Below are 57250 nucleotides of genomic sequence, written 5' to 3'. Positions count from 1 at the left end.
GGGAGAACGGCCGCATCACGCTGATGTGGTGCGCGTTCGACGGCCCGCCGAACATCGTGCGGGTGCACGGGCGCGGCGAGCCGGTGTTCCGCGACGATCCCCGCTGGCCCGACCTGCTGCGCCACTTCCCCGACATCGACCCGAGCAACCACGGGCTGCGCGCGATCGTGGTGGTCCGGGCCGAGCTGATCCGCGACACCTGCGGCTACAACGTCCCCCTGATGACCTACCAGGCCGACCGGGACCTGCACGGGCGACGGTTCGCCCGCGAGGACGACGCCTCGCTGAGCGCCTACTTCGCCGGCAAGGAGCACGTGGCGACCAGCATCGACGGGCTGCCCGGCCTGCCGCTGCCGCTGCCGCCCACCCCGGCGGTCTGATCCGCCGGCCGGTCAGTGGATGCCGGCCATCAGCGTCCGGATGTGCCGGGCGAACATCACCGCGGCGAGCCCCAGCACCACCGACGCCAGGCCGAAGGTGAGGAAGTAGGTCGGCTCGGCCCAGGTCTCGGCCAGCCGCGCCACCTGGCCACCGATGGCGTCGCCGACGGCGGAGGCGAGGAACCACAGGCCCATCATCTGGCTGGCGTACTTGACCGGGGCCAGCTTGGTGGTGGCCGACAGGCCCACCGGGCTCAGCGACAGCTCACCGGCGACCTGGATGGCGTACACGGCGACCAGCCACCACGGCGACACCAGGCCCCCGCCGACGGCGGCCTGCGCGGCGGCGGCCATCAGCACGAACGACAGGCCGTTGAGGATCAGGCCGACCGCGAACTTCATCGGCGTGGACACCCGGTGCCCCAGCTTGAGCCAGAGCCAGGCGGCCAGCGGGGCACCGATGATGATCAGGATCGGGTTCACCGACTGCAGCCAGGACGCCGGGAAGGTGAACCCCAGCACGTCCCGGTCGGTGCGGTCGGCGGCGAAGATGTTCAGCACCGACCCGGCCTGGTCGTAGATCAGCCAGAACGCGGCGGCGAACACGAACAGCCAGGTGTAGGCCTTCATCCGGCTGCGTTCGGTGGCGCTGATCTCCCGGTCGGTGAGGATCCGGGCGAAGTAGCCGACGGCCACCAGCACGGTGACCAGGGTGAGCAGGTTGACCACGGTGTTGACGGTGAACAGCCCGAGCAGGGCGAGGATCGCGACCACCACCACCACGGCCAGGGTGACCAGGCCGATCCGGTTCAGCGCCCGGCGCCGGTCCGCGCCGAGCAGCGGGTCGGCGGGCCGGGCGCCCGCGTCGCCGAGGTTGCGCTGGCCCAGCACATACTGGAGCACGCCGAAGGTCATGCCGACGGCCGCGGCGCCGAACCCCAGATGCCAGTTGATCTTCTCGCCGAGGAAGCCGGTGATCAGCGGGGCGATGAACGCGCCCAGGTTGATGCCCATGTAGAAGATCGAGAAGCCGGCGTCGCGGCGGGGCGAGTCCCGGTCGTACAGGTCGCCGACCATGGTCGAGATGTTGGGTTTGAGCAGGCCGGTGCCGAGCACGATCAGGGTCATGCCGGCGAACACGCTCCACCCCGTCGGGATCGCCATCACGTAGTGGCCGGCCGCGATGACCACCCCGCCCCACAGCACGCTGCGCCGGGCGCCCAGCAGCCGGTCGGCGACCCAGCCGCCGGGCAGCGCCATCAGGTAGACCATGGCGTTGTACGTGCCGTAGACGGCGTTGGCGGTGGACTCGCGGATGCCCAGCCCGTCGTCGGCGACGGCCGCGGTCAGGTAGAGGACCAGGATGGCCCGCATGCCGTAGAAGCTGAACCGCTCCCACATCTCGGTGAGGAACAGGGTCGACAGGGCCCGGGGATGACCGAAGAAGGTCTTCCCACCGGGCGGTCGGGCCTCGATCGGCGCGTCACCGGCCATGCTCACCTCCGCACACCTTTCCGGCGGCTAACATCCCCGTTGACCGACGAAACACTCCACCGATTCCGCCCGGCCGGGGACGACCCCGCCGGGCATCCGTGGTGGACCGGCTACCCTTGGAGGGTTCCGCCACCGCGCCGGTCGTCACCGGCGCGGGCGGGAATGGCCCGGCCAGGACGGACCGTTACACCGAGAAGACCAGCACCACGAACGAGGGGAAGCCGATCATGGGCGAGCGCATGCTGCGCGGAAGCCGCCTTGGCGCGGTCAGCTACGAATCCGACCGCAACACCGAGCTCGCGCCGCGCCAGACCCGCGAGTACCTGTGCGCCAAGGGACACCAGTTCGAGGTGCCGTTCGCCGTCGACGCCGAGGTCCCGACGACCTGGGAATGCAAGTTCGACGGCAGCGTCGCCCGGCTGGTCGACGGCAGCGAGCCGGAGCAGAAGAAGGCCAAGCCGCCGCGTACCCACTGGGACATGCTGCTGGAGCGGCGCTCGATCGCCGAGCTGGAGGACATCCTGGCCGAGCGGCTCCAGGAGGTCCGCACGCGCCGCGGCCGCGCCTGAGCACACCGGACGACCGAAACGCCCCCGGGGATCACCCGGGGGCGTTTCGTCACGTACGGGGCTTTCTCACTGGACGATCTCGCCCTCGATGGCGCGGCCCGGCTCCGGCGGCGGCGCGGGTTGCTGCGGGCCGGTCGGCGGCTGCGGCGCGCCGCGGCGGACCCGGACCACCCGCGGCCCGAACAGGTCACCGGCGACCATCGACGACACCCGGCGCTCGGCGGTCCGTTGCACCCCGACCCGGGCCAGCCGGCGCACCGGCGGCACCAGCAACAGCAGCCCCACCGTGCCGCTGACCAGGCCGGGCAGGGCCAGCAGCAGCGCCCCCGCCAGGCCGACCAGGCCGTCGGTGACCTGCCGGCCCGGCGGCTGGCGGGACTCCACGGCGGCGCGGAAGCCCCGCCACGCCCGCATGCCCTCCCGGCGCAACAGCACCAGCCCGAGCAGGGACGCCGCGAACATCAGCAGCAGCGCGGACCCGAAGCCGATGCCCCGGCCCACCAGGACGAACACGGTCAGCTCCAGCACCGCGAGCAGCAGCAGGGCCGCTGGTACGTACCTCAGTCCTCGGCGCATCTCACTCCATCAGCCACGAGCGTCATCACGCCCTTCCAGCATGACACGGCGGCGCTCACGGCCACCGCGCCAACGCCTCGGGGCGGCGCGCCGCGGCCCGCCGGTCCCGCAGCCCCCAGCTGGTGATCCGCCACAGCGCCTCGGCCACGATCAGCGGGCTCATCTTGCTGTCGCCGTGCTCCCGCTCGACGAAGGTGATCGGCACCTCGACCATCCGCACCCCGGCGCGGTGCGCCAGCCGGGACAACTCGACCTGGAACGCGTACCCCTGGGAACGCACCGAGGCCAGGTCGATGGCGTCCAACGCCCGGGACCGGTACACCCGGTAGCCGCCGGTGGCGTCGGAGACCGGCATGCCCAGGGCCAGCCGCGCGTACAGGTTGCCGCAGCGGGACAGCAGCAGCCGGTGCCACGGCCAGTTCACCACCCGCGCGCCGCGGGTCCACCGGGAGCCGATCACCACGTCGGCCTCGCGGGCGGCGTCCAGCAGCGCCGGCAGGTCCTCCGGGGCGTGCGAGCCGTCGGCGTCCATCTCCACCACCGCGTCGTAGCCGCGCTGCCGGGCCCAGGCGAAACCGGCCAGGTAGGCCGCGCCGAGGCCCTCCTTGCCCGGCCGGTGCAGCACGTGCACGTGCGGGTCGGCGCCGGCCAGCCGGTCGCAGATCGCCCCGGTGCCGTCGGGGCTGTTGTCGTCGGCGACGAGGATGTCCACGCCCGGCGCCGCGGCGCGGACCCGGGCGACGATCCGGCTGACGTTGTCGGCCTCGTTGTAGGTGGGCACGACCACGAGCACCCGGCCCACCCCGGGGTGGCCGACCGTCTTGGTGTCGGCTGCCAGGACCACCGTCGTACCGTCCCCTCCCCCGCCGGCGTGCCGGCACCGTCGCCTACCCGGGGTCGACCTCCCGGCGGCGACGCAGCACGGCCGCGCCGGCCAGGGCCGCGACGGCGAGCGCCGCGAGGGCCACCTCCGGCCACACCCCGGCCCGGGTGGCCGGCGTAGGCCCGTCACCGAGCCGCATCTGCCGCACCACCACGGCCGCGGTGTTGAACCCCGTGGCCCCGTCTACCCGCCCGTCGGGGGTAACGAACCCGGACACCCCGACCGTGGAGGCCATCAGGGCGGCGCGGCCGTGCTCCACGGCCCGCAGCCGCACCATGGCCAGCTGCTGCCGGGCCTCGGCCACGTCGAAGGTGGCGTTGTTGGTCTGCACCACCAGCAGCTGCCCGCCGCCGGTGACGGTGTCGCGCACCAGGCCGTCGTAGGCGACCTCGAAGCAGATCACGTCGCCGAGGGTGACCGCGCCGGTGTCGAGGATCCCGGCGCGGGTGCCGGGGACGAAGTCGGAGCGGACCCGGTCGACCTCCGCGCTGACCATCCGGGCGATCCTGCGCAGCGGGATGTACTCGGCGAACGGCACCGGGTGCCGCTTGGTGTACAGCTGGTCGAGGTCGGGGCCGCTGCCCGGGCGCCACAGCAGACCGGCGTTGCGGACCTGCCCCTCGCCGGGGCCGAGCAGCACCGCGCCGACCAGGATGGGCGCGCCGACGGCGTCGGCGGCCTGGGAGATCCGGTACCCGGCGCCGGGGTTGCGCAGCGGGTCGATGTCGCTGGAGTTCTCCGGCCACACCACCAGGTCGGGGCGGCGCTGGGTGCCGGCGTTGACCTGCTCGGCGAGTTTCAGGGTGGCGTCGACGTGGTTGTTGAGCACGGCCTGCCGCTGGGCGTTGAAGTCCAGCCCGAGGCGCGGCACGTTGCCCTGCACGATGGCCACGGTGACCGTGTCGCCGCCGCCGCGTACGCCGGCCGGGACGCCGCCGGCGGCGGCGAGCAGGGCCGCGAGGGCGGCGGTCAGCCCGGCCACCGGCCGCCAGTGGCCGGCCGGCCGGCGCCAGTCCCGCCAGGCGATGGTGACCAGCAGCCCACCGGCGAGCGCGACGGCGAAGGTGACCAGCGGGGCGCCGCCGAGCGCGGCCAGCCGCAGCAGCGGGGAGGTGTCCTGGCTGAACGCCAGCCGCCCCCACGGGAACCCGCCGAACGGGGTGCGGTCGCGCAGCGCCTCCTGCCCCACCCACAGCAGCCCGGTGACCGCCGGCCAGGCCCACCACCGGTGCCGGTCGACCAGCGGCGACACCCAGGCGGTGGCGGCGCCGAGCAGCGCCAGGTAGGCGGCCTGCAGCAGGGACAGCAGCAGCCACGGCAGGTAGCCGGTGTGCAGGTTGGTCCACTCCAGCAGCGGCGCGAACAGGGTCACCCCGGCGACGAAGCCGAGTCCGGCGCCGGCGCGCAGCCGCCGCCGGTGGGTGGCGGCGGCGAGCAGCGCCACCCCGACCGGCGCGAGGGCCCACACCCCGTACGGGGGGAAGGCCGCCAGCAGGGCCAGGCCGGCGACGACGGCCATCGGCAGGGCCGCGGTCAGCGGCAGGGGGCGCGGGGGCGTCCCCTCGCGTGCCACGTCGGTGGCACGGGTCTCATTCCGGTCGAGCGTCGTCACCGGCACCTCACCACGATCACGCGCCGAAGGCTACCCGGCCCGGCCGGGCGCCGACGCCGGTGGCGGCGCCGGAAACCGGACTCCGGTGACGGCGGCCGCGGTCCGTCACGACGTCGTCGGGGCGGCGGCGCGGAGCCGGCCGTCGTGGACCTCGGCGATCCGGTCGGCGGCGCCCACGTGGGTGCGGTCGTGGGTGACCAGGACGGTGGCGGTTCCCCGCTGCCGGGTCAGCCGGGTGATCAGGTCGATGACGGCGGCGCCGCGGTCGTGGTCCAGGGCGCTGGTGGGTTCGTCGACCAGCAGGACGGTGGGGTCGTTCATCAGCGCGCGGGCGATGTTGACCCGTTGCCGCTGGCCGCCGGAGAGCTGGTGGGGGCGGCGACCGGCCTGGTCGGCGAGGCCGACGGCGTCGAGCAGCTCCATCGCCCGGGGGCGGGCCCGGGCCGGGGAGCGGCCGTCGAGGTGGGCCATGACCTGCAGCTGTTCGGCGGCGGTGAGCGCGGGCAGCAGGTTCGGCTGCTGGAAGACGATCCCGATGGCGCGCCGGCGCAGGTCGGCCAGGTGGGCGCGGCTCAGGCCGGTGGTGGGGGTGCCGGCGACGGTGACGGTGCCGTGGTCGGGGGTGATCAGAGTGGCGGCGACGGCGAGGAGGCTGGACTTGCCGGAGCCGGAGGGACCGACGACGGCGGTGAGGGTGCCGGCGGGCACGTCGAGGGTGACGTGGTCCAGGGCGGTCAACCGGCCCGGCCCGTCGGGGTAGGTGAGGGTGACGTCGGTCAACGTGAGGCTCATCGGGCGCTCCCCAGGGCGGTCAGCGGGTCGACGGAGGTGATCCGGCGGATGGACAGGGCGGCCCCGGCCACGCCGAGGGCGATGATCACGGCGGCGGGGCCGAGGACGGTGGCCGGGGTGAGCCGGAACGGCACCGCGGAGCCGGCGACGAGGGCGCCGACACCGGCCGCGGCGGCGGCGCCGAGCACGGTGCCGCCGGTGAGCAGGACGGCGGCCTGGCCGAGCGCGTCGCGCAGCAGGTTGCCGGTGGACGCGCCCAGGGCCTTGAGGACCGCGACGTCGCCGCTGCGCTGGATGGTCCAGACGCTGAAGAAGGCGCCGATGACCAGGGCCGCGATGGCGAACAGGAAGCCGCGCATCAGTTGCAGCGAGCCGTTCTCCGAGGCGTAGGAGCCGATCGCGGACAGCGAGTCGCCGGTGCGGACGGTTTTCGTGCCGGCGGCCGCGTCGGTGGCGGCGACGTCGACGGCGGAGGTGGTGCTCAGGGCGATCACGGTGGCGGTCGCCCCGCCGGCCCCGGCGTCCGGTGCGACCGCCCGCCACGTGTCGAGGCTGACCCAGATCACCGGGGTGTGGCTGTAGGAGGCGTCCCCGGCGACGGCGGCGACCTCCAACGCCCGCCCGCCGAGGGTGACGGTGTCACCGGCGCGTACCCGCAGGTCGTCGGCGGCGGGGGTGGACAGCACGGCGGACCGGTCGTCGAGGCGGCCGCCGGCCGGGGCCAGCGGCGAGCCGGCGCGCACCCCGAACGCGGTCACCGCCAGCCCGATGTCCCCCGCCGCGGCGCGGGTGGTGGCGATGCCCAGCGGCTCGGCGCGGGTGACGCCGGGCGCCTGCGCCCACCGCCGCCACTGCGCCTCGGTGACGGTGGAGTCGGCGTACGACAGGTCCTGGCCGGGGGCGGGCGCGGCGAAGGCGATCCGGTCGGCGGGCAGGTCGGTGACGGCGGAGACGTTCTGCCGGCCCAGTCCGGCGGTGAGCCCGGACAGCAGCCCGACCAGCAGACTGATCAGGGCGACGACGGCGCCCATGAGGGCGAACCGCCCGCTGGCGAACCGCAGATCTCTCCATGCCACGTACACGGTGGGTTCCTGCTCTCTCGACGGGGGCGGCGCTGGCCTCTCCACGGTCGCCGCCGGCGCCGGTGGTGGGCATCTGGCGCAGGAGGGCACTTCGCGGGCCGTCGGTCGGCGGGCGGATTCCATCCTTTGGCAGAGGGCGCGGCGGTGACCGGCGCCTACGCTGGAGAGACTGTGAACACGGCCGCCGTCACCACCGCCACGCCGGGCGCCCGGGCGCTGGCCTGGTGCCTGCATCTGCTGGTCGCCGGCCTGCTCACCCTGGCCGCCGGCCGGGCGGTCGCCGACGCCGCGCCGCACGCCGCCGCCGTCGTGGCCGCCGCGGCGGCGGTGGGACTGGCGTACGCCTCGGGTGGGCTGCTGCCGCGCGCAAAGTCCCCGCAGCGGGCCGCGGCGGCCTGGCTGGCGCTGCTGGCCGCGGCGTGGCTGGTGCTGCTGGCCCTGTCCGCCGACGGGGTGTGGCTGGCCTTCCCGCTGTACTTCCTGCCGCTGCACCTGCTGCCGCGCCGCGCCGGGCTGGTGGCGGTCACGGCCACCATGCTCGCGGCGATCGTCGGGTTCGCCGCCCACCGGGGCGCGGTCACCCTGCCGGTGGCGGTCGGTCCGACCCTCGGCGCGGTGGTCGCGGTCGCCGTGGTGTGGGGCTACCAGGCCCTGTATCGGGAGAGCGAGCAGCGGCGGCGGCTGATCGAGCAGCTCACCGCCGCCCGCGCGGAGCTGGCCGCCGCCGAGCACACCGCCGGGGTGCTGGCCGAACGGGAACGCCTGGCGCGGGAGATCCACGACACCATCGCCCAGGGCCTGTCCAGCATCCAGTTGCTGCTGCGCGCCGCGGAACGGGCGCTGCCGGACGCCGCCGGCACCGCCGCCGGGTACGTGACGCAGGCCCGGCAGGCGGCCGTGGACAACCTGGCGGAGGCCCGCCGGTTCGTCGCCGCGCTCGCCCCGCCGGCGCTGGAGGGCACCACCCTGGCGGACGCGTTGGCGCGGCTGTGCGCCACCACGTCGGCCCGGCACCGGCTCGCCGTCGGTTTCCACCGCGCCGGTGAGCCGGTGCCGCTGCCGACCGCGCAGGAGGTCGCCCTGCTGCGGGTCGCCCAGTCGGCGCTGGCCAACACGGTCCGCCACGCGCACGCCACCGTCGCGCAGGTGCGGCTGGAGTACCTGGACGGGCAGGTGGCCGTGGACGTGGTCGACGACGGTGTCGGCTTCGACGCGCCCGCCGGGGAGCCGGGCGGCGGCGGGTTCGGGCTGGCGGCCATGCGGGCGCGGGTGCACGCGCTCGGCGGCGCCCTGAAGGTCCGGTCCACGCCGGGGCGAGGCACGGCGGTGAGCGCGCGGCTGCCGGTGCCCGTGGGTGACGTGCCAGCCGGGCGGCGGCCGTGACCGGCGACATCCGGCTGCTGCTGGCCGACGACCATCCGGTGGTGCGGGCCGGGCTGCGGGCCGTGCTGGCCACCGAGCCGGGGCTGCTGGTGGTGGCGGAGGCGGCCACCGCGGAGGAGGCGGTCGCCCGGGCGGCCGTCGGCGACATCGACGTGGTGCTGATGGATCTGCGGTTCGGCGCCGGGATGACCGGGGCGGAGGCCACCGCCGCGATCACCGCCCGGCCGGGCGCGCCCCGGGTGGTGGTGGTCACCACCTACGACTCGGACGCCGACACGCTGCCGGCCATCGAGGCCGGCGCGACCGGTTACCTGCTCAAGGACGCCCCGCCGGAGGAGTTGGCGGCGGCGGTGCGCACGGCCGCGGCCGGGCGCACCGCGTTGGCGCCGTCGGTCGCGGACCGGCTGATGCAGCGGCTGCGCAGCCCCGCCACGACGCTGACCCGCCGGGAGACCGACGTGCTCGGCCTGGTGGCGCAGGGGTTGTCCAACCGGGCGGTCGGCCGGCGGCTGCACCTGACCGAGGGCACGGTCAAGTCGCACCTGGCCCGCATCTACACCAAGCTCGGGGTGGACTCGCGGACCGCGGCGGTCGCCGCCGCCACCGACCTCGGCCTGATCCGCCGCTGACCGCACACCCGGGCGGTTCCGCTGCTTCGGCACGCCGCCGTCGGCCACCCTGCCAGACTCGGCGGCATGAGCGCCGCCCGCCGGCAGGGTCGGATCCTGCCCGCCGCGCCAGGTTCCCGGGCCACCCGCCTGGAGTTGTTCTACGACCTGGTGTTCGTCGTCGCGTTCCTCAACGTCACCACCCTGCTGGCGCGGAACCTGACCGTGCTGGCGTTGCTGGCCGGGGTGGTGGTGCTGGCACTGCTGTGGTGGTGCTGGGTGAGCTTCGCGTGGCAACGTCGTACGCACCGACCAGGGCATCATGCCGCTGATCGGCGCGGTGACGGTGGCGGCCCTGTTCGTGCTGAACCTGACGCTGCCGGAGGCGTTCACGGACCGTCCCGGCGGGCCGTCCGGCCCGCTGGTCTTCGTCACCTGCTACCTGGTGCTCCGGTCGGTTCAGGTGCTGGTCGTGCTGACCCGCGCCGACCGACCCGGACGGGCGGCGCTACGGTTCGGCCTACCGCGCCTGGCCGCCGTCACCCTGATCCTGGCCGCCGCCGCGTTGCCCGGACACCAGTGGCGGCATTCGGGATGGCTGCGGGTTGGGCTGTGGGCGCTCGCCGTGGCGGTCGAGTTCATCGCCGGGGGCCGCATCCGCAGCGTAGGCCTGGGAGTGGTCTCCGCCGCGCACTGGGCGGAACGGTACGCACTGATCCTGCTCGTCGCGCTCGGCGAGTCGATCATCTCGTTGGGGCTGGGGTCGGAGTCGACCGCCGGCCGGCCCGTCAGTTGGGCGGTGATCGTGGCGTCGTTGGCGGGCGTCACCGTCATCGCCGCGCTGTGGTGGATGTACTTCGACACCCTGGCCCTCGCCCTCGAGCAGCGGCTGCACCGCACCCGCGATCCCGACACGCGGGCGGCGTTCGCCCGCGACGTCTACGCCTACCTGCACCTGCCGTTGATCGCCGGGATCATCCTGTTCGCCCTCGGCCTGAAACGCTATTTGGCCGCCATCGCCCAACCGCACGGCGGGCCGTGGCTGGCGCGGCCCGCCGAACTGGACCACCGGGTCCTGTACGCCGGTGTGATCGTCTACATCGCCGGTCTGCTGGCGTTGGGGGTGCGGTCCAGCCACCGGGTACCGCCGCTGCCGACCGCGGCGGTGGTCGCCCTGGCCGTCGGGTTGCCGGCTGCCGGCCGGCTGCCGGCGGTCGCCGGGTTGGCGGTGCTCGCCGCCGTCTGCGTGGCGCTGGTGCTGTTGGGCCGGCGGGAACCGGCGCGCGAGCAGGTGCGGCGGACGGCCCTGCGGGAGCAGCTCGCGGCCGAACAGGAGCAGTCCGAGTGGCGCCGCCGCCACCTGTGAGCGGCAGGCGGTCGCGAAGACGAAATCGGGGCGCGGCTCGCGCCGCGCCCCGATGCTCCCAGGCCCTTCCCGGCCGGTGGGGCGAGGGCGAGCGACGCCGACCTTCGGACCGACCGGACGCGGAGCTGGCTGCCCCCGCCTGGCCGTTGTCTACTGGCCGTGCCTTTCACCCTGCCCGTACACCGGTAACCGCGGCCGGTTCGCGCCGCCCCGCCGACCCCCGCCCGCTGGACCTGGCCGCCGCAACCAGAGGTCGCTCGGCCAGCGGACGAAGGGACGAAGCGAACAACAGCCGCTTCCCGTGGTAGGACTCAAAGACGGTACGGCGTGGACCCCCGCCGCTGTCAACCCGCCCCGGCCTGTCGTGTGTTGCGCCACGGCGTGTCGCGTCGGCGCGTCTCGATGCGAACGCGCCCGGCGACCGGGTCAGCCCAGGTGCCGGCGCAGCAGCGCCACGGCGGCCCGCGGATGCTCGGCGGCGAGCAGCCCGGCGGCGGCCAGCACGTAGTCGACGTCGACGACGGGACGGGCCGCGCGGGGCAGCGGCCACCCGCCGGCGTGGTCGGTGAGCACCGCCTCGAGGACGGCGGCGGCATCGGCCGGGTCGGCGTGGCGCAGCACCCCGCCGGAACCGACCACCAGTTTCACATCGCGCAGGTCCCGGCCGGCGCGTTCCCCGGTGGCCGCGCCACGGGCGTGCCGGCGCAGCGCCACCGTGGCGGCCAGCGCGGCGATCCGCCGGTCCGCGGCCCGGTCGGCGTCGTCGGCCGGCAGGAACGCCGGGTCGGCGGCACGGACCGCCGCCGCGGCCGCCAACCCGTCCCGCTCCCCGGGGGCCAGCAGGCGTTCCTCGGCGGCGGCGCGGACCACACCGGGGGCGCTCCACCGCATGCCCAGGTCCCCTTCGACGGTGCGGGCCCGCCACAGCGTGCCGGCGACCTCCTGGCTGGGCCCGTCGGCCCGCTCGTCGGGGGTGAGCACCGAGTACACGTCGGTGGTGGCGCCACCGACGTCGACGACGGCCAGGTCACCGCCGAGCGCGTCGGCGAGCACCTCCACCCCGGTGAGCACCGCGTCGGGGGTGGCCGCCCGGACCAGCCGGGCGAACCGGCCGCCCCGGGACAGCTTCTTACCGCCGATGACGTGCCGCAGGAACACCTCACGGATCGCGGTGCGGGCGGGCACCGGGGCGAGCACCCCGATGCGGGGCAGCACGTTGTCGGCGACCGTCACCGGCACCCCCGCCGCCGCCAGCAGCGCCGACAGCTCATCGCGGACGTCGACGTTGCCCGCCAGGACCACCGGCACCCGCCAGCGGGCCTTCGCCAGCCGGGTCGCGTTGTGGGTGAGCACCTCGGCGTCACCGCCGTCGGTGCCGCCGACCAGCAGCACCACATCGGGTCGGACGGCGCGCAGCGCCGCCAGGTCCGCCTGGCCGAGCCGACCGGCGGCCACGTGCACCACGTTCGCCCCGGCCGACAGCCCGACCCGCCGCCCGGCCTGCGCGGTCACGAGGGGCTCGTAGCCGATCACCGCCAGGCGCAGGCCACCGCCGGCCGACGAGCACACGTACCAGGGCACCTCACGGGCGTCGAGACCGGCGGTGGCCGCGGCGACGGCGGCGTCCAGGCCGTGCAACACGTCCGTGCCGACGGTCGTCGGCGCGGACGCCGCCGCGACCAGCCCGCCGTCGTCCAGGTCGACCACCGCCGCCTTCGTGTACGTGGACCCGACGTCGGCGCAGACCGCGACGTTCACGCCGCCGGCGGAACGACCACCGTGCCGGTGGCGGTCACCGCGACGATCGGCTCCGCGAGGACCTCGGCGGCCGACTCGCTCTTGTCGGGGCGGCCCCGGCACACCACCCGCGCCTCGAAGTCGATGGTGCGGCTGCGGGTACCCACCCGGGTGACGGTGGCGACCACCTCCAGCACGTCACCGGCCTTCATCGGCGCCCGGAACTGCACGTCCGAATAGGAGGCGAACAGGCCCTCGTCGCCGTCGGTGCGGATGCACACCTCCGTGGCGACGTCCCCGAACAGGCCCAACGCGTACGCCCCATCGACCAGGTTGCCCGCGTAGTGGGCGTGGGAGTACGGCACATACCGCCGGTGCGTCACCGTGAGACCCAGCCGTGCGTCGCTCATGCTCTCGCCTTCTTGTTCGTGATCAGCGCGTGAACCAGGTAGCTGGCGACCTCGCCGGGGGTGGTGCCACGACCGAAGATCCGATCGACGCCCAACTCCCCGGTCATCGTCTCGTCGAAGCGCGGCCCGCCGACGATCAACAGCGGCCGCTTCCCCGCCGGCATGGCCTCCCGGAACGCCGCGGACATCTCCCGGGTGTTGTGCAGGTGCGCGTCGCGCTGCGTGACCACCTGCGAGACGAGGACCGCGTCGGCCTTCTCCCGCCGCGCCGCCTCCACCAACTCCGGAACACTGACCTGCGCACCCAGGTTGGTGACCTTCAACTCCCGGTAGTACTCCAGGCCCTTCTCCCCGGCGATGCCCTTGACGTTGAGGATCGCGTCGATGCCGACGGTGTGCGCGTCGGTGCCGATGCACGCCCCCACCACCGACAGCTTGCGCCGCAACCGCTGCTTCACCACCGCGTTGACCTCCTTGGCCGACAGCAGCGGGAAGTCCCGTTCCACCACCTGCACCGCCGACAGGTCGACCAGGTGGTTGACCCGCCCGTAGACGACGAAGAAGGTGAACCCGTCGCCCATCTGCTTGGCGTGCACCAGCATCGCCGGGTCGATACCCATCCGGTTCGCCAACTGGATCGCCGCGCCCTCGGCCCGCTTGTCGTGCGGCACCGGCAGGGTGAACGACACCTGCACCATGCCGTCACCGGTGGTGTCCCCGTACGGCCGGACGATCTTCTTCTCCGCCGCCGGGGCCGTCACGGGCGGTCTCCTTCCAGGATCTCGGTGGCCGGGTTGTAGTAGTCCGCCTCGTGCTCCGCGACACCGTCGAGGCCCTTACCGCGGTCCGCGGGCCGCTTCATGATCCCGAAGGTGCCCTCCGCGATCGCGGTCAACAGCGACTGGTCGCCGATCCGCTCCAACAGGTCGATCGCCTCACCGAGAACCCGGTGGGCGCGCTGCTGGATGAACCCACCCGGGGCCGGCACGAAATCCTCGTGCAGGCCACCGGCCGCACCCAGCACGTACCGCACGTTCTGCAGGGCGATGTCCCGGTCCGACAGCCACGGCGTCACCACCGCCTCGGTCATCATGCCGACCAGCAGGATGCCCTGCCCGGTCATCGCGCCCACCAGGTTGAAGAACCCGTCCAGCAGGTTGCCGCGGAACACGTCACCGGTCATGTGCTTGGTCGGCGGCATCCACTTCAACGGCGCGTCCGGGAACAACTCCCGCGCCAGCAGCGCGTGCGCCAACTCCAACCGGAACGACTCTGGCAGATCCGGGTTGATCTCGAACGCGTGCCCCAGCCCCAACTGCCAGTCGGCCAACCCGGCCTCGTGCGCGAAGTACTCGTTGAGCAACTGCGACACCGTCACCGTGTGCGCCTCCTCCACCGCGTCGGCGGTGGTGAGGTAGTTGTCCTCACCGGTGTTGATGATGATCCCCGCCCGGGCGTGCACCTGCCGGGAGAACCGCTGGTCCACGAACGTGCGGATCGGGTTGATGTCGCGGAACAGGATGCCGTACATCGAGTCGTTGAGCATCATGTCCAGCCGCTCCAGGCCGGCCAGCGTCGCCATCTCCGGCATGCACAGCCCCGACGCGTAGTTCGTCAGCCGCACGTACCGGCCCAACTCCTTCGACGACTCGTCCAGCGCCGCCCGCATCAGCCGGAAATTCTCCTGCGTGGCGTACGTGCCGGCGAACCCCTCCCGGGTGGCGCCCTCCGGCACGTAATCCAGCAGCGACTGCCCCGTCGACCGGATCACCGCGATGATGTCCGCACCCGCCCGGGCCGCCGCCTGCGCCTGCGGAATGTCCTCGTAGATGTCACCGGTGGCCACGATCAGGTAGATCCACGGCCGCTGCCTCGGATCCCCGTACCGCTTCACCAGGCGGTCCCGCTCGGCCCGCCGCCGGTCGATCTGCCGGACCCCGGCCCCGACCGCCCGCCGCGCCGCCTTCCGGGCGGCCGTGGCCGCCTTCCCGGTCGGCTGGGCGAACCGCACCGACCCGGCCGCGGCCTTCTGCGCCAGCAGCGTCACATCGGCGATCTGCTCCCGCGCCAGCGCGTCGAACACCGGCACCGCCACCCCGTGCCCCAGCCCCACATCCGCCACCACCGCATCCACCAGACGGTTCACCCACGGGATACCGTCCGGGTCCGCGCCGGTCACCCCGGCCAACCGCAGCACCGCCCGCTCCACCGACACGGTGGTGTGGCTGCGCGCCAGATCCACCACCGGCTGCCCGGCCCGGCGCGCCAACTCCCGCGCCCGCGCCACCAGCGCCGGATCCAGCCCAAGCTTGCCTGTCACGAACGCCCTTCCTGATAGCCCACGTCACCGCTCCTGATAGATCACGTCACCGCGCAGCACCGTGGCCCGGCACACCGGCAGCGGCGTCGGATCGTCCGCGCCCCGCAACTCCGGATCCCCCGCCTGCAACACCGGCAGCCCCCGCTCCACCCCCGCCGGGGTCGACCACACCGCGAACGTCGCCGGTGCACCCAGCGCCAGCACACCCTCGTTGTCCAGGTGCACCGCCCGCCACCCACCCCGGGTGTGCGCGGCGAACGCCGCGCGCACACTCATCCGCTGCACCGGGTTGTGGTGCGCCGCCGCCGCCCGCACCGACCCCCACGGGTCCAGCGGCGTCACCGGCGAATCCGACCCGAACGCCAACGCCACCCCTACCGAATGCATCGCGCCCATCGGGTTGGACTCCAACGACCGATCCAGGCCCAGCCGCGACTCGTACATCCGGCCCGCACCACCCCACAACCGGTCGAACGCCGGCTGCATCGACGCCACGATGCCGAACTCCACGAACCCGGCGATCAACCGCTTGTTCATGATCTCCGCGTGCTCCACCCGGTGCCGGGCCGCCCGCAGCCGATCCACACCCACCTTCTCCGCCGCCAGCGTGAACCCCGCCAGCACCGTCGAGATCGCCGCGTCACCGATCGCGTGGAAACCGCCCTGCAACCCGTGCGCCGCGCAGTCCAACAGATGGTCACGCACCTGCTCCGCCGTCACGTACCCGTGCCCGCACCCGTCCCCGTCCAGGTACGCCGCCGACACATGCGCCGTACGCGACCCCAACGCCCCGTCGGCGAACAGGTCACCACCCGCCCCGACCGCACCCAGCTCCCGGGCCCGCGCCGCACCCAGCAGCTCACCCCAGTACCCGTACACCTCCGGCACCCCGGCCCCCGAGATCGCCAGCAGCCCGGTGAAGTCCTCCTCGTCGGAAATCTCCGGCCCACCGCACTCGTGCACCGCCGCGATCCCCAACGACGCCGCGTGCTGCAGGGCCCGCCGCTGCGCCGCGACCCGCTGCGCCCGGGTCACCGACGCGAACGCCGCCGCCCGCACCACATGGTGCGCGTCCCGCCGCAACCAACCCGACGCGTCGTAGCCGGCCGCGGCCGCCGCGTCCGGGCAGGCCGCCAGCAGCGCCGCCGACACCAACGCCGAATGGATCGACGCCTGCGACAGGTACACCTTCCGGCCCCCGGCGGCCCGGTCCAGCTCGGCCGCGTCCGGCGGCACCGGCCGCGCCCACGTCGAGTCGTCCCACCCGTGCCCCAGCACCACCGCGTCACCCGGCAGGCCCGCCGCGAACGCCGACACCGCGTCCAACAACTCACCCGCCGACCGCACCGCCGACAGGTCCAGCCCCGACAGGGCCAACCCGGTGTCCGTGGCATGCACGTGCGCGTCCACGAACGCCGGCGTCACCAGCGCCCCGTCCAACTCCACCACCCGGTCGGCAACCGGCGCGTCGGCGTCGCCGCCCAGCCAGGCGATCCGGCCGTCGCGCACCAGCAGCGCCGTCGCGCTCGGGTCGGCCGGGCAGTGCAGCAGTCCGCCGCGGTACAAGGTCGAGGGGTTCGTCATGGTGTCAGTCTGCCGCCAACCGCGCCTCGAACAGACGACGCACCCCCGGCTCGACGCGCAGCAGATCCAACGCCAACTCCGCGTGACCCGGCACGTACCCGTTGCCGACCAGCATCGTCACGTCCGCCGCCAGGCCCTCCGCCCCCAACGCCGCCGCCGCGAAACTCGTCGCCATCGAAAAGAAGATCACCGTGCCGCCGTCCTCGGTGGCCAGCACCGCCCCGTGCTCGCAGCCCGGCACGTCCACGCACACCACCGTCACGTCCGCCGCGGCACCCAACGCGGTCGTCACCGCCGTCGACAGACCCACCGGGTCCCGCGCGTCGGCCAACGCCACCACGTCCGCCAGACCCGCCGCGCCCAGCGCGTCCCGCTCCGCCGGCACCGGCACCACCCCGACCGTACGGCCCGCGCCCGCCCGCCGCGCCGCCGCCAGGGACAGCGACCCGCTCTTGCCGGCCCCGCCGATCACCGCCACCCGCACCGGCCGCGGGTCACCCTCCCGGCCGCGCCGCGCCACCTGCTCGGCGACCACCCGCGCGGTCAACGCCGGCGCCCCGCACACGTCCAGCACCGCCAGCGACAGCTCCGGGTGCAGGTCCGCCGGCAGCACCGCCGCGATCGACCGCGCGAACAGGATCGCGTACCCGTCGCACGGCACCTGCTCGCTGCGCCCGTCCCAGCGGGCCAGCCCGTCGCGGATCGTCAGCGGGGTCAACGTCAGCGACACCAGGGTGGCCACCCGGTCGCCCGGCCGCAGCCCCAGCGGGGACCGCTTCCCCGCCTCCTCGACCGTGCCGATCAGCATCCCGCCGGAGCCGGTCACCGGGTTCTGCATCTTCCCCCGGGTGGAAATGATCTCCAGCACCTCGGCGCGGACCTTCTCCCCGTCCCCGCCGTGCTTCTCCGACAACTGCCGGAAGCTCGCCGCGTCCAGATTCAGCCGCTCCACCCGGATCCGCACCTCGTTCGCGGCGATCCTCGGGTCGGGATCGAGGCGCCACGCCGCCTGCGGGAGCACTCCCGCAGGTTCCACAACACGGTGCAGACCCACCGGTGACGTCACGCCGACCCCCTATGCTCAGCCGCTCGAACCTCTGCCCTGGGCTCGCCTCGCGGGAAAACTTCCGGCAGAATAATTTCTTCACCGCATATTTTCCAGTAGCCTTCGCAACCGTTGATCACCCCGCACGCCAACGAGGAGGGGCCGTGACCCAGACCCAACCGGTGGAGACCATCCCAGCGCCCCGCACCTCGCCGGTCGCGGTCCCCACCGCCGGACAGCCCTACGAGTACCGCCGCAGCCCCCTGGTCGAACCCGACTGGACCCGCTTCCCCGGCTGGCGCCACGTCACCCGCGAGCAGTGGGAGAACGCCCAGTGGCAGCGGGTCAACTGCGTCAAGAACCTCAAGCAGCTGCGCACCGTCCTCGGCGACCTCGTCGACGAGACCTTCTACGCCGACCTCGAAGCCGACCAGAAGAGCCTGGCCACCATGTCCATGCTGGTGCCGCCGCAGATGCTCAACACCATGGTGCCGTTCGAGGCCATGACCACCGAGGCATTCCTCGCCGACCCGGTCCGCCGCTACATGATCCCCGTCGCCTCCGACCGGCGCACCGACTGGCCGTCACACCCCTACGCCACCCGCGACAGCCTCCACGAGCACGACATGTGGGTCGCCGAAGGCCTCACCCACCGCTACCCCACCAAGGTCCTCGCCGAGCTGCTCTCCACCTGCCCGCAGTACTGCGGGCACTGCACCCGCATGGACCTGGTCGGCAACTCCACCCCCACCGTCGACAAGCTCAAGCTCACCCTCAAGCCCGTCGACCGGTACGACGCCCACATCGCCTACCTCAAGGCCCACCCCGGCGTCCGCGACGTCGTCGTCTCCGGTGGCGACGTCGCCAACGTGCCGTGGAAGAACCTCGAGTCCTACCTCATGCGACTGCTCGAGATCGAGACCATCCGCGACATCCGGCTCGCCACCAAGGCGCTCATGGGCCTGCCGCAGCACTGGCTCCAGGCCGACGTCGTCGAAGGACTCGAACGCGTCGCCCGCACCGCCGCCCGGCGCGGCGTCAACCTCGCCATCCACACCCACGTCAACCACCGGCAGTCGATCACCCCGCTGGTCGCCAAGGCCGCCCAGACCGCCCTCGACGTCGGCGTCCGCGACGTCCGCAACCAGGGCGTCCTCATGCGCGGCGTCAACGCCACCAGCACCGACCTGCTCGACCTCTGCTTCGCCCTGCAGGGCGAGGCCGGCATCCTGCCGTACTACTTCTACATGTGCGACATGATCCCCAACGCCGAGCACTGGCGGGTCCCCGTCTGGCACGCCCAGCAGCTCCAGCACGACATCATGGGCTACCTGCCCGGCTACGCCACCCCGCGGATCGTCTGCGACGTCCCCTTCGTCGGCAAGCGCTGGGTGCACATGCTCACCGAGTACGACCGCGAACGCGGCATCTCGTACTGGACCAAGAACTACCGCACCTCGATCGAGTCCGCCGACCTCGAGGCGCTCAACAAGCGCTACGCCTACTACGACCCGATCGACACCCTGCCCGAGGCCGGCCAGGCCTGGTGGGAGACCCACCGCAACGACTGACGGCAGCCCCACCGGTGCCCCGCGACCCTCGGGTCGCGGGGCACCGGCACGTCTCGGGCACCCCGGCGGCCCTGACCAGCCGCCGGCGCAGCCACGCCGGCGCCGGCCGGGCCGAGCCGGCCACCGGACGCAGGCGGCGGCGGGCCCCCGGACCTGCCCGGGGGCCCGCCGCCGTACGGGTCACTTCTCGAAGGCGCCCTTCACGTCGCGACCGGCCTGTTTGACGTCCTGGCCGACCTGCCGAGCGCGGGCCGTGCTCTGCTCGCTGGCCCCTTCCGCCCGCAACCGTTCGTTGTCGGTGACGTCGCCGATCCGCTCCTTGGCGGCGCCGCTCAGCTCCTGGGCCTTGGCCTTCGCCTTGTCGGTGAAGCTCATGGGACTCCCTCCGCTGCCGCGGTACGCCGGGCCGGGCGGCCCGCTCCCCTGTCGCGTCCCCGCCCTTGTCCCGCCAAAACGTCGGCCGTCCAGGTGGCCGGCTGCACCACCTCTACAGCATCCTAGGACACTAGGTGAACGGCTGGAGCGGGTGACTGGTTAACTGGACGGATGGGAGAAATCCTCTTGGTCCGGCACGGCGAGACCACCTGGAGCGCCACCCACCGGCACACCTCGTACACCGACCTGCCGCTCACCCCCGACGGCGAGCGGCAGGCCCGTGCCCTGGCCTCGCCGCTGGCCGGTCGCCGGTTCGTCCGGGTGCTGTCCAGCCCGCGGCAGCGGGCGCTGCGCACCGCCCACCTCGCCGGCCTGCGGGTCGACGCCGCCGACCCGGACCTGGCGGAGTGGAACTACGGCGAGTACGAGGGACGCACCACCGCCGACATCCACGCCGACCACCCGCACTGGAACATCTGGACCGACGGCTGCCCCGGCGGGGAGTCACCGGCACAGGTCGGCGACCGCCTCGACCGGGTCCTCGCCCGGATCGCTCCCCTGCTCGACCGCGGCAGCGTCGCCCTGGTCGGACACGCGCACAGCCTGCGGGTGCTCGGCGCCCGCTGGATCGGGCTGCCGCCGTCGGCCGGCGGGCTGCTACGGCTGGACACCGCCACCCTCAGCGTGCTCGGTCACGAGCACGGCCGGAAGGTCATCCTGCGGTGGAACCAGCCGGTGGTCGACCCGCCCCGGTCCAGCGCCGAGGCCGAACCGGAGCCGATCGACGCCGACCGCCGTCACAGGTAGCGCGAGGCCTCATCGAGGAAGCGCTGCGCGTACCGGTCCGCCGGGATGTCCCCCAGGTAATACTTCTTGAGGTCGCGGCGGGTGGCGGCCAGCGGGTCGCTGCCGAGGAGGTCGTCGAGGGCGGCATCGAGCCCCTGCACCCGGCCGTCGTGAGCGTCGATCACGTACGCCGCCCGGGCGAGCGGGAACGTCTCCGGGAACTGCGCCGCCGGCGCCGAGACGGCCACCATCACGAAGGGCTTCTCCGAGTACAGATAGTCCGCCACCACGCTCGACACGTCCGACACCATCGCGTCGGAGGCGTTGAAGCAGTCGGCGACCGACATCGCCACCTCCGCCTCGGCTCCGAAGACGTGTGGCCGCCCGTTCGTCCGGCGGTCCTCGGCCAGCAGCGCCCGGATACGCGCGCACTCGCCGGCCAACGCCGCGGACCGGTTGCTGTACGGATGCGGCCGGAAGACGACGCTGCACCCGCGAGCGACGAGCGCCTTGACGATGTCGTAGCCGACGAGCAGCGACGAGTAGTTCGAGTCGGCGTAGAAGCCGGCCCAGGTCGGGGCGTACAGGACCCGGGGGTTGGCGATCGAGGCGATCGGCCCGGCGGCGATGGCGACGTTCTCCACCTGAGGACGCCCGACGATGGTGAACATCTCCGCGGGCATCCGGACGCCGTTGGCCGCGAACCGGTCGATCGCGGCCTGGCCGGCGACAAAGTTCCGGTCGTAGATCCGGAAGACCGGGTTGTGGCTCGGCACCTTGTCGCTGTCGCCGTGGTTGAGCTGGATGTGCGTCAGGTTCGTGTAGCGGACGACGTGGTTGTTCACCGTCGCGGTGTTCACGTAGAAGGCGGCCCGCAGCGACGGGGCGATGACCTCGTCCAGCTGGTTGAGCCCCATCCGCATCACGACCGGGACCTTGGTCAGCGCCACGGCCTCGGTGAAGTTGGTCTGGTTGCGAACCAGCACGAAGAACTTCCTGCCGAGGCGTTCCAGGTAGGGCAGCCACATCGCGAGCTGGTAGGCGGTGCCGGCGGGTGCGTTCCAGTGCACGAGGAAGTCCGGCTCGTAGGCGGTCAGCGCGGCGTGCAGTCTCGCCTCCCGGCCGCGCCGCGCCAGCACGGCCCGCAGCACCCGCAATCCGGTGAACGCGGTGAACCCGAGCGCCACGGCCGCCGCCGCCAGCGCGATCCCCCCGACGAGGCCGGTGAACGCGCAGACCAGCGCCACGAGCACGGCGGCGCCGTTGGCCAACGCCACCCGGCCCGGGTTCGGGCTGCGGTCCGGCTGCGAGCCGAGCCCCGGCAGATTGGCCGAGACCGGGTAGACCGCCTCGTACATGCCCGCCAACAGCGGTTCGCCGAGCACGGCCAGGGCCGCCACGGCGACACCGACGGCCAGGGTGGGGTCGAGACCGTGGACCGCGCCGAGCAGGTACGCGCAGGCGAGCAGGAGAACGCGCGCCACGACGAAAGTTCCGGCCGCCGCACCGCGGCGCCACGTCCAGGCCAGCAGACCGAGCGCGACAACGGCCGGGGCGAGCGCCCAGAGGCGGGAGCCCCCCACCGCCGCCAGCAGCAGCGCGGCAAGGGCCGGCAGCTCGACCATCAGGGCGGGCAGTCGCGCCCCGGCGACCGAGGTCCGCGCCTCCGCCAGCCAACCGCTGAACCGGGACCCGCCCGGCTTCGACGCCGTCATCGCCCGCCCCCCGTCGCCCGACCCCGGCACGTCGCCACGAAGTACTGTCGCAACGCCAAACTCCTTTTTCCCACGGGCTGGACCCGCTCCTCGAGCCCTCGCGGCTCGGTGGTTCACAGTAGGCGAACCGGTACGGCCCCCGGGTCCCTGCCACCGGCACCCGGCTGCGAACCCGCAGACTCAGCCGATGCCACGCAGCCGGTGCTGGCTCACCGGGTCCAGGCCGGCCTTCGGCGGGCGATGCTCGTACGGGGTGGAGAGCACCACGGTCGTCCGGGTGGTGACGTTCGCGGCCGTGCGGATCTCCTGCAGCACCCGCTCCAGGTCCGCCGGGCCGGCCACCCGCACCAGCAACAGGTAGAAATCCTCCCCGGCCACCGAGTAGCAGGAGTCGATCTCGGGCAGGTGGGCCAGCCGCTCCGGGGCGTCGTCGGGCTGCGAGGGGTCGAACGGCCGGATCGCGACGAACGCGGTCAGCGGCAGCTCCAGCGCCTCGAACGAGACGCGGGCCGTGTACCCCTTGATGACGCCGCGCTGCTCCAGCCGGCGGACCCGCTGGTGCACGGCCGACACCGACAGCCCCACCTTCTCGGCGAGGTCCGTGTACGACAGCCGACCGTCGCCGGTCAGTGCGGCGACGATGGCCCGGTCGATCTCCTCCACGCGGTGCAACCTACCGGAGATAGCGCTCCCATGCCGCACCCCGGCCGGCCGGCCGTCACGCTCGGCGGGCGGTCCGGTCGCGGACCGCGTCCGCGGCGTACTCGAGCACCTCGGCGAGGTCCTCCTCGTCGAGGAACGGCAGGTCGGTGAGGATGTCGGTGACGGACATGCCCTCGGCCATCATCGCCAGCAGCGTGGCCACGGGGATCCGCGACTGCCGTACGCAGGGCGCACCGCCCATGACGTCGGGGTCGACGGTGATCCGCGGGAAGGCCATCGCCACAGGCTAGTTGCCCTTGGCCAGGGCGCGGGAGATGACCAGCCGCTGGATCTGGTTGGTGCCCTCGACGATCTGAAGCACCTTCGCCTCCCGCATGTACCGCTCCACCGGGTGGTCGGCGACGTAGCCGGCGCCGCCGAGCACCTGCACCGCGTCGGTGGTCACCCGCATCGCCATGTCGGTGGCGAACAGCTTGGCCTTCGCCGCCTCGATCGAGTACGGCCGCCCGGCGTCACGCAGCCGCGCGGCGGAGAGCATCAGGGCACGGGCCGCGGAGATCTGGGTGGCGTGGTCGGCGAGGCTGAAGCCGAGCCCCTGGAAGTCGATGATCTGGCGGCCGAACTGCCGGCGCTCCTTCGCGTAGCCGACGGCGTAGTCCAGCGCGGCCTGGGCCAGGCCGACCGCGCAGGCGGCGATGCCGAGTCGGCCGGAGTCCAGGGCGGACATGGCGATGGTGAAGCCCATCCCCTCCCCGCCGATCAGCCGACCGGCGGGGACCCGGGCGTCGTCGAAGGCGATCTGGGCGACCGGCGAGGCGTGCAGGCCCATGGTCCGCTCGGCGGCCTGCGGGTGGATGCCCGGGGTGTCGCGGTCGGCGAGCAGGCAGGAGATGCCCTTCGGTCCGGGCTCGCCGGTGCGGCAGAAGATGTTGTAGAAGTCGGCCACCCGGGCGTGGGTGATCCACGCCTTGGTGCCGGAGACCACGTAGTCGTCGCCGTCGCGGACCGCCTTCGTGGTCAGGGCCGCGGCGTCGGAGCCGCCCTGCGGCTCGGAGAGGCAGTACGCCCCGAGCAACTCCCCGCCGATCATGTCGGGCAGCAGCTTGCGCTGCTCGTCGGTGCCGTACTGGGCGAGCGGGTAGCAGGACAGGGTGTGCACGCTGACCGCCTCGGCGACGGCGAGCCAGCGGCTGGCGAGGATCTCCAGCACCTGGAGGTAGACCTCGTACGGCTGGGCGGCGCCGCCGTGCTCCTCGGGGTAGGGCAGGCCGAGCAGCCCGGCCCGGCCCAGGGTGCGCAGCACCTCGCGGGGGAACTCGGCGCGCTCCTCGAAGCCGGCGGCCTTCAGCGCGAGCTCGCGGTCGGCGAGCTCGGTGGCGAGGTCCAGCAGGTCGTGGGCCTCGTCGGTGGGGAGGATCCGGTCGACGTTCATAGCGCGATGAGCTCCGTGGGGGTGGTGTTGAGCCGTTGCCCGCCGTCCGTCGTGCAGACGACGATGTCCTCGATCCGGGCGCCGTGCCGCCCGGCGAGGTAGATCCCGGGTTCGACCGAGAAGGCCATGCCGGCCTCCAGCGGTCGGCGGTTGCCGGCCACCACGTACGGCTCCTCGTGGGTGTCGAGGCCGATGCCGTGGCCGGTGCGGTGCAGGAACGCGTCGCCGTAACCGGCGGCGGTGATCACGTCGCGGGCGGCCGCGTCGACCGCCTCGGCGGTGACGCCGGGGCGGACCGCGGCCACCGCCGCGCGCTGCGCCTCGTACAGCACCCGGTAGTAGTCGGTGAACCCGGCCGGGGCGGGGCCGCCGACGAGGTAGGTGCGGGTGCAGTCGGAGCGGTAGCCGGACGGCATGGTGCCGCCGATGTCGACCACCACCGGCTCCCCGGCCCGGATCGGCCGGTCGGAGGTGGCGTGGTGCGGGCTGGCGCCGTGGGGGCCGGCGGCGACGATGACGAAGTCGACGCTGACGTGGCCGGCCGCCCGGATGGCCGCGGCGATGTCGGCGGCCACCTCGACCTCGGTCCGGCCGGGGCGCAGCCACTCCCCCATCCGGGCGTGCACCGCGTCGATCGCCGCGCCCGCCTCGGCGAGGGCGGCCACCTCGGCGGAGGACTTGCGGATCCGCAGCTCCCGCAGCACCTCGGAGGCGAGGCGCTGGGCGGCGCCGGGCAGCGCGGCGCGCAGGGCCAGGACCTGCTCGGCCCACATCCGGTCGGCCAGTCCCACGGCCGCCACCGGGCCGGGCAGGGCCGCGCGGACCAGCGGGTACGGGTCGGTGCCGTCGGGATGGTCGACGATCCGGACGCCGGTGCTCGGCGCGGCCTCCGCGCCGGGGCGCTCCAGGGTGGGCACGATCAGCGTGGGCTCGCCCTCGGCGGGCAGCACGAGGCAGGTCAACCGCTCCCCCTCGTGGGCGTCGTAGCCGGTCAGGTAGCGCAGGTCGGAGCCGGGGGTGAGCAGCAGCGCGTCGAGGCCGGCGGCGGCGGTGGCGCGTTGCGCGGCGGCCAGCCGCTCGGCCGGGTACAGCTCGTCGGAACCCACCTCCTGAGCTTAACGGTCGTTTGGGCACCGGCGGGAGTCGGTCACCCGACGGCCGCGCCACCGGGACATCCCGACCGCGCCGGACCGGGCGACGGACTGCGTCCCGCCCAGGCCGCCCCGTACGCTCGGTCCCGACCGGCCACGAGCGGAGGGAGCGGCATGGACGCGGCGGGACGGATCGGACGGCTGATGACCATGCACGCGCAGCCCGGGCGGGGCGCCGAGGTCGCCGACGCGCTGCTGCGGGTGGCCGAGGGCCTGCGCGGATTCCCCGGCTGCGAGCTGTACGTGATCAGCCGGGACCACGCCGACCCGGACACCGTCCGGGTGACCGAGGTGTGGTCCGACGAGGAGGCCGTGCAGGCGGCGCTGGCCGCCGCACCTCCCGCCGTCGGAGCCGCCCCGAGCGTCGCCGACGTGCTGGGGATGCTGGCCGGGCCGCCCGAACGCGTCGATGTCGCACCCCTGGGCGGGATCGGCCTGCCGGACGGCGCGCCCGATGCCGGCTGAGCCGCCCGAACTCGTCGTCCCCGACGCGGCCGCCTGGCGGGCCTGGCTCAGCGCCCACCACGCGGACCCGACCGGGGTGTGGCTGGTGCTGGCGAAGCGGGGCACCACCGAACCGACCCGGCTCAGCTACGACGACGCCCTCGAGGAGGCGCTCTGCCACGGCTGGATCGACGGGCAGGTGCGGCGCCGGGACGAGGACACCTACCGGCAGCGGTTCACCCCGCGGCGGGCGCGCAGCCCCTGGTCGGCACGGAACGTGGCGCTGGTGGCGCGGCTGACCACCGACGGCCGGATGCACCCGGCCGGCCTGGCCGAGGTGGACCGGGCCCGGGTCGACGGCCGGTGGGACGCCGCGTACGCCGGGCAGGCCGCCGCCGAGCCGCCACCGGACCTGCTGGCCGCGCTGGCCGCCGAACCGCGGGCCCGGCGGATGTTCGACATCCTCACCGCGCAGAACCGCTACGCGGTGATCTACCGGGTCACCAGCGCCAAGCGGGCCGACACCCGCAGCCGGCGGATCGCCCAGTTCGTCGAGATGCTGGCCCGCGGCGAGACGCCCCACCCGCAGCGGCGCACCCTCGACTGAACCGCCGGCACGCGGTGACCGCCGGCGTCCGGGGTCGTGGCGGCGGACCTCCCCCGGGTACGGTGCCCCGGTGGAGGACCTGAGCCGCCTGTTCCGCTCGGCCGCCGACCATGCGGCCGACTACCGACGCTCCCTGGCGGACCGGCCGGTCGGGGTACCGGTCGATCAGGCCGCGCTGGCCGGCGCCTTCTCCGGCCCACTGCCCGCCGCGCCCTGCCCGCCGGAGCAGGTGCTGGCGGACCTGCGCGCCGCCGCCGAGCCCGGCCTCGTCGCGAGCGCCGGCCCGCGATACTTCGGGTTCGTGGTGGGCGGCGCGCTGCCGGCGGCGACCGCGGCCGACATCCTCGCCGCCGGCTGGGACCAGCTCGCGTTCAACGCCGTCACCTCCCCGGCGGCGGCCGCCGCCGAGGCGGCCGCCGGCACCTGGCTGAAGGAGCTGCTGGGGATCCCGGCGTCGGCGTCGGTCGGGTTCGTCACCGGGTGCCAGGCGGCCAACACCGCCGGGCTGGCCGCCGCCCGGCACCAGGTGCTGGCGGACGCCGGCTGGGACGTGGAACGGCGCGGGCTGCTCGGGGCGCCGCCGATCCGGGTGATCGCCGGGGAGGAGCGGCACGGCACCATCGACCGGTCGCTGCGCCTGCTCGGCCTCGGGACGGACGTGGTGGAGGCGGTGCCCGCCGGGCCGAACGGCTCCATCGACCCCGGTTCGCTGCGGGAGGTGCTGCGCGCCGGTTCGTCGGGCCCCACCATCGTGTGCCTGCAGGCCGGCAACGTGAACACCGGCGCGTGCGACCAGCTCCGGGAGGCCTGCGAACTCGTCCACCGGCACGGCGGGTGGGTGCACGTGGACGGGGCGTTCGGGCTGTGGGCCGCGGCGAGCCCCGCCACCCGGCAGCTGGTCGACGGGCTGGACCTGGCGGACTCGTGGGCCTGCGACGGCCACAAGTGGTTGAACCTTCCCTACGACTCGGCCTTCGCGTTCTGCGCCCGGCCCGACGTCCACGCGGCGGCGATGTCCTACGCCGCCGCGTACCTGGTCGGCTCCGGTGGCGCACCGGCGGCCGCGGACCTCACCGCCGAGTCCTCCCGCCGGGCGCGGGGCTTCGCCGTGTGGGCCGGGCTGCGGGAACTGGGCCGCGACGGGGTCACGGCCCTGGTCGACCGCTGCTGCACCCTGGCCCGCCGGTTCGCCGACGGGCTGGCCGCGGCCGGGTTCGAGGTGGCCAACGAGGTGGTCCTCAACCAGGTGCTGGTCGGCTTCGGCGACGACGCGCGCACCGACCGGGTGGTGGCGGCCGTGCAGGCGGACGGCACCTGCTGGGCGGGCGGTACGACGTGGCGGGGACGGCGACTGATGCGTATCTCGGTGTCGAACGCCACCACCACCGAGGCGGACGTGGACCGCTCGGTCGCCGCGATCATCCGCCTCGCCGCCTGAGCGCACCCCCTTGCTCGTGGCGGCCATCATGGAGCCGTGATCCGCTTCGTGCTCAACGTGCTCTGGCTCGTCTTCGGTGGCGGGATCGTCCTCGCCCTCGGCTACGGCATCGCCGCGCTGATCTGCTTCGCCCTGGTCGTCACCATCCCGTTCGGCGTCGCCTCGCTGCGGCTGGCCTCGTACGCGCTCTGGCCGTTCGGCCGCACCCTGGTCCCCAAGCCCGGGGCCGGGGTGGCCTCCGGCGCGGCGAACGTGCTGTGGGTGCTGCTGGCCGGCTGGTGGCTGGCGCTGTCCCACATCGTCGCCGGGGTCGGGCTCTGCCTCACCGTGATCGGCATCCCGTTCGGGGTGGCCAACTTCAAGCTGGTGCCGGCGGCGCTCTGGCCGCTGGGCCAGGAGGTCGTCGAGGCGCCCTGACCGGTCAGCGGCGGCTGCGCGAGCGTCCAGGCAACCCGCCCCGGTCACCACCTCTAAGGCATCCTAGGAGGCTGGGGTCCATCCCGGCTGGGACAGCCGGACGGACGCGAATCGCCCTCGCGTCGGCTCGGGTCCGACTACGGTCGGAGCAGTGGTCGATCACCTCACCGCGGTCGAGGCGCTCAAGGCCGATCCGGCCCTGGCCGGGCTGCGCCGATCCCTCGACGCGTACTACGGCGACCCGGCGCGGGAGGCCGCCATGGACGCCTTCTACGCCCGCTTCGTCCACCCCGGCGACCTGGTCTTCGACCTCGGCGCGCACGTCGGCGACCGGCTCGGCAGCTTCCGCCGCCTCGGCGCCCGCGTGGTGGCCGTCGAGCCGCAACCGCTCTGCGTCCGCGCGCTGCGCGCGCTCTACGCCGACGACCCGCGGGTGACCGTGGTGGCGGCGGCCTGCGGCGCCCACCCGGCCCCGGTGCAGTTGCACCTCAACTCCGCCAACCCCACCATCTCCACCGCGTCCCGGCGGTTCATCGCGGCGGCGGCCGGAGCGGACGGCTGGGCCCACGAGGTCTGGGACGCCGAGGTGGAGGTGCCCGGCACCACGCTGGACCGGCTCATCGCCGCGCACGGCGTACCGGCGTTCGTCAAGATCGACGTGGAGGGCTTCGAGGAGGCCGTGCTGGCGGGCCTGACCCGCCCGCTGCCGGCGCTGTCGTTCGAGTTCACCACCATCGCCCGGGAGGCGGCCCGGCGGTGCCTGGACCGGGTCACCGGGCTGGGCTTCACCCGGTTCAACGTCGCGCTCGGCGACGAGATGACACTCGCCCTGCCGGCGTGGCTGCCCGCGACCGAGGTGGCCGCGTACCTGCGCACGCTGCCGCACAAGGCCAACTCCGGCGACGTGTACTGCCGGGCCCGGCCGGCCTGACCCCAACGGTCCGGCATCACCGGACGCGATGCGGTCCGCCGCCCGAGGGACACCCGGGCGGCGGACCGCGGCGTGCGGAGCGTCAGCCGACGGTCCCGCACCACCACTCGACGCAACCGACCTCGAACGCCTTGAGGATGGTCTCCGTCACCTCGCTGCCGTCGCCGGCCACCGCGTGGGTGCGGAGCGCGACCCGGCCCTGCCCGAGGGCCGGGAGCGCCACCGCCCACCGGTCCCCGTCGGCCCGGACCGAGGCCGCGGCCCAGGTCGCGCCGCCGTCGACCGAATACTCGACGCCGACCTCCCGTACCGGTCCACCGGTCACGCCGGTCTGCCGGGCGACGGACAGGTGGAAGGTGGACGGCTTGCCGACGGCGACCTCCTCCAGCCCACCGAGCGGCAGGTCGTACCGGATGTCCAGCAACTCCTCCGCCCGTGCCCGGTTGGCGGTCGTGTGCCCGGAGCGGAACCGCCACTCGTCGGTGACCGTGTCGGACATCGGCCAGTCGCTGCCCGCCTCCTCGCCGCCGTCGCGGTGCGCGGTGACCGTCAGGCGGTACCAGGCGTCGCCGGGCGGCAGCCGGAACTCGCCCCGGCCGGGGACGTCGTTGTCCGCGACGACGGTGCCGTCGTCCCGGGCCAGCACGGTACGGCCGGTGTCCATGCCCGGCAGCCACTCGGAGCGGTGACCGGCGGCGTCGGAGAACATCGGCAGCGCGACCGTCAGGTCGTCGCCGGTGCGGGCCACCTGCGGCTCGCCGCTCGCGCCGAGCGCCGACAGGGACGGGTTGAACGGCGCCTTGAGCCACTCGTCGGCGTACGTCGTGCCCGCCCGGTACACCGTGGGCGCCGAGTACTGCGCGCCGACCACGCCACCCTCGCTACCCGCGAGGTGGAACGTGGCGGTGGTCCACGGCACGTCCGGCGTGAGGTAGACGTCGGCGGCGGCGGGCGTCCGGGTAACGGTGTGCTGCTGCACCCAGACCAGGCCGTCGTGCTCGATCCAGCCGTACAGCGCCTTGATGTCGTTCGGATACCCCGGCGTCCAGTGCGTGGTGCGCACCTTGGCCAGGTCAGCGGCCCGGTCGAGCCATCGCACCCCGGCCGGCACCCGGCCGTCGACCTGGTGGAAGGTCAGGTAGTGGTACTCGCTCGCCCTGATGCCCGTCACCCGCAGTGTCAGCGGACCCTTGGCGAGCAGCGCCCGCAGCCGCTTGGTGTTCGCGGGGTCGACGCTCAGGATCGGATCGGTGGGCTGGGACCCCTGGAGGTATCCGCTGAGGATGATCACCCCCGCCCCGGCGGCCTTGAGGGCGTTGTAGCGGGCGGTCCGCTCGGCGGCGGGCACGGCGAAGCTGGCCTCGAAGAGCACGACCTTGCCGGCCAGCTCGACGCCGCCGAGGTCGGCCGCGTCGCCGACATCGACCACCTCGCCGGTCACGTCGCCGTACCAGCCGGCGAAGTAGTACGGCCTGATCGTGACGTCGATCGGCTTGCCGGTGGCGGTGTCCCGGGCGGTGATCCAGTCCTGCTGGAAGCTGCCCGCCCCGAAGAACGTGAGGCCGGGCAGCTCGCCGCTGCCGACCGCGTAGACCGAGTGGGCGGTGGCCAGCAACGGTGCGACCAGGCCCGTGGTGCCAGCGCCGCCGCTGCCGACCCGGGACACCAAGCCGGTGCCGGCGTACTCGCTGGACACGGCGTCGTCGCGGTCGACCGCCAGGGTCACCGGCTTCGCGTCCGCGACGTCGATCGTCCGCTCGCGGTCGGCGTCCAGGGTCACGTCGTACGCGTAGTGCACCGCGGCCGACGCCACCTCCGTGTTGCCGTCGAGCTGCTGCTCCCAGACCAGGCCGAAGACCCGGTACGCGCCTTCCGGCAGGACCAGCTTCCTGGTCTTCCCCGAGCTGACGGAGGTCCGCACGGCCGCGCCGGTGGCCAGGTTCTGCACCACCACGTCGATGAAGCTCCGGTCCACGCCGGGCCGGTTCGCCCCGCCGACCAGGGTGAGCGTGCGGGTGGTCGGCTTGACCGTGAGGGCGTACGGGGTGCGGATGCGCTGACCCGCGCCGACGGCGGTGACGACCCCACTGTGGACGCCGGCCTGCGCGGCGAGCGCGGGCGCCAGCGTGAGGTCCACGGTGGCGCTGCCGTGCGCCGGGACGGTCACGTGCGCCGCGGCCAGGACGGCGAGCCCGCTCGGCGCGGAGCTGCCGTCCGGTCCGGTGGTTTCCGCCTTCAACTGCAGTTGGACGGTGCGATCGGAGGCGTTGCGGTAGGTGATCCGCCGCGTCGTCGGAGCGGCGCCGGCGACCGGCTGGGCGGCCTGGACCGTCGGCACGACGGCCGGATCCGCGGCCACCTGCTGATCGAGCGCCGCGGGCACGTCGACCAGGCCGGCGCCGACCTCGAACACGCCCGCCTGCTTGACGGCGCCCGCCGACGCGATGAGGGCCGCCTTCAGCTGCTCCCCGGTCCAGTCGCGGTGCGCCTGCTTCAGGATCGCCGCGGCGCCGGCGACGTGCGGGGTCGCCATCGAGGTGCCGGAGAGCCTGGCGTAGGAGCCGTCCACCGCCTCCGCGTCGAGGGTTCCCGTGGCACGGGCGGCGACGATGTCGGTGCCGGGGGCGGCGATCTCCGGCTTGATGGCGTCGTCGTCGAGCCGGGGACCCCGCGAGGAGAACCACGACAGGGCGGACTGCTTCGTGACCGAGCCGACGGTCAGCGCCGAATCGGCCGCGCCGGGGGCACCGACCGTGTACGCGGCGCCCTCGTTCCCGGCCGCGATGACGAACAGGCTGTCGGACTCGGCGGAGAGCCGGTTCACGGCGGCGGACAGCACGTCGGTGCCGTTGGTGGGGGCACCGCCGAGGCTCATGCTGACCACGTCGGCGCCCTGCGCGACGGCCCAGTCCATGCCGGCCAGGATCCAGTCGTACTGACCGCTGCCGTTGTCGTCGAGGACCTTGCCCTCGATGAGCTCGACGTCCGGGGCGACGCCCTTGAACCGGCCGTCCGACGCCGCACCGGAGCCGGCGATGGTCGACGAGACGTGCGTGCCGTGGCCGTTCCGGTCCTGGACGCTCGGCTCCCAGGTGAAGTTCTTCGCGTCGGTGACCCGACCGGCGAGGTCGGGGTGGCCGCTGTCGAAGCCGGTGTCCAGCACCGCCACCTTGACGCCCTTGCCGGTCAGGCCGGACTTCCACGCCTCGGGCGCGCCGATCTGCGGGACGCTGACGTCGAGGGTCGCGCGGACCTTGCCGTTGAGCCACAGTCGCCCGGCGGCGGCCGCGGTACGGGCCCCCGGTCATTGGCACGGGTTGATGCCTGGCGGGATTGTGTCGTGGCGAGAGTCCGTCACCGCGCCCGGCCGCCGGGTCGCACCGGTCCGCCGGGAGCGCTTTTTTAAGGTTTTGAACTTAGCCATGTTTTGTTACCGGCCTGTTATTGACGTGACCGGCGCCACTTCGGTTGACTGCGACGGAACCGCTTCCGCAACCGGTTCCGAACGCCCACCACCCACCGACCCGGGAGGGTCCCGTGCCGATCACCATCGCCGACGTCGCCACCCGCGCGGGGGTGAGCAAGACGACCGTCTCCCGGGTGCTCAACGGCAAGGGCGAGGTGCACGTCCGCACCGCCGACCGGGTCCGGGCGGTGATCAGCGACCTGGGTTACGTGCCCAGCGCCCGCGCGGTCGGCCTGGCCCGGGGCCGGACCCGGGTGGTCGGCATGCTGGTGCCGGCGCTGACCTGGCCGTGGATGGGCGAGGTGCTGCAGGGCGCGGCCGACGTGGTCGAGTCGGAGGGCTACGGGCTCCTGCTGTTCACCTGCACCCGGGGCGACGAGTCGATGCGCCGGTTCGCCTCCCAGGTCTCCGCGAAGTCCTTCGACGGCCTGCTCGTGGTCGAGCCGGAGGGCACGCTGGACTACATCACCGAGCTGCACGAACGTGGCCTGCCGGTGATCCTCATCGACGACCGCGGCCACCAGCCGGGCTTTCCCTCGGTGCGGACCACCAACACCGACGGCGCCCGGGCCGCCGCGGCCCACCTGCTGGCGCTGGGCCGGCGCCGCCCCCTCGTGGTGACCGGGCTGCGTCGCTTCGGCTGCACCCGGGAGCGGCTCGCCGGCTTCGCGGACGGCTACGCCGACGCCGGCCTGCCCATCGACCCGGCCCTCGTCGTGGAGGGTGACTTCACCTTCGAGTGCGGCCGGGCGGCGGTGGAGCACCTCCTCGCCGACGGCGTGCCGTTCGACGCCGTGTTCGCCCACAACGACCTCTCCGCCGCCGGCGCGCTCCAGGCGCTGCGCGACGCCGGCCGGCGCGTCCCCGAGGACGTGGCCGTCGTCGGCTTCGACGACCTGCCCCTGGCCGGGCACACCCACCCGCCACTGACCTCGGTGCGCCAGCCGCTGCACGAGATGGGCGCGGTCGCCGCCCGTACCCTCATCGCCCACCTCGCCGGCCGGCCGCTGCCCGGGACACCGACCGTCATCCCCACCAGCTTCACCGTCCGCGCCTCGACCGGCACCACCTGACCGCTCCACCGCCGCACCCACCACCACCACGCCGAGGGCAGCACGCCCCCGGTGGCACCACCGCACACCCTCCATCCACCACAACCCCCGCGACCTTGCGGAAGCACCGAGGGAGACCTCCATGAGAAGAAGGCAGTTCCTCGCCGTGGCGCTGGCCGGCGCGCTGGCCACCGGCGTCGCGGCGTGCGGCGACAGCCCGAACGCCAACAAGAAGAACGGCCAGGCGGCCACCGTGCTCAACGTCGGCATGCCGAACGGCCCGCAGACCGAGAACAACAACCCGTTCCTGACCACGTCCGCCGCCGCCTCGCTGGGCTACCGCTGGCAGATCTTCGAGCCGCTGATGATGTGGAACCCGGTCAAGCCGGCCGAGCCGTTCAAGCCGTGGCTGGCCACCAAGGCCGAGTGGTCGGCGGACTACACCTCGGTCAAGGTGACGATCCGCGACAACGCCACGTGGTCCGACGGGCAGAAGGTCACCGCCGAGGACGTCGCGTTCACCTACAACCTGGTCAAGAAGTACCCGGCCCTCAACGACCAGGGCGTCCCCTACACCGACGCGACCGCGAGCGGCAACGAGGTCACCATCAAGATGTCCAGCCCGCAGTTCGTCAACCAGCAGAAGGTGCTGTGGCGGGTGCCGATCGTGCCCAAGCACATCTGGGAGAAGATCAGCGACCCGACGACCGACCCGGTCAAGCAGCCGGTGGGCAGCGGCCCGTACACCTTGAAGTCGTTCACCCCGGCCACCACGACCCTGGCCGTGCGCGACAGCGGCTACTGGCAGGACCCGCCGAAGGTCAAGGAGCTGCGCTTCACGTCGTACACCGACAACAGCGCGCAGACCACCGCGCTGGCCAACGGCGAGTCGGAGTGGAGCTTCGTCTTCATCCCCAACTACCAGACCGTGTTCGTCGCCAAGGACCAGGCGCACCACAAGGTCTGGGCGCCCCCGATCCTGGGCATCCACGGCCTCTACCTCAACACCACGAAGAAGCCGTTCGACGACCCGACGCTGCGCCGGGCCATGAACATGGTCATCGACCGCGAGGACATCTTCACCACGGCCGAGGCCGGGTACTTCCACCCGCTGGTGAAGAGCGTGACCGGTCTGCCCAGCCCGGCCGGTGACGCGTTCGTCGCGCCGGAGTTCAAGGGCCAGGAGCACAAGGTCGACGTCGAGGGCGCCAAGGCGCTGCTCACCGGCGCTGGCTACAAGCTCGACGGCAACACCCTCAAGGACAAGACCGGCAAGCCGGTCACGATCAAGCTGACCGACCCGGCCGGCTGGTCGGACTACCAGACCAGCCTCGAGATCGTGAAGGACGGCCTGTCGAAGATCGGCATCGCCGCCACGGTCGACAAGGCCAACCAGGACGCCTGGTTCCGCAACGTCGAGCAGGGCAACTTCGAGGCGACCTTCCGGTGGACCGAGGGCGGCGCCACGCCGTACGACATCTACCGGACCGTGATGGACGGCCGGCAGCTCAAGCCGATCGGCACCGCCTCCCCCGCCGGCAACTTCGGCCGCTTCAACAGCAAGGAGGCGACCGACGCCCTGGTCGCCTACGCGAACGCGACCGACGACGCCGCCCGGACCGCCGCGATGAACACGCTGCAGAAGGTCTTCGTCGAGCAGATGCCGATGATCCCGGTCGGCGCGGACAACATCGGCGGCGCGTACAGCACCAGGAACTGGACCGGCTGGCCCGACGACTCGAACCCGTACGGCGCCATGCAGCCGACCCAGCCCAACGCGCTGGACGTGGTCCTGCACCTCAAGCCCGCCAACGGCTGACCCCCGGCACCGCCTCCCCGGCCGCGCGGTCGGGGAGGCGGCGGCCACGTCCATCAGATGGCAAACCCCAGACAGGAACTCGGCATGACGTTGAGCGAGAGCGCGGCGGCGCCGGCCGACGAGGTGGTGCTGGAGGCCGTCGGCCTGACCAAGCACTTCCCCGTCCGCAGGCGGCTGCGTGACCTCTTGTCCCGGACGCCGGCGGTCGTGCACGCCGTCGACGACGTGTCGTTCGCGCTGCGTCGCGGCCAGGTGACCGCGCTGGTCGGGGAATCCGGCTCCGGCAAGTCCACCGTGGCCCGACTGCTGGCCCAGCTCCATCCCCGCACCGCCGGCGACGTCCGCCTGCACGGCCGGTCCACCCGGGTGCGCGGCGGACGGGCCTTCCGGGCCTACGTCCGGCGGGTGCAGCTGATCCTGCAGGACCCGTTCGCGTCCTTGAACCCGGTGCACACCGTCCGCTACCACCTCACCCGATCGCTGCGGATCCACGGCAACGCCGGGCGGACCGCCGCGGACCTGGACCGCGCCCTGGCCGACCTGCTCACCCGGGTCCGCCTCACCCCGCCCGAGCGTTTCCTGGACGTGTTCCCACACGAGCTCTCCGGCGGGCAGCGGCAGCGCGTCGCGATCGCCCGTGCGCTCGGCGCCAACCCCGAGGTGCTCCTCGCCGACGAGCCCGTCTCCATGCTCGACGTCTCGATCCGCCTCGGCGTGCTCAACCTGCTGCAGGACCTCAAGGAGCGGCTGAGGCTCGCGATCCTCTACATCACCCACGACATCGCCTCGGCCCGCTACTTCGCCGACGAGACGATCGTCATGTACGCCGGACGCATGGTCGAGGGCGGTGACAGCGAGACCGTCACCCAGCAGCCGGCCCACCCCTACACCCGGCTGCTCATCTCCTCGGCGCCCGACCCCGACCGGATCACCGGCGGCGGCGGTGACGGGACGGCCGGCGGCGAGCGCGGCCACGGCGAGCCGCCGAGCCTGATCCGCCCGCCCACCGGCTGCCGGTTCCACCCCCGCTGCCCGCACGCCATGCCCCGGTGCGCCGCGGAGCTGCCGCCACGACTGACCATCGGCGACCGACCCGGCCACTGGGCGGCGTGCTGGCTCTACGACCCGGCCACCGCCGCCGCCGACGCCCCCGCTGCTCCCGACGCCGACCGGGCCGTGCCGCCAGCGGCGGCGGTCGGGCGGGAAGGCGCCACCACCCTCGGTGAGGCACGATGAGATTCCTCCTGCAGCGCACCGCCTTCTACCTGTTCACCGCGTGGGCGGCGATCACCCTCAACTTCTTCATCCCGCGGCTGGTGCCGGGAGACCCGGTGCAGTCGCTGATCTCGCGCAACCAGGGCCGGATCAGCGCCGACGCGATCCAGTCGCTGCGCGTGCTGTTCGGGCTGGACAAGAACGAGAACGTCTGGCAGCAGTACCTCGACTACTGGCGGCAGCTCTGCCACGGTGACCTCGGGCTGTCGTTCACCTTCTTCCCGACGCCGGTGTCGACGGTGATCGGCGACAGCCTGCTGTGGACCGTGTGCCTGGTGGGCATCACCACGGTCGTCAGCTTCCTGCTCGGCACCGCGCTCGGCGTCGGCGCCGGCTGGCGGCGCGGCTCGTGGGTCGACGGGCTGCTGCCGGCCACCACGTTCCTCTCCTCGATCCCCTACTTCTGGCTGGGGCTCGTCGCCATCGCGGTGTTCACCGGGCCGGGGAGCTTCTTCCCGTCCTCCGGCGGCTACGAGCCGGGCCTGGTGCCGGCGTTCGACCAGTACTTCGTCCCGAGCGCGATCAAGCACAGCGTGCTGCCCGCCGCCACCATCCTGGTCTCCTCGATGAGCGGCTGGATCCTCAGCATGCGCAACATGATGGTCACCGTCTCGTCCGAGGACTACATCACGGTCGCGCACGCCAAGGGCCTGCCGGAGCGCCGGGTCGCCCTCAGCTACGCCGCCCGCAACGCGCTGCTGCCCAACGTCTCCGGCTTCGCCCTGTCGCTCGGGTTCATCGTCGGCGGCACGCTCCTGGTGGAGATCGTCTTCTCCTACCCGGGGCTCGGTTACCAGCTCTTCCAGGCGGTCGGCTACAAGGACTACCCGCTGATGCAGGGGATCTTCCTGATCATCACGATCTCGGTGCTGGTGGCGAACCTGCTCGCCGACGTCGCGTACCTGCTCCTCGACCCGCGCACCCGAAAGAGCTGAGCGATGGCAATCTCACCCTCGAGCATCGAACAGGTCATCCCCGGCCAGGGGGCGATGGCCCAGCCGTCGGCCGCGCCGGCCCGCGCGAAGCGGCGCCGGTTCCGGTTCCTGGCCAACGCCAAGGCCGCCACCGGGGTGGCGATCCTGGCCGGCTACTGCCTCCTCGCGGTCATCGGGCCCTGGGTGGCGCCGTACGACCCGGACGCCCGCAGCGGCGACGTCCTGCAGGCGCCCTCGGCCCGGCACTGGTTCGGCACCACCCACCTCGGGCAGGACATCTTCAGCCAGATCCTGGTCGGCACCCGCAGCGTCATGGTCGTGGGCCTGGTCGCCGGCCTGCTGGCGACGATCCTGTCGATCCTCATCGGCGTGACGGCCGGCTACCTCGGCGGGGCCGCCGACGAGGGGCTGTCGGCGCTGTCCAACGTGTTCCTGGTCATCCCCGCGCTGCCGCTGATCATCATCGTCACCTCGATCGTCGAGCAGGCCAGTGACACCCTGGTCGCGCTGATCATCGGTTTCACCTCGTGGGCGTGGGGCGCCCGCGTGCTGCGCGCGCAGACCCTGTCGCTGCGCCGGCGGGACTACGTCGAGGCGGCGCGGGCCACCGGCGAGCGGACCGGGCGGATCATCCTGTTCGAGATCCTGCCCAACCTGACCGCGATCATCGCGTCCGGTTTCGTCGGCACGGTGATCTTCGCGGTCATGTCCGAGATCACCCTGGCCTTCATCGGCATCTCGTCGGTCTCGTCCTGGAACTGGGGCACCATCCTGTTCTGGGCGCAGGGCCAGCAGGCCCTGGCGCAGGGCGCCTGGTGGTGGTTCGTCCCGGCCGGGCTGGCCATCGCGCTGCTCGGCACCGCCCTCGCGCTGATCAACTTCGGCATCGACGAGTTCGTCAGCCCCCGGCTGCGCAGCGGCGGCCGCACCCGGATCCGTACCGCCGACGGGCGCACGGCCCGGATGCGGGTCGGCTTCACCCCCGTGCTGGCCCCGGCCCGCACCGTCCCGTCGCCGCGCGGCAAGGAGGTCACCAAATGACGGATCCGGTGCTGGAGATCCGGGGCCTACGGGTCGACTACGGCCTCGGCGACGCGGCCGTGCACGCGGTCCGGGACGTCGACCTGACCCTGCACCGGGGCGAGGTGCTGGGGCTGGCCGGGGAGAGCGGCAGCGGCAAGTCCACCCTGGCGTACGGGCTGACCCGGCTGCTGCCCCCGCCGGGGGTGGTCAGCGGCGGCCAGGTGATCTACCACCGGGACGACGGGCCCCCGGTGGACGTGCTGGCCCTCAGCCCGGCGCAGCTGCGGGCGTTCCGCTGGGCGGAGACCTCCATCGTGTTCCAGGGGGCGATGAACTCGCTCAACCCGGTGCACCGCATCTCCACCCAGCTGCTCGACGTGATCAAGGCGCACGAGCCGAGGAGCACGGCGGCCGCCCGGCGGCAGCGGGCGCGCGAGCTGCTGCGGCTGGTCGGCATCTCCGCCGACCGGCTGGACGGCTACCCGCACCAGCTCTCCGGCGGGATGCGGCAACGGGTCATGATCGCCATGGCGCTGGCGCTGGAGCCGCAGGTCGTCATCATGGACGAGCCGACCACCGCGCTGGACGTGGTGATGCAGCGGCAGATCCTCGGGCAGCTCGCCGAGCTGCGCGAGCGGCTCGGCTTCGCGGTGCTGTTCATCACCCACGACCTGTCGCTGCTGGTCGAGTTCTCCGACCGGATCGCGATCATGTACGGCGGCCGGATCGTGGAGGAGGCGCCCGCCGCTCAGCTGTACCGGCAGGCGCTGCATCCGTACACCGACGGGTTGCTGCATTCCTTCCCCGCGCTGCGCGGACCGCGCCGGGAGCTGACCGGCATTCCGGGCTCCCCGCCGGACCTGCGGGCGATGCCGGACGGGTGCGCCTTTCACCCGCGCTGTCCGAAGGCGTTCGACAGGTGCGACAAGGAGTTGCCGCCGCTCGGCCCGCCCGGCGACGGGGACCCGGGCCGCAGCGTCGCCTGCTGGCTGCATCCGGCCGCCGTGCCGCTGACCCGCTGACCACCACCGCCCGACCGACCACCCGCACGACTTGCGAGGAGAGCCATGGACACCGACCTCACCAGCCTCGGGCAGGCCGACCCGATCGACACCCTGCCGCCGACCTTCCGGTGGGGGGTGGCGACCTCGTCGTACCAGATCGAGGGTGCGGTGGCCGAGGACGGCCGCACGCCGTCCATCTGGGACACCTTCTGCCGCGTCCCCGGGGCCGTGGCGAACGGCGACACCGGGGACGTGGCCTGCGACCACTACCACCGGATGCCGCAGGACGTCGCGCTCATCGCCGACCTCGGCCTGGACACCTACCGGTTCTCGGTGGCCTGGCCCCGGGTGCAGCCGGGCGGGCGCGGCCCGGCGAACCCGGCCGGGATGGCCTTCTATGACCGCCTCGTGGACGAGCTGCTCGGCCGGGGCGTGGACCCGTGGGTGACGCTCTACCACTGGGACCTGCCGCAGGAGCTGGAGGACGCCGGCGGCTGGCCGCACCGGGACACCGCGTACCGGTTCGCCGACTACGCGGAGCTGGTCTTCGCCGCGCTCGGCGACCGGGTGAAGACCTGGACCACGCTGAACGAGCCGTGGTGCTCGGCGATGCTCGGCTACGCGTACGGCCTGCACGCGCCGGGCCGACGAAACCTGGGCGACGGCATCGCCGCCGTGCACCACCTGCTGCTCGGGCACGGGCTGGCGGCGCAGCGACTGCGGGCGGCGGCGAGCACCCCGATCGAGCTGGGGATCACCCTCAACCTGGCGCCCGCCGACCCGGCCACCGACAGCGCGGCCGACCGGGACGCCGCCCGGGCCGCCGACGGCCTGGCCAACCGGATCTATCTGGACCCGCTGGTGCACGGCCGGTACCCGGAGGACGTGATCGCCGACCTGGCCGCCGAGGGCGTCCGCGTCCCGGTGCGGGAGGGCGACCTGGCGGTCATCTCCACCCCGATCGACGTGCTCGGCGTGAACTACTACTTCGGGCAGCTGCACTCCGGCGTGGACGAGCAGGGGCGGGAGCGGGACGAGCGGGGCCGGCCGGTGCGCCGGGTGGTCCCGCGGGACCTGCCGCGCACCGCCATGGACTGGGAGATCGTGCCGGAGTCCTTCACCGACCTGCTGGTCCGGTTGCACCGGGACTACCCGGGCCTGCCGCTGGTGATCACCGAGAACGGCGCGGCCTTCGACGACCGGCCGGACGCCGACGGGTTCGTCGCCGACGACGACCGGGTGGCGTACCTGGCCGAGCACCTGCGCGCGGTGGCCCGGGCCCGACAGGCCGGCGCCGACGTGCGCGGCTACTTCGCCTGGTCACTGCTGGACAACTTCGAGTGGGCGTACGGCTACGACAAGCGGTTCGGCATCGTCCGGGTGGACTACGACACCCAGCGGCGCACGCCCAAGCGCAGCGCGCACTGGTACCGGGACACCGTCCGGCGGGTGCGCGGGGAGCGCTGAGCCGCCGTCGGGACGGCCGCGCGGGCTGGCGCCCGGGCGGCCGTCCCACCATGCCCGTACGCCCTGCCCGAACGCTTTATTCATGCCTTGACATAAGGGGGGGTGAGGGGTTTTCTCATTCACGGATGTCGATTCTTGCGAAGGGAGCATCCGTGTCCCCCACCACCACCCCCCGGCTCGCCGGCCGGGTCGCCCTGGCGCTCTGCCTGGCCGCCGGCAGCGTCGCCCTGTCCCCGCCCCCGGCCGCGCACGCCGCCGGGGAGACCGTCAACATCTGGCTCACCACCACCTCCGACGCCGGCGGCCGCACCGTCACCCGGGGCCTGCAACCGCAGAGCCCGCTGAGCTTCGCCGCGTCCAGCGCCGCCGCCACGCACACCGTCACCGTCGACGAGAACACCCGCTACCAGCAGTTCGAGGGCGCCGGCGCGTCCATCACCGACACCACCGCGTACCTGCTGCGCGGCGGGCCGGCCAGCGCGGCCACCCGGGACGAGGTGATGCGCAAGCTGTTCAGCCCGACCGACGGCATCGGCCTGTCGTACCTGCGCAACCCGGTCGGCGCCTCTGACCTGTCCCGCCCCGGCAACGTCTCGCTCGACGACACCTGCTGCGACCTGAACGACTTCGGGGCCAACGGCTACGACACCGACGTGGAACTGCTCACCGCGCAGGCCAGGCAGCTCAACCCGGGACTGCGGGTGATGGTGGTGCCGTGGAGCGCTCCCGGCTGGATGAAGGACAACGGCCGGATGGACCAGATGGGCTGGCTCAACTGGGAGTACTACGCCACCTACGCCCAGTACTTCGTGAAGACCATCCAGGCGTACGCCGCCCGGGGCGTGCGGGTCGACTACGTCTCGCTGCAGAACGAGCCGAACTGCTGCCAGGCGGGCAACCCCACCGCGATGGACTACCCGGGGATGAGCTGGAACTCCTCCGGCCTGGTGGAGCTGACCAAGAACTTCGTCTACCCGGCGTTCCGCGCCGCCGGCATCACCACCAAGGTCCTGGTGCACGACTGGAACTACGGCGACTACGGCACCATCGGCTCGGGGCTGCTCGCCGACAGCGCGGTCCGCACCGATCCGCTCTTCGGCGGGATCGCCTGGCACGGCTACTGGGGTGACCCGGCCGTCGGCAGCCAGGTGCACGACCAGTACCCGGCGGTGCCGCAGTTCAGCACCGAACACTCGGGCGGCACCTGGATCGGCAACCAGCACAACGAGGACCTGGCCGACATCGTGAACTACGCCCGGAACTGGAGCCGGAGCGTGGTGAAGTGGAGCCTCGCGGTCAACCAGAACATGGGCCCGCACAACGGCGGCTGCGGCACCTGCACCGGCCTGATCACCGTGCACGAGGGCGACTCGCGCGCCGGGCAGGTCGACTACACCGTCGAGTACTACACCACCGGACACCTGACGAAGTTCGTCCGGCCCGGGGCGTACCGGATCGCCTCCACCGCGAACGCCACCGTGCAGAACGTCGCGTACCGCAACCCGGACGGCACCAAGGCGCTGATCGCGCACAACGGCGGCACCTCGGCCCAGTCGGTGAAGGTGGTGTGGGGCGGGCAGTCCTTCACCTACACCCTGCCGGCGCGCACCACCGCCACGTTCACCTGGTCCGGCACCCAGTCCGGCGGCGGCGCCCCGACCGGCCTGGTCACCGGCATCGGCGGCAAGTGCCTCGACGTCACCGACAACGCCACCGCCGACGGCACGCCGATCCAGGTCTGGACCTGCTTCGGCGGCCCGAACCAGCAGTGGACCCGGGCCGCCGACGGCACCCTCCGGTCGCTCGGCAAGTGCCTGGACGTGGCCGGCGGCGGCACGGCCGACGGCACCAGGGTGCAGCTGTGGACCTGCAACGGCACCGCCGCCCAGCAGTGGGTCTGGACGGCCGGACGGGACCTGGTGAACCCGCAGGCCGACAAGTGCCTCGACGTCACCGGCAACACCTCCGCCGACGGCACGAGGACACAGATCTGGAGCTGCACGGGCGGCGCCAACCAGAAGTGGACCCTGCCATCCTGAACCCGGGCGCCGGGCCGGCGGCCTCCCGCCGGCCCGGCGCCTCAGCGGGCTCGCGCCCGGCCGCTCAGCGGGCCCCGCGCCGCCGGGGTCAGCCGGGCGACCGGTTCGCGCGGCACGCCGCCGTCGCGCAGCAGCCGGGCCATCGGCAGGGTGGCCGCGCCCATCGCGACCGCGTCCGGTCCGAGCCGGCACAGCTCGATCGAGGTCTGCGCGTACGGCTGACGCAGCGCATGCCGGGCGGTGGCCGCCCGGATCTGCGGCAGGTAGCGCTCGCCCAGGGCCAGTCCGGCCCAGCCGCCGAGCACCACCCGCTCCGGGTTGAAGAGGTTCACCAGGTTCGCCACCCCGGCGCCGAGGTAGCCGACCGTCTCGTCGAGCACCTTGCCGGCGGTCCGGCCGGTGGAGCGCAGCAGCTCGCCGAAGGCGGTCTCCTCGTCGCCGCCGGCCGCCGGGCGGCCCCGGTTGGCCTGCCGGAACCGGTCCAGGACGCCCTCGGCCCCGACGTACGCCTCCAGGCAGCCGAGGTTGCCGCAGCGGCAGCGTCGGCCGCCGTACACGATGGTGGTGTGGCCCCACTCGCCGGCGCTGCTGTGCGCGCCGCGGTAGCCGACACCGTCGGCCACCACGCAGGCGCCGACGCCGGAGCCGACCAGGGCGACCACCGCGTGCCGCACGCCCCGCCCGGCGCCGAACCACATCTCCGCCTGGCCGAGGGTCTTCGCGCCGTTGTCGATGTGGACCGGGATGTCGGTGCCGGCGCGCAGCATGGCCCCGAGCGGCACGCCGTCCCAGCCGAGGGTCTGCGCGTGCACGACCGCGTCGGCGGTCCGTTCGACGGTGCCCGAGACGGCGACGCCGAACCCGAGCACCGCGGCCGGATCGACACCGGCCTGCTCGACCACCGCGTCGAGGCCGTGCAGCAGGTGGCCGGCGACGTCCCGCGGGTCGGGGTTGGCGGCGGCGATCGGATACTCGGCCTTGGCGAGGGCGGTCATCGCCAGGTCGAAGAGTTCGACCTGGACCCGGGTCTCGCCGACGTCGGCGCCGACCAGGTAGCCGTAGTTGGGGGCGACACGCAGCAGCACCCGGGGCCGGCCGCCGTCGGACTCGACCGAACCGGCCTCCTCGACGAGCCCCTCGCCGATCATCTCGCCGACCAGGTTGCTCACGCTGGCCAGGCTCAGCGCGGTGGTCTGCCCCAGCTCGTGGCGGCTGAGCGGGCCGTCCAGCCAGATCCGGCTGAGCAGCACCGACCGGTTCGCCCGGCGCATGTCCCGCACCGTGGTGCGTCTGGCGTCCACGTCCCGCGCCGTCCTCTCCCGGGCCGCCGTGCGCGGCCGCATTCACACCGTGAAGCAAGTGTTGACAGAGTACTGCGCATTTACACTTAACAAAGTTTACTGATAGCCTCCGCCGCATCGATGAGGAGGTATGTCATGCGACTTCGACGCGGGTCGACCGCACTGCTCAGCGGCGCCCTGCTGCTCGCCGGCGCCGCCCTGCCGGCCACCACCGGCGCGGCCGCCACCGCCGGCACCACCGCCCTGGTCTCCTGCGCCGGCGTACCCGCCTGGGCCGAGGGGGTCACCTGGACCGCCGGCAGCAAGGCCACCTACGCCGGCCGGCTCTACCAGGCGCTGCAGACGAACACCCCACCGGTCGGCGCCGGCTGGACCCCGCCGGCCACCCCGGCGCTCTGGACCGACCTGGGCGCCTGCGACGGCGGCGGCACCCCGTCCCCGACCCCCACCACGTCCACGCCCTCCCCCACCCCGTCGCCCACCCGCTCCCCCTCGCCGACGCCGTCGCCGACCCCCACGTCCTCGCCCTCGCCCACGCCCACCTCCTCCCCGGGTGGCACCACCTGCCCGCTGAAGCCCCGGCCGTCGGGCAAGGTGCTCCAGGGCTACTGGGAGAACTGGGACGGCGCGGCCAACGGGGTGCACCCCGGCCTCGGCTGGATCCCGATCACCGACCCGCGCATCCCCGGGCACGGCTACAACGTGGTCACCGCCGCGTTCCCGGTGATCCGCTCCGACGGCACGGTGCTCTGGGAGGACGGCATGGACGCCGGGGTGAAGGTGCCCACCCCGGCCGAGATGTGCCAGGCCAAAGCCGCCGGGCTGACCGTCCTGCTCTCCATCGGCGGCGCCGCCGCCGGCATCGACCTGGGCTCCAGCGCGGTCGCCGACCGGTTCGTCGCCACCGTGGTGCCGATCCTCAAGCGGTACAACTTCGACGGCATCGACATCGACATCGAGACCGGGCTCACCGGCAGCGGGAACATCAACCAGCTCTCCACCTCGCAGGCCAACCTGATCCGGATCATCGACGGGGTGCTGGCCCAGATGCCGGCCGGCTTCGGGCTCACCATGGCCCCGGAGACGGCGTACGTCACCGGCGGCAGCGTCACCTACGGCTCGATCTGGGGCGCCTACCTGCCGATCGTCAAGCGGTACGTCGACAACGGCCGGCTCTGGTGGCTGAACATGCAGTACTACAACGGCAGCATGTACGGCTGCGCCGGCGACTCGTACGCCGCGGGCACGGTGCAGGGCTTCGTCGCCCAGACCAACTGCCTGAACACCGGGCTGGTCGTGCAGGGCACCACCATCCGCGTCCCCTACGACCGGCAGGTGCCCGGCCTGCCCGCCCAGTCCGGGGCCGGTGGTGGGTACATGGGCCCCTCCCTCGTCGGGCAGGCGTGGAACACCTACCAGGGCGGCCTGAAGGGGCTGATGACCTGGTCGATCAACTGGGACGGGTCGAAGGGCTGGACCTTCGGCGACAACGTCAGGGCTCTCCAGGGCCGGTGAGGCCGGCGGGGCCCCGCAGGCGCGCGGGGCCCCGCGTCACCGTCCGGCCGTCCGGTCCACGCGACGCAGGGGCGGACGCCGCCGGCCGGACCGTGGTTGACTGCCCGGCATGGAGCTGCACCTCGGCAGGCCGCGGCTGCCGGCCACCCTGGACCTGCCGGCCGGGCCGGCCCGCGGCGGCCTCGCCGTGCTGCACGGCTCCCACGCCGACCAGCGGTCGTACTTCCTCTACGAGCACCTGGCCCGGCTGCTGCCCCCGGCCGGGATCGCCGTACTGCGCTACGACCGGCGCCCCCGGGTGGACGGTCGCGACGTGCCGCTGACCGAACAGGCCGACGACGCGGCGGCCGCCCTCGACGAGCTGCGCCGGCGGGTCGGGGACGTCCCGGTCGGACTGTGGGGGTTCAGCCAGGGGACGTGGGCGGCGGCGCTGACCGCCAGCCGGCACCCCGTCGACTTCCTCGTGCTCGTCGGATCCAGCGGGGTCAGCCCGGCCGCGCAGATGCGGTACGGAACCGCCGAACAGCTCCGGCGGCACGGGTACGGCCCGGCCGACCTCGCCGAACTGGCCCGGCTACGCGGCGTCGCCGAGGCGTACCTGCGCGGTGCCGTGCCCCGGGCGGTCGCCCGGGCGGAGCTGGACGCCGCCGTCGCGCGGCCCTGGTTTCCGCTGGCGTTCCTGCCCCGGGAGCTGCCCGAACCGGGCTCGTGGGCCGACCTGGACTTCGATCCGGAGCCCGTCTTCGCGAAGGTGTCCTGCCCGGTGCTGCTCTGCTACGGCGAAACCGACGCCTGGACGCCGATCGAGGAGAGCCTCGCGGTGTGGCGCCGGTCGGGGGCGGACCTGACCGTGGCCCGGCTGGCCGGCTGCGATCACGCGCCCACCCGGCACGAGGGCGACACGGTGGACAGCGTCAGCCCGCAGTACGAGCGGACCCTGCTCGACTGGCTCGACCGGCGGCTCGGCGCCGCGGGCTGACGCCGGGCCGCCCTCGGACGGCCCGGCGCGGCCCCGCTCAGCCCTGCTCGCGCTGGCACGGTACGCAGAACCGGGCGTGCGGCAGCACCTCCAGGCGCTCCGGCGGGATCTGCGTCCGGCACCGCTCGCAGGTGCCGTAGCCGCCCTCGGCGATACGGCGCAGCGCGTCGCCGATCTGCCCCAGGCTCTGCCGGGTGTCGGCGATCATCGCGGCGCGGGTGTGCGCCTCGCCCGGGTCGCCGGTGTCCGCGGTCAGTTCGGTCAGCCGGGCGGTCTGCGCCTCGAAGTCGCTGGTCAGGGTGGCTCGCAGCCGGGTGAGCCACTGCTGGTCGAGGCCGCCTCGGATGTCGGTGCCCATGTCGGATCCTTCCTCGGAAAAAGAAAAAGGGCCGGAGCCGGATGGCTTCGCCCTGGTGGCCGTACGCGGAGTGGGATGCGCTTCTCCGGGGGGCCACGGCCGGTGGGGATCGGGCTCGGCAGGCCGTGCGCGGGCGCGACGGCGGCCCGGCGGCGCGGGGCAGCGGCCGGCGCCACCGCGGTGGGGATCGACTGGCCGGCCCGGGACATGCCGCCACCATAGGCGGTACCGGGCGGGGAACCAAGGCGGTTCTCCGGCTCCCCGCCCGCGGCGGGGAGCCGGCCGTCAGTGGGCGGTCGTGCCCGGCCCGGCGGGGGCCACCCAGGTCGGGTGGGCCTCGACGAAGGACCCGACGTCGTCCACCTTGACCGCGTGCAGCAGCTCCATGCTGGTCGGGCTGAGGATCTCGGCGCTGCCCACCCCGGGGACCGAGCGGCTGTTGAAGCTGCCGCCGTTGGTCTTGATGGTGGTGATCGCGTCCGGCCCGATGCCGCGCATGGCGAACGCCCAGTCCTCCAGCGGGATGCCGCCGTCGTCGACGGTCATGGTCCGGCCGACCGCCGTCAGCAGACCGGGCAGCTTCGTCGGCGAGTTCAGACCGTCGGTCATCACCTGGTGCAGCACCGCCCGGAGGAACTGCTGCTGGTGGCGCTGCCGGCCGTAGTCGTAGTCACGGTTGGCCAGCAGGTCCCGCTGCCGCACGAAGTCCAGCGAGTCCGCCGGGTCGAGGCAGTGGTTGCCCTTGGTGTAGACGTTCGGGGTGACCCCGTGGATGCGGTGGTTGACCGTGCCGTCCGGATTGATCTTGTACGGAGCCGCCGGCTTGCCGTCCTTGTCGTGCCCCACGTGGATCGAGGTGGTGGTCTCGTCGACGTACAGGCAGACCTTGCCGAGAACCTGGACGATCTGCTTGAAGCCCTGGAAGTCGATGATCGTGCCGGCGTCCGGGGTGATCCCGGTGAGGTCGCGGATGGTCAGGGCGAGCAGCTCGAAACCGTGCGACAGGGCCGCCGGCCCGCTCAGGCCCCGGCTGCCGAAGGCGAAGGCGGCGTTGATCTTGTTCTTTCCGCCCCGGAACGGTGTGGCGCCGTTGTCGTAGGCGGGGATGTCGACCAGCGAGTCACGCGGCAGCGAGACCAGGTAGGCCCGGCTGTGGTCGGCCGGGATGTGCACCAGGATGATCGAGTCGGACCGGGTGAGCTGGCTGGGATCCTGGTGCGGCCGGGTGTCGACGCCGACCAGCAGGATGTTCTTCGCACCGCTGATCGTTCGGTGCTGGCGGGGGGCGGCCGCCGCGCCGAGCAGGTTCTGCTGGGTGACCTTGCTGGTCGCGGCGTGCAGCAGGAACTGGCTGCCACCGAGCGCCACGCCGCTGAGCGTCATCAGCGTCGCGCCGGCCGCCACGCACCACCGGGCCCAGCGCGGGGCGCGCCGGCGCGCCGGGCGCGCGGGCGGGATCGGCGCGCCCGACCGGTCCGGTCGGTGCACGGCGGCGTGCGACACGAGGTGACCTCCTGCGGACGCCCGCTGGGCGGGCCGGGACGATCGGTGGGCGGCACAAGGGTATGCGCGCCGAGGGCCGCTCGTCCGCCCGCTCAGCTGTGAATCACCTGTACACCGGGTCCAGCGCCCGGGACACCGCGACGTGCCGCAGGACGAGCCGGATCGGACCGGCGAGCCTCACTCCGCCAGCCAGGCGCGGATTTCCGCGCCGTGCGCGTCCAGCTCGGGCGGGGGCAGGTGGTAGCGCGGTGGGGTGGCCGAGAAGCCGACCGGGTGCCGCACCCCGGGCACCCCGTCCACCTCGACCACCGGGTCCAGCCCCAGGTCCCGGGCCAGCGCGACCCCCCGGTCCAGTGGGTTGATCGGGCTGCACGGCACCCCGGCCGCCCGCAGCTCCCGGAACCACTCGTCGCCGCCGCGTCGCCGCAGCCGCTCGACCAGCAGCGGTCGCAGCGCGTCCCGGTTGGCGGTGCGGTCCCGGTTGCGCCGGAACCGGGGGTCGTCGGCCAGCTCCGGCACGCCCAGCACCTGGCAGAGGGTACGGAACTGACGGTCGTTGCCGGCGATCACGACCAGCTCGCCGTCGGCGGTGGGCAGCGGCTCGTACGGGAAGATGCTCGGATGGGCGTTGCCCATCCGGGTCGGCACCACCCCGCCGGCGACGTACGCGCTGGCGTGGTTGACCAGCCCGGACAGCGCCGAGGAGAGCAGGTCCACCTCGACGTGCTGACCGACGCCGGTGCGCTCCCGGTGCCGCAGGGCGGCGAGGATCCCGACCGCCGCGTGCAGGCCGGCGATCACGTCGAGCACCGCCACCCCGGCCTTGTACGGCGGGCCGTCGGCGTCGCCGGTGAGGCTCATCAGCCCGGAGGCCGCCTGCACCATCAGGTCGTACCCGGGCAGGTCGGCGCCGCCGGCGGCGCCGAAGCCGCTGATCGAGGCGTACACGATGCGGGGGTTGCCGGCCGCGACCCCGGCGTGGTCGAGGCCGAACCGGCGCAGCGCGCCCGGCCGGAAGTTCTGGATCATGACATCGGCACGCGCGGCGAGCCGGCGGGCCAGCACCAGGTCGCCGGGGTCGGCGAGGTCGAGCACCACCGAGCGCTTGTTCCGGTTGACGCCCAGGTAGTAGGTGGCGACGCCGTCGCGGACCGGGGGCGCCCAGGTGCGGGTGTCGTCCCCGCCGGGGCCCTCCACCTTGACCACGTCGGCGCCCAGGTCGGCGAGGAGCATGGTGGCGTACGGGCCGGCGAGGACCCGGGAGAAGTCGGCGACCAGCAGGCCGCTCAACGGCCCGGGCCGATCCGCGTCCAGGTCCATCGGCGTCCCCCTCCCTCGGCGGAGGACCACGATGGCACACCGGTGTCACCGACCGGCGGCGGCCCGGCGGACCAGCCGGCGCGCCTCGTCGCGGGGCACACCGGTGGCGCGGAGCAGGTCGTTGGCGACGGTCCGCAGCTGCGACACGACGATGGTGCCGGAGAAGCCGACGTCCTGCCGGCACGCCCGCCCCGCCTCGCGGACCGCGTCCAGCACCCGCGCGCGGGCCCGCACCGGCTCCCGGGCGGCCAGGAACTCCCGGTGCAGCAACCGGACCGCCTCGGCGACCTGCGCCACCGCGGCGGGCAGTCCGGCGGGCACCGGCTCCTCGTCGCGCAGCGTGGTGCCGATCCGCCGGACCAGGGCCCGGCTGTTGCGGAAGGCCCGGTCCATGTGCTCGACCCCGCTGCGGTAGGCGGCGAGGACCCGCCGGCGGCGCCAGCGCACCGGGGAGAGTCGGACCACCTCCTCGGCGGCGTTGACCACCTCACCGAGCCGGTCGAGTTCCGGCTCGGCGGCGCGCATCCGGTCCAGCACCTCCTCGGCGGCGCGGGCGTCCCGCCGGGCCAGCGCCTCCGCCGACGCGGTCAGGTCGCGGGCGAACACGTCCAGGGCCGGGTCGGCGACCCGGCGGACCGTGCGCAGCGGGTTGAGCGGGGCGAGCACGAGCACGACCAGCAGGCCGACGATCCCGCCCACCAGCGCGTTGACCGTCCGGGGCAGCTCCAGGTCGGGGGCGGTGGGGGTCAGCGTGGCGACCAGGACCGCCGTACCGCCGGCCTGGGTCACCAGGGCGCTGGGGCCGCGTACCAGCACCGCGGCGGTGACCGCCAGGAAGACGATCACGCCGGTCTGCCAGGGCCCGGTGCCCACCGCCGCGATCAGCAGGTCCCCGACGGTGATGCCGAGCACCACCCCGACCACCAGCTCGGCGGTGCGCCGGGCACGGTGGCCCAGCGACGCGGCGATGACACCGACGGCGGCGGCCGGCGCGAACGTCGGCTCGGCGCTGCCCAGCAGTTCGCGGGCCGCCACCCAGGCGAGGGTGGCGGCCAGGCCGGCCTGCACCGCCACGATCAGGTACGTCCGCAGCCGCCGGTAGGTGTCCCGGCCGGTGTCCCGGACCCGGTGGCCCCACCGGGCCCTGGCTTCCCGCATGCGCGGGGGTACCCGCCGCGCGCCGGGCGAACCTCACCCCGGATAGGCCATGGTGCCGGTCAGCGCCACCACGCCGGGCAGCCGGGTGTCCTGGCGCAGGAACTGCACCACCACCGGCACCGGGGAGCGCAGCACGCAGCCGTACGGGCGGTCCAGCCGGACCGCCTCCGGGTCGATCAGGTCGTTGACCCGGACGTGCCGCACCCGGCGCGCCCCCACCCGCACCCGGTACGGCCCGACCGGTTCGGCGTCCTCGTAGTAGAAGTCCAGGCTCAGGTCGGCCTCCTGGTCGCCGGCATTGAGCACGCAGAGCTGGTCGAAGCCGGTGAACGCCGGCTCCGGCCCGTGCGCCGGGAAGGGCACATGCCCGCCGGGGACCACCCAGACCCGGGCGCCCAGTTCGGTCATCACCCCTCCTCCAGTAGCCGGGCCAGGTCGGGGGTGAGGAACACCCCGTCCGGGTCGAGACGGCGGCGTACCGCCTGGAAGTCGTCCCAACGGGGATAGAGCGGACGCAATTCCCGGGCGGTGAGCCAGTGCTTCTTGCCCCAGTGCGGCCGACCGCCGTACTGCCGGAAGACCGCCTCCATGTCCCGGAAGTACTCCTCGTACGGCAGGGAGGTGTTCTGCAGGCAGGCGATCGTGGTGGTGGGCCGGCCGTAGGCGTTGCTGAGCCAGATGTCGTCCGGGGCGATACTGCGCACCAGCACCCGCCAGCCGGCCACCCGGCGGTGCCGCTCCCGGATCCGTCGGCGCACCTCGGCGAAGCAGGCCGGGAACGCCTCCGACGGCAGCATGTACTCGATCTCCTCGAAGCGCAGCTCACGGTGCCGGGGGATGGTGCGGTGGGTCGGGCCGACCTGACTCTCCCGCGTCCCGACCGCTCCGGCCCGGCGACCGGCCCAGGCGCGCTCGTCCGGCGTCTCGTCGACCCGGTTCAGCACCCGGACCTGGGTCAGGTCGCTGCGCGGATACCAGTAGAAATCCATGTTGCGGTTGGTGTGCTGGAGCTCGGCCAGGTGCTCCAGGGTCCAGTCGAGGTGCGCGCACCACGAGCGGCGGTGCAGGTCGTAGCGGGGCTGGACGTCGAGGGTGACCCGGGTGACGACGCCGAGCGCCCCGAGGGAGAGCCGCGCGGCGGGCAGCAGGTCCGGGTTGCGGTCCACGGCGATGTCCAGGGTCTCCCCGGTCCCGGTGACCAGGCGTACGCCGACGAGCTGCGTGCTCAGGTTGCCGAAGCCCAGGCCGGTGCCGTGGGTGCCGGTGGCGGTGGCCCCGGCGATCGACTGGTAGTCGACGTCGCCGAGGTTGTCCATGGCGAGGCCGGCGGCATAGAGCCCTTCGCCGAGCGCCCGGAGCCGGGTGCCGGCCCAGGCGGTGGCGAGGTTCCCGTCGTCGGCGATCACCCCGGCGAGCCGGTCGAGGCTGACCAGGATCCCGTCGGTGCGCACCAGCGGGCTGGACGAGTGGCCGGAGCCGACCGGCCGGACGGTCGTGCCGGCGTCCCGGGCGCGCCGCACCAGGGCCCGCACCGCGTCCTCGTCGGCGGGCTCGGCGTACTCCGCCGGGGTGAAGGAGAGGCTGCCGGACCAGTTCACGAACGACCGCGTCACACCTGCTCCCCCGCCCCGACGGTGTCCCGGACGCCCGGTCTTACCCGCCGGCGCCGAAGCTAGTCGCCCGTGCCGGCCGGTGGCCCGCCCCGCCGCGCCGGTTTCCGGGCCTCGCCGGGAACCGGGCGGCCGGCCCCGACGACTACCCGTACATGGCGTGTGAGCAGTGGCGGGAGATCCTGTCGGCGCAGCTGGACGGGGAGGCGACCCGGTCCGAGGCGGCGGCGGCCGAGGAGCACCTGGCCGGCTGCGCCGGCTGCCGGGCCTGGCACGAGGCGGCGGTGGCGTTGACCCGGCGGGCGCGGACGCACCCGGTGCCGGAGCTGCCGGACCTCGTCGACGTGGTGCTCGCGGCGGCGCCCCCGGTGCGGCGGGCCTGGCGGGACCGGGTGTCGCTCGGCCTGCGTACGCTGCTCGGGCTGCTGGGCGCGGTGCAGGTGGCACTCGGGCTGGCCCAGGTCGGCCGGGACGCCGTCGTCGACCACGTGCACACCTCCGGCCAGCACCTGTGGCACGAGTCCGCGGCGTGGAACGTGGCCGTGGGCGCCGGCTTCCTGGTCGTCGCGGTACGCCGGTCCGCCCCGGCCGGGCTGCTGCCGATGCTCAGCGCCTTCGTCGCCACCCTGCTGCTGTTGTCGGTGAACGACCTGATCACCGGCCAGGTCGGGGTGCAGCGACTGGTCAGCCACGGGTTCCTGCTGGCCGGCTGGGTGGTCGTGCTGGTGCTCTCCCGGCCCCGCTGGCGGTCCGGCGGCACGCCGCCGCAGCGCGGGCGCTCCGCCGGCTCCCGCTGGTCGCTGCGGCTGGAGGAGCCGGCCGAGCCGGCGCCGCTGCGGCTGTTGCCGCCGTACTCCGCACAGGCCCGCGACCGCCGGGCGGCCTGACCCGCACCGTGCCCCGCGTCGCGTATGCCGCGGCCGGCGGCAGGTCGCGGCCTCTCGGTCGTCGGATGCCCCGACCTGCGGTGAGCCGTCAGACCACCCGGGCACCCCGGGCCGGGCGGGAGCCGTCCTGCCAGGCGGCGATCAGGTCCTCCCGGGCCCGGGCCACCCGCGAACGGATGGTGCCGACCGGGCAGCCGCACACCTCGGCGGCCTCCGCGTAGGACAGCCCGACGATCTGCGTGGCGACGAACGCCTCCCGGCGCTCCGGCGCCAGGGCGGCGACGAGGCGCCGCAGGGTCACGGTGTCGTCGCTGCCGGCGATGACCGCGCCGGCGGCCTCCGCCGCGCTCTGCCAGTCGGGCAGCGCCGCCGTCCGGGGCCGGGCCGTCGCGGCCCGGACGTGGTCCACCGCGACCCGCCGGGCGATGGTGAAGACCCAGGTCCGGGCGGAGGAACGGCCGGCGAAGCCGGGCAGGCTCCGCAGCGCCCGCAGGAACGTGTCCTGGGCCAGGTCGTCCGCCTCGCCGGGTCCGGCCAGGTGGGCCAGGAACCGCCACACCGGGCCCTGCAGGGCCCGGACGAAGGCCGCGGCGGCCTGCTGGTCACCCCGTGCGGCCCGCTGCGCCCAGCGGGTCACCTGGTCGTCGTCGGCCTCGGCCGTCATGCGACCGGCCGCCGCCGTCGCCGCGTCCCACCCATGCCCGGCAGTACGGAGCGGGGCGTCGCTCGGTTCATCCGCACGGTCCTCCTCCGACCTCACGTCCGGCCCGGGGGACGCCACCGGTGCGGCGACGGCCCTGCCGTGTTGGTCGGTGGCGGGGGCGGGAAAGTTCCCGGGCCGGAGGCGCCGGAGACGGGATCACGAGCGCCGCGGGGTGAGCAGGTAGTCGTCGGCGTCGGCGTCCCAGCCCAGGTCGACCAGCCCGCTGGTGGCGGCCGCCTTGACGAACTGGAGGAAGCTGCGGTAGCCCAACTTCTTCTCGCTGAAGTCCGGCCGGGCCCGGCGGAGCTGGTTCTTCAGCCCGGACAGCGCCGCCGCCCCGCCGTCCGCGGCCAGCTCCGCCACCACCGCGCGGAGCAGCTCGAAGGCCGCCTCCCGGTCACCCCGCTCCGGCAGCGACACCTCGGGGTCGCCCTTGGCGGGCCCCTCGGCCAGCTCGACCACGTTGTGCCCGGCCAGGTGTCGCAGCAGCTCGCCGAAGGTGCGGAAGCCGTAGTCGGACTCGCTGAACGTGGGATCCTTGCGCAGCAACGTCCGCTTCAGCCCGGAGGCGGTCACCTCGCCGCTGGAGCTGCCCTGCAGGCCGGCCACCGTCTGCGCCACGAGCACCGCGAGGCGGTCCACGTCCCGGGCGGGTTCCTCCTCCTCCACCGCGGGCGGGACCTCGGGCCGCGGCTCCGCCTCGGGTCGAGCCTCCGGCGCGGCCGGCCGGGCCGCCGCCCGGCCCCGGCGGGCGGCCGGCGGGGGCACCTCGATCCCCTCCAGCCGGTCGTAGTAGAGGAACTCGTCACACGCCGGCGGCAGCAGCGCCGAGGTCGACTTCTCCACCCCGACGCCGATGACCCGCTTGTTGAGCTCGCGGAGCTTGTGCACCAGCGGGGTGAAGTCACTGTCGCCGGTGCAGATCACGAAGGTGGAGATGTAGTCCCGTTCGAAGGCCAGCTCGACCGCGTCCACGGCCATCTTGATGTCGGCCGCGTTCTTCCGGGAGGCCCCCATCCGCTGCGGGATCTCAATGAGCTCGACGTGGGAGCGGGTGAGCATCCGCCGGTCCTCGTCGAAGTACGACCAGTCGGCGTACGCCCGGCGCACCACCACCCGGCCGCGTTCGGCGAGCGCGTCGGCGATCGGGCGGAAGTCGAAGGACCTGCCGCCATGGTGGTCGCGTACGCCCAGCGCCAGGTTCTCGTAGTCGAGGAACAGCGCGATCCGGTCTTCCTGATCCACGCCGCTCAGCCTACGCGGACGATCACGCCTCGACGGTGACGGCGAGCCGGCCGACGCGGAGCAGGCCGTCGGTCAGCGGCTCGCAACGGACGCCGCCGCGGCCCCGCAGCGCCTTCCAGGCGCCGGGCCCGACGGTGACGTCCATCCAGGCGCACGGGTGGGCCCGGGTGTGCACGCGCAGGCGGACGGGCCCGGCGCCGGAGTCCAGCACCAGCACCCGGCCGACCAGGTCGTCCACGGCGAGCCCGGCGGTGAGCACGTTGCGCCGGACCTGGGTGAGATCCGCCCCGGGCGGCAGCGACTCCTGCGCGATCACCGTCACGCTCGCCTCCCGGTGCGCCGGCTGGCCGAAGTAGCGGTCGCCGACGATGCCCAGGCCGGCCCTGATCCGCACCTCGTCGACCAGTTCGCCGGGCGGGGCGGGCGCCGGGCCGTCCGCCGGGCGGCCCACGAAACGGTGCGCGGGCGAGGCCAGCAGCTGGACGATCCGGGGCATGGGTCGAGCTTAGGCCGGGTCAGGAGGCTGAGATCAGCGCCAGGCCGGTCTCCGGGTCGACCCGCTTGGCCAGTTCCGGCGCCACCTCCGAGATGATCACTTCCAGCGTCGGCCAGACCCGCCCGCGCAGCAGGTGGCCGCCGACGGTGCCGCCGTCGGACCGGCCCAGCACGGCGTGCACGTGCAGGACCGGCTCGCCGTCGTGTTCGGCGACGTCACCGAGCAGGGAGAGCACCTCGACCTGCTCGGTGACCGGGATGCGCCGGTAGTCGCCGGCGTCGCGGTCGAACCAGCCGAGTTCCGCGTCGGTGAACCCGCCCACGGCCGTCACCCGGGCGGCCCGGATGTCCTGCTCGCGCAGCGCGGCGCCGACGGCGGCGACCGCCTCCTCCCCCTTGTCGCAGATGACCACCAGCACCCGCCCGGTCTGCTGGCGTACCTCGCGTGCCCGCATGGTGGGCCTCCTCTCCCGGCCGTCCACCGGCCGCTCGTCACCCGATCCGGTACGGCTGCGCGCGGTCGGGCCGGCCCTCACCGTCCCCACCGGCGGAGCCGGGCCGCGGCGGTGGCCACCGGGGCGAGCGCGGCCAGCCCGACCAGCCCGGCGGCGGCCCACCCGGCGGCCCGGGACGGCGACGGGGGCCGCTCGGCCCAGGACCGCTCGGGCCGGGGCGGCACGCCGCTGCCGTGCAGGCCGGCGCGGAGCAGTTCGGCCAGGTGGATC

Annotated in this window: 52 protein-coding genes and 2 pseudogenes (1 of these 54 cut by a window edge); 23 read left to right on the top strand and 31 right to left on the bottom strand. The window is 73.9% G+C overall.

Annotated features, from left to right (window positions below):
• Positions 1-380: the 3' portion of a pyridoxamine 5'-phosphate oxidase family protein gene (locus EFE23_RS14270; RefSeq protein WP_123241407.1), read on the top strand. It extends 211 nt beyond the left edge of the window; only the last 380 of its 591 coding nucleotides appear in the window; its start codon lies off the left edge, out of view; its stop codon occupies positions 378-380.
• 12 nt (positions 381-392) lie between these two features.
• Here the strand turns inward: EFE23_RS14270 and EFE23_RS14265 are convergent, their stop codons facing one another.
• Positions 393-1874, bottom strand: coding sequence for a peptide MFS transporter (locus EFE23_RS14265; RefSeq protein WP_123241415.1), 1482 nt, complete (start codon positions 1872-1874; stop codon positions 393-395).
• 227 nt (positions 1875-2101) lie between these two features.
• On the opposite strand from EFE23_RS14265, the gene EFE23_RS14260 reads away from it, so the two are divergent.
• Positions 2102-2443: an RNA polymerase-binding protein RbpA gene (locus EFE23_RS14260; RefSeq protein WP_046564157.1), complete on the top strand. Its 342-nt coding sequence runs from the start codon at positions 2102-2104 to the stop codon at positions 2441-2443.
• Positions 2444-2509: 66 nt separating this feature from the next.
• On the opposite strand, the gene EFE23_RS14255 is transcribed toward EFE23_RS14260, so the two are convergent.
• From EFE23_RS14255 to EFE23_RS14235, 5 genes are all read right to left on the bottom strand, one after another.
• The gene (locus EFE23_RS14255; RefSeq protein WP_123241406.1) at positions 2510-3019 is read right to left on the bottom strand and encodes an FxsA family protein; all 510 of its coding nucleotides are present in this window, start codon (positions 3017-3019) and stop codon (positions 2510-2512) included.
• 55 nt (positions 3020-3074) lie between these two features.
• A complete protein-coding gene (locus EFE23_RS14250) occupies positions 3075-3863 on the bottom strand; it encodes a polyprenol monophosphomannose synthase (RefSeq protein ID WP_123241405.1) in 789 nt (262 codons plus the stop codon).
• Between the two features lie 43 nt (positions 3864-3906).
• On the bottom strand, positions 3907-5514 hold the full coding sequence (gene lnt, locus EFE23_RS14245; protein WP_123241414.1) for an apolipoprotein N-acyltransferase: 1608 nt from the start codon (positions 5512-5514) through the stop codon (positions 3907-3909).
• Positions 5515-5619: 105 nt separating this feature from the next.
• Entirely contained in the window at positions 5620-6306 is a 687-nt protein-coding gene (locus tag EFE23_RS14240) for an ABC transporter ATP-binding protein (RefSeq protein ID WP_123241404.1), read from the bottom strand.
• Entirely contained in the window at positions 6303-7388 is a 1086-nt protein-coding gene (locus EFE23_RS14235) for an ABC transporter permease (RefSeq protein WP_123241403.1), read from the bottom strand. Before EFE23_RS14235 ends, EFE23_RS14240 begins: the two co-directional genes overlap by 4 nt.
• Positions 7389-7559: 171 nt before the next feature.
• Here EFE23_RS14235 and EFE23_RS14230 point away from each other — a divergent pair, with 171 nt between their 5' ends.
• The 3 genes and pseudogenes from EFE23_RS14230 (at position 7560) to EFE23_RS14220 (ending at position 10745) form a co-directional block, all read left to right on the top strand.
• Positions 7560-8771, top strand: a complete 1212-nt coding sequence (locus EFE23_RS14230) for a sensor histidine kinase (protein WP_123241402.1) — start codon at positions 7560-7562, stop codon at positions 8769-8771.
• Complete coding sequence (locus tag EFE23_RS14225) at positions 8768-9400, top strand: response regulator (protein ID WP_123241401.1); 633 nt, start codon at positions 8768-8770, stop codon at positions 9398-9400. Before EFE23_RS14230 ends, EFE23_RS14225 begins: the two co-directional genes overlap by 4 nt.
• A gap of 66 nt (positions 9401-9466) precedes the next feature.
• Positions 9467-10745: pseudogene (locus tag EFE23_RS14220) on the top strand (low temperature requirement protein A).
• Positions 10746-11171: 426 nt separating this feature from the next.
• Here the strand turns inward: EFE23_RS14220 and EFE23_RS14215 are convergent.
• Genes EFE23_RS14215 through kdd form a run of 6 tightly spaced genes read right to left on the bottom strand, consistent with a single transcriptional unit; the run spans position 11172 to position 17862 of the window.
• On the bottom strand, positions 11172-12503 hold the full coding sequence (locus EFE23_RS14215) for a glutamate mutase L (protein WP_123241400.1): 1332 nt from the start codon (positions 12501-12503) through the stop codon (positions 11172-11174).
• Positions 12500-12892 carry a 3-aminobutyryl-CoA ammonia lyase gene (gene kal / locus EFE23_RS14210; protein ID WP_123241399.1) on the bottom strand — a complete coding sequence of 131 codons (393 nt, stop codon included), beginning with the start codon at positions 12890-12892 and terminating at the stop codon, positions 12500-12502. Before kal ends, EFE23_RS14215 begins: the two co-directional genes overlap by 4 nt.
• Positions 12889-13653 (bottom strand): lysine 5,6-aminomutase subunit beta, encoded by a 765-nt coding sequence (gene kamE / locus EFE23_RS14205; RefSeq protein ID WP_123241398.1) that lies wholly within the window; start codon positions 13651-13653, stop codon positions 12889-12891. The genes kal and kamE overlap by 4 nt, the downstream gene beginning before the upstream one ends.
• Positions 13650-15212, bottom strand: coding sequence for a lysine 5,6-aminomutase subunit alpha (kamD, locus tag EFE23_RS14200; protein ID WP_123241397.1), 1563 nt, complete (start codon positions 15210-15212; stop codon positions 13650-13652). Before kamD ends, kamE begins: the two co-directional genes overlap by 4 nt.
• A gap of 24 nt (positions 15213-15236) precedes the next feature.
• Positions 15237-16796, bottom strand: coding sequence for an amidohydrolase (locus EFE23_RS14195; protein WP_123241396.1), 1560 nt, complete (start codon positions 16794-16796; stop codon positions 15237-15239).
• Positions 16797-16800: 4 nt separating this feature from the next.
• Positions 16801-17862 (bottom strand): L-erythro-3,5-diaminohexanoate dehydrogenase, encoded by a 1062-nt coding sequence (gene kdd, locus EFE23_RS14190; RefSeq protein ID WP_123241395.1) that lies wholly within the window; start codon positions 17860-17862, stop codon positions 16801-16803.
• A gap of 143 nt (positions 17863-18005) precedes the next feature.
• On the opposite strand from kdd, the gene EFE23_RS14185 reads away from it, so the two are divergent.
• The gene (locus tag EFE23_RS14185; RefSeq protein WP_123241394.1) at positions 18006-19412 is read left to right on the top strand and encodes a KamA family radical SAM protein; all 1407 of its coding nucleotides are present in this window, start codon (positions 18006-18008) and stop codon (positions 19410-19412) included.
• Positions 19413-19592: 180 nt separating this feature from the next.
• Here the strand turns inward: EFE23_RS14185 and EFE23_RS14180 are convergent, their stop codons facing one another.
• Positions 19593-19787 (bottom strand): CsbD family protein, encoded by a 195-nt coding sequence (locus EFE23_RS14180; RefSeq protein WP_123241393.1) that lies wholly within the window; start codon positions 19785-19787, stop codon positions 19593-19595.
• Between the two features lie 171 nt (positions 19788-19958).
• Here EFE23_RS14180 and EFE23_RS14175 point away from each other — a divergent pair, with 171 nt between their 5' ends.
• Positions 19959-20594 (top strand): histidine phosphatase family protein, encoded by a 636-nt coding sequence (locus tag EFE23_RS14175; protein WP_123241392.1) that lies wholly within the window; start codon positions 19959-19961, stop codon positions 20592-20594.
• Here the strand turns inward: EFE23_RS14175 and EFE23_RS14170 are convergent.
• The 5 genes and pseudogenes from EFE23_RS14170 to EFE23_RS14150 all read right to left on the bottom strand — a co-directional run bounded on the left by EFE23_RS14170 (position 20585) and on the right by EFE23_RS14150 (position 25489).
• Positions 20585-22288, bottom strand: a complete 1704-nt coding sequence (locus EFE23_RS14170) for a CDP-glycerol glycerophosphotransferase family protein (RefSeq protein WP_123241391.1) — start codon at positions 22286-22288, stop codon at positions 20585-20587. The genes EFE23_RS14175 and EFE23_RS14170 overlap by 10 nt on opposite strands.
• A 113-nt stretch (positions 22289-22401) precedes the next feature.
• A pseudogene (locus EFE23_RS14165) lies at positions 22402-22951 on the bottom strand (Lrp/AsnC family transcriptional regulator).
• 55 nt (positions 22952-23006) lie between these two features.
• Positions 23007-23228, bottom strand: coding sequence for a DUF433 domain-containing protein (locus EFE23_RS14160; RefSeq protein ID WP_123241413.1), 222 nt, complete (start codon positions 23226-23228; stop codon positions 23007-23009).
• A gap of 9 nt (positions 23229-23237) precedes the next feature.
• The gene (locus EFE23_RS14155) at positions 23238-24383 is read right to left on the bottom strand and encodes an acyl-CoA dehydrogenase family protein (RefSeq protein WP_123241389.1); all 1146 of its coding nucleotides are present in this window, start codon (positions 24381-24383) and stop codon (positions 23238-23240) included.
• On the bottom strand, positions 24380-25489 hold the full coding sequence (locus EFE23_RS14150) for a M24 family metallopeptidase (RefSeq protein ID WP_123241388.1): 1110 nt from the start codon (positions 25487-25489) through the stop codon (positions 24380-24382). Before EFE23_RS14150 ends, EFE23_RS14155 begins: the two co-directional genes overlap by 4 nt.
• Positions 25490-25648: 159 nt before the next feature.
• Between EFE23_RS14150 and EFE23_RS14145 the strand changes: the two genes are divergently transcribed.
• The 5 genes from EFE23_RS14145 (at position 25649) to EFE23_RS14125 (ending at position 29371) form a co-directional block, all read left to right on the top strand.
• Positions 25649-25999: a putative quinol monooxygenase gene (locus EFE23_RS14145; RefSeq protein ID WP_123241387.1), complete on the top strand. Its 351-nt coding sequence runs from the start codon at positions 25649-25651 to the stop codon at positions 25997-25999.
• Positions 25989-26585 (top strand): YdeI/OmpD-associated family protein, encoded by a 597-nt coding sequence (locus EFE23_RS14140; RefSeq protein ID WP_123241386.1) that lies wholly within the window; start codon positions 25989-25991, stop codon positions 26583-26585. Before EFE23_RS14145 ends, EFE23_RS14140 begins: the two co-directional genes overlap by 11 nt.
• 70 nt (positions 26586-26655) lie before the next feature.
• On the top strand, positions 26656-28023 hold the full coding sequence (locus tag EFE23_RS14135; protein WP_123241385.1) for a pyridoxal phosphate-dependent decarboxylase family protein: 1368 nt from the start codon (positions 26656-26658) through the stop codon (positions 28021-28023).
• Between the two features lie 36 nt (positions 28024-28059).
• Positions 28060-28440: a YccF domain-containing protein gene (locus EFE23_RS14130; RefSeq protein ID WP_123241384.1), complete on the top strand. Its 381-nt coding sequence runs from the start codon at positions 28060-28062 to the stop codon at positions 28438-28440.
• 151 nt (positions 28441-28591) lie between these two features.
• Complete coding sequence (locus EFE23_RS14125; RefSeq protein WP_199737072.1) at positions 28592-29371, top strand: FkbM family methyltransferase; 780 nt, start codon at positions 28592-28594, stop codon at positions 29369-29371.
• An 82-nt stretch (positions 29372-29453) separates the two neighbouring features.
• Here EFE23_RS14125 and EFE23_RS14120 read toward each other — a convergent pair whose 3' ends face one another.
• Entirely contained in the window at positions 29454-32561 is a 3108-nt protein-coding gene (locus EFE23_RS14120) for a S8 family serine peptidase (protein ID WP_255421138.1), read from the bottom strand.
• Positions 32562-32908: 347 nt separating this feature from the next.
• On the opposite strand from EFE23_RS14120, the gene EFE23_RS14115 reads away from it, so the two are divergent.
• From EFE23_RS14115 to EFE23_RS14080, 8 genes are all read left to right on the top strand, one after another.
• Positions 32909-33910 (top strand): LacI family DNA-binding transcriptional regulator, encoded by a 1002-nt coding sequence (locus tag EFE23_RS14115; RefSeq protein WP_123241382.1) that lies wholly within the window; start codon positions 32909-32911, stop codon positions 33908-33910.
• 121 nt (positions 33911-34031) lie between these two features.
• Positions 34032-35708, top strand: a complete 1677-nt coding sequence (locus tag EFE23_RS14110) for an ABC transporter substrate-binding protein (protein WP_123241381.1) — start codon at positions 34032-34034, stop codon at positions 35706-35708.
• An 84-nt stretch (positions 35709-35792) separates the two neighbouring features.
• Complete coding sequence (locus EFE23_RS14105; protein WP_123241380.1) at positions 35793-36944, top strand: ABC transporter ATP-binding protein; 1152 nt, start codon at positions 35793-35795, stop codon at positions 36942-36944.
• Positions 36941-37918, top strand: coding sequence for an ABC transporter permease (locus EFE23_RS14100; protein WP_123241379.1), 978 nt, complete (start codon positions 36941-36943; stop codon positions 37916-37918). The genes EFE23_RS14105 and EFE23_RS14100 overlap by 4 nt, the downstream gene beginning before the upstream one ends.
• Positions 37919-37921: 3 nt before the next feature.
• Complete coding sequence (locus tag EFE23_RS14095; RefSeq protein WP_123241378.1) at positions 37922-38959, top strand: ABC transporter permease; 1038 nt, start codon at positions 37922-37924, stop codon at positions 38957-38959.
• Positions 38956-39963 carry an ABC transporter ATP-binding protein gene (locus tag EFE23_RS14090; protein WP_123241377.1) on the top strand — a complete coding sequence of 336 codons (1008 nt, stop codon included), beginning with the start codon at positions 38956-38958 and terminating at the stop codon, positions 39961-39963. The genes EFE23_RS14095 and EFE23_RS14090 overlap by 4 nt, the downstream gene beginning before the upstream one ends.
• A gap of 45 nt (positions 39964-40008) precedes the next feature.
• The gene (locus EFE23_RS14085) at positions 40009-41412 is read left to right on the top strand and encodes a GH1 family beta-glucosidase (RefSeq protein WP_123241376.1); all 1404 of its coding nucleotides are present in this window, start codon (positions 40009-40011) and stop codon (positions 41410-41412) included.
• 152 nt (positions 41413-41564) lie between these two features.
• Positions 41565-43451 carry an RICIN domain-containing protein gene (locus EFE23_RS14080; RefSeq protein ID WP_233600979.1) on the top strand — a complete coding sequence of 629 codons (1887 nt, stop codon included), beginning with the start codon at positions 41565-41567 and terminating at the stop codon, positions 43449-43451.
• Between the two features lie 41 nt (positions 43452-43492).
• Here EFE23_RS14080 and EFE23_RS14075 read toward each other — a convergent pair whose 3' ends face one another.
• Positions 43493-44752 (bottom strand): ROK family protein, encoded by a 1260-nt coding sequence (locus EFE23_RS14075; protein WP_123241374.1) that lies wholly within the window; start codon positions 44750-44752, stop codon positions 43493-43495.
• A gap of 135 nt (positions 44753-44887) precedes the next feature.
• Here EFE23_RS14075 and EFE23_RS14070 point away from each other — a divergent pair, with 135 nt between their 5' ends.
• Both EFE23_RS14070 and EFE23_RS14065 read left to right on the top strand, forming a co-directional pair.
• A complete protein-coding gene (locus EFE23_RS14070; protein WP_123241373.1) occupies positions 44888-46267 on the top strand; it encodes a glycosyl hydrolase family 18 protein in 1380 nt (459 codons plus the stop codon).
• Between the two features lie 109 nt (positions 46268-46376).
• A complete protein-coding gene (locus tag EFE23_RS14065) occupies positions 46377-47246 on the top strand; it encodes an alpha/beta fold hydrolase (protein WP_123241372.1) in 870 nt (289 codons plus the stop codon).
• A 37-nt stretch (positions 47247-47283) separates the two neighbouring features.
• Here the strand turns inward: EFE23_RS14065 and EFE23_RS14060 are convergent, their stop codons facing one another.
• The 6 genes from EFE23_RS14060 to EFE23_RS14035 form a co-directional block, all read right to left on the bottom strand.
• Positions 47284-47604 carry a TraR/DksA family transcriptional regulator gene (locus EFE23_RS14060; RefSeq protein ID WP_123241371.1) on the bottom strand — a complete coding sequence of 107 codons (321 nt, stop codon included), beginning with the start codon at positions 47602-47604 and terminating at the stop codon, positions 47284-47286.
• A 285-nt stretch (positions 47605-47889) separates the two neighbouring features.
• Positions 47890-49107, bottom strand: coding sequence for an LCP family protein (locus EFE23_RS14055; RefSeq protein ID WP_233600978.1), 1218 nt, complete (start codon positions 49105-49107; stop codon positions 47890-47892).
• A gap of 177 nt (positions 49108-49284) precedes the next feature.
• Positions 49285-50427 carry a CaiB/BaiF CoA transferase family protein gene (locus EFE23_RS14050; RefSeq protein ID WP_123241370.1) on the bottom strand — a complete coding sequence of 381 codons (1143 nt, stop codon included), beginning with the start codon at positions 50425-50427 and terminating at the stop codon, positions 49285-49287.
• Positions 50428-50472: 45 nt separating this feature from the next.
• Positions 50473-51585: an FUSC family protein gene (locus EFE23_RS14045; protein WP_123241369.1), complete on the bottom strand. Its 1113-nt coding sequence runs from the start codon at positions 51583-51585 to the stop codon at positions 50473-50475.
• A 33-nt stretch (positions 51586-51618) separates the two neighbouring features.
• Positions 51619-51993, bottom strand: a complete 375-nt coding sequence (locus EFE23_RS14040) for a sensory rhodopsin transducer (protein WP_204334679.1) — start codon at positions 51991-51993, stop codon at positions 51619-51621.
• On the bottom strand, positions 51993-53198 hold the full coding sequence (locus EFE23_RS14035; protein ID WP_123241367.1) for a D-arabinono-1,4-lactone oxidase: 1206 nt from the start codon (positions 53196-53198) through the stop codon (positions 51993-51995). The genes EFE23_RS14040 and EFE23_RS14035 overlap by 1 nt, the downstream gene beginning before the upstream one ends.
• Positions 53199-53350: 152 nt before the next feature.
• On the opposite strand from EFE23_RS14035, the gene EFE23_RS14030 reads away from it, so the two are divergent.
• Positions 53351-54082, top strand: a complete 732-nt coding sequence (locus EFE23_RS14030; RefSeq protein WP_123241366.1) for a zf-HC2 domain-containing protein — start codon at positions 53351-53353, stop codon at positions 54080-54082.
• A gap of 88 nt (positions 54083-54170) precedes the next feature.
• Here EFE23_RS14030 and EFE23_RS14025 read toward each other — a convergent pair whose 3' ends face one another.
• The 5 genes from EFE23_RS14025 to EFE23_RS28515 all read right to left on the bottom strand — a co-directional run.
• A complete protein-coding gene (locus EFE23_RS14025; protein WP_123241365.1) occupies positions 54171-54746 on the bottom strand; it encodes a sigma-70 family RNA polymerase sigma factor in 576 nt (191 codons plus the stop codon).
• 195 nt (positions 54747-54941) lie between these two features.
• Positions 54942-56030 (bottom strand): NYN domain-containing protein, encoded by a 1089-nt coding sequence (locus EFE23_RS14020; protein ID WP_123241364.1) that lies wholly within the window; start codon positions 56028-56030, stop codon positions 54942-54944.
• Between the two features lie 22 nt (positions 56031-56052).
• Positions 56053-56526, bottom strand: coding sequence for a molybdenum cofactor biosysynthesis protein (locus tag EFE23_RS14015; protein ID WP_123241363.1), 474 nt, complete (start codon positions 56524-56526; stop codon positions 56053-56055).
• Positions 56527-56545: 19 nt separating this feature from the next.
• On the bottom strand, positions 56546-56980 hold the full coding sequence (locus EFE23_RS14010; RefSeq protein WP_123241362.1) for a PPC domain-containing DNA-binding protein: 435 nt from the start codon (positions 56978-56980) through the stop codon (positions 56546-56548).
• 77 nt (positions 56981-57057) lie between these two features.
• Positions 57058-57250 (bottom strand): hypothetical protein (locus EFE23_RS28515; protein WP_163599584.1); only part of this gene is annotated, 193 nt, incomplete at its 5' end.

The organism is Micromonospora solifontis, assembly GCF_003725545.1.
In the GTDB taxonomy this organism is placed as follows: Bacteria; Actinomycetota; Actinomycetes; order Mycobacteriales; family Micromonosporaceae; genus Micromonospora; species Micromonospora solifontis.
Note: the sequence above shows the minus strand (reverse complement) of the source record. Positions and strands in the feature narration are given on the sequence as shown.

Excerpts from the sequence above, each read along its gene's own strand:
- EFE23_RS14100 (WP_123241379.1), top strand. The coding sequence starts at position 36,941 with ATGAGATTCCTCCTGCAGCGCACCGCCTTCTACCTGTTCACCGCGTGG.
- EFE23_RS14160 (WP_123241413.1), bottom strand. The coding sequence starts at position 23,228 with ATGGCCTTCCCGCGGATCACCGTCGACCCCGACGTCATGGGCGGTGCG.
- EFE23_RS14045 (WP_123241369.1), bottom strand. The coding sequence starts at position 51,585 with ATGCGGGAAGCCAGGGCCCGGTGGGGCCACCGGGTCCGGGACACCGGC.
- EFE23_RS14070 (WP_123241373.1), top strand. The coding sequence starts at position 44,888 with ATGCGACTTCGACGCGGGTCGACCGCACTGCTCAGCGGCGCCCTGCTG.
- EFE23_RS14015 (WP_123241363.1), bottom strand. The coding sequence starts at position 56,526 with ATGCCCCGGATCGTCCAGCTGCTGGCCTCGCCCGCGCACCGTTTCGTG.
- EFE23_RS14145 (WP_123241387.1), top strand. The coding sequence starts at position 25,649 with ATGGACGCGGCGGGACGGATCGGACGGCTGATGACCATGCACGCGCAG.
- EFE23_RS14050 (WP_123241370.1), bottom strand. The coding sequence starts at position 50,427 with ATGGACCTGGACGCGGATCGGCCCGGGCCGTTGAGCGGCCTGCTGGTC.
- EFE23_RS14170 (WP_123241391.1), bottom strand. The coding sequence starts at position 22,288 with ATGACGGCGTCGAAGCCGGGCGGGTCCCGGTTCAGCGGTTGGCTGGCG.
- EFE23_RS14065 (WP_123241372.1), top strand. The coding sequence starts at position 46,377 with ATGGAGCTGCACCTCGGCAGGCCGCGGCTGCCGGCCACCCTGGACCTG.
- EFE23_RS14110 (WP_123241381.1), top strand. The coding sequence starts at position 34,032 with ATGAGAAGAAGGCAGTTCCTCGCCGTGGCGCTGGCCGGCGCGCTGGCC.
- EFE23_RS14265 (WP_123241415.1), bottom strand. The coding sequence starts at position 1,874 with ATGGCCGGTGACGCGCCGATCGAGGCCCGACCGCCCGGTGGGAAGACC.
- EFE23_RS14140 (WP_123241386.1), top strand. The coding sequence starts at position 25,989 with ATGCCGGCTGAGCCGCCCGAACTCGTCGTCCCCGACGCGGCCGCCTGG.
- EFE23_RS14180 (WP_123241393.1), bottom strand. The coding sequence starts at position 19,787 with ATGAGCTTCACCGACAAGGCGAAGGCCAAGGCCCAGGAGCTGAGCGGC.
- EFE23_RS14155 (WP_123241389.1), bottom strand. The coding sequence starts at position 24,383 with ATGAACGTCGACCGGATCCTCCCCACCGACGAGGCCCACGACCTGCTG.
- EFE23_RS14105 (WP_123241380.1), top strand. The coding sequence starts at position 35,793 with ATGACGTTGAGCGAGAGCGCGGCGGCGCCGGCCGACGAGGTGGTGCTG.
- EFE23_RS14030 (WP_123241366.1), top strand. The coding sequence starts at position 53,351 with ATGGCGTGTGAGCAGTGGCGGGAGATCCTGTCGGCGCAGCTGGACGGG.
- EFE23_RS14195 (WP_123241396.1), bottom strand. The coding sequence starts at position 16,796 with ATGACGAACCCCTCGACCTTGTACCGCGGCGGACTGCTGCACTGCCCG.
- EFE23_RS14010 (WP_123241362.1), bottom strand. The coding sequence starts at position 56,980 with ATGCGGGCACGCGAGGTACGCCAGCAGACCGGGCGGGTGCTGGTGGTC.
- EFE23_RS14060 (WP_123241371.1), bottom strand. The coding sequence starts at position 47,604 with ATGGGCACCGACATCCGAGGCGGCCTCGACCAGCAGTGGCTCACCCGG.
- EFE23_RS14085 (WP_123241376.1), top strand. The coding sequence starts at position 40,009 with ATGGACACCGACCTCACCAGCCTCGGGCAGGCCGACCCGATCGACACC.
- EFE23_RS14175 (WP_123241392.1), top strand. The coding sequence starts at position 19,959 with ATGGGAGAAATCCTCTTGGTCCGGCACGGCGAGACCACCTGGAGCGCC.
- EFE23_RS14090 (WP_123241377.1), top strand. The coding sequence starts at position 38,956 with ATGACGGATCCGGTGCTGGAGATCCGGGGCCTACGGGTCGACTACGGC.
- EFE23_RS14240 (WP_123241404.1), bottom strand. The coding sequence starts at position 6,306 with ATGAGCCTCACGTTGACCGACGTCACCCTCACCTACCCCGACGGGCCG.
- EFE23_RS14025 (WP_123241365.1), bottom strand. The coding sequence starts at position 54,746 with ATGACGGCCGAGGCCGACGACGACCAGGTGACCCGCTGGGCGCAGCGG.
- EFE23_RS14260 (WP_046564157.1), top strand. The coding sequence starts at position 2,102 with ATGGGCGAGCGCATGCTGCGCGGAAGCCGCCTTGGCGCGGTCAGCTAC.
- kal (WP_123241399.1), bottom strand. The coding sequence starts at position 12,892 with ATGAGCGACGCACGGCTGGGTCTCACGGTGACGCACCGGCGGTATGTG.
- EFE23_RS14255 (WP_123241406.1), bottom strand. The coding sequence starts at position 3,019 with ATGCGCCGAGGACTGAGGTACGTACCAGCGGCCCTGCTGCTGCTCGCG.
- EFE23_RS14040 (WP_204334679.1), bottom strand. The coding sequence starts at position 51,993 with ATGACCGAACTGGGCGCCCGGGTCTGGGTGGTCCCCGGCGGGCATGTG.
- EFE23_RS14095 (WP_123241378.1), top strand. The coding sequence starts at position 37,922 with ATGGCAATCTCACCCTCGAGCATCGAACAGGTCATCCCCGGCCAGGGG.